Below are 57,536 nucleotides of genomic sequence, written 5' to 3' on the forward strand. Positions count from 1 at the left end.
GTTCTGGCGGCTGCGCGACAGCAGGGTGAGGCGCGGCTGCAGGGTAACGGCGTAGTGGGTCTGGTCGGCGGAGGTGCCGAAACGTTCGAAACCGGTGATTACGCCCTGCACCATGCGCACCGGCTGCTGCACCTTTATGCCCCGGCCCTGGTCCGGCGGAGCCTGTAAGGTCAGCGAGGCGGGTTTCATCAGCATCGCCTCGCGGGTGATGGCGGGGTCGGCGCTGGTGAACTCAATGCGCCAGCGGAACGGCTCGCTCAGGCGCTCTTCGCCGCTAAACGCCAGCACGTCGGGCTGCGCGTCGCAGCCGCGCACCGCCAGCAGATGGTGGCTGTGGCTGAAAAAAGAGACCGGGTTGCTGCTCATGATGATGTCCTTATGTTTTGCTGCCGGAAGTCAGTGACAGACACGCTACCGCCCTTCGCTGTAAACCCGAGCGCATCAGGTCAAAAAACAGTCAGGGTCTGTCGTGGTCTGTTCCGCCGCCCGTCAGCGGCGGCGTTGATAGTGGCGGTGCCGGGCGTGTGTTACTCCCGCCCTGGTACCGCCCCCCGTTCGGCGCCGGGTGCGGGCAGCACTGTCGTTTCCCGGCAGGCATCCGCCTGCGGCACCAGGCTGATTTCGACCCGGCGGTTAAGCGCACGGCCTTCCGGGGTGTCATTCGTTGCAATCGGACGCGTGGCGCCATAGCCCCGCACCGCAAAACAGGTGGGCGAGACGTCGCTGGTGGAAAGCATCCAGTCGCGCAGTGCGTCGGCACGCTTCAGCGACAGCTGCTGGTTGGCCTGCGCATCGCCGGTGCTGTCGGTATGCCCGGCCACCACAATCAGCCAGCCCGGCCGGGCTTTGATATCCTCCAGCGCCGTCACCAGCCTCTTCAGCGAGCCGGGTTTGAGCCGGTATCTGCCGGTGTCAAACAGCGACAGGCTGTCGAGTCGCACGGTTCCGGGGGCCTCATTCACCACCGGAAGCGGCGCAGGCGATGGAACATACGCGCGGATGGCGTCCAGCAGCGGCAGATACAGCCGTTCCCCCTGGTACAGCCCCAGGCCGAGGCGCAGCGGCACGCCGTTGCGGGCATAGTTATCCAGTTCGGCGGCATCCTGATGCAGTACCGCTACCGCCGCCGCTTTCGGGGCAGCGTCGTTTATCGCAATCCGCCGGTAGTCGCGGATATCAAACGCGATGCGCTGCACCAGCTGGCGGTTGTGCCCGCCGCTGCTGCACAGCGCGGCAATACCCGCGACAACCAGCAACCCCAGCCCGCCACGCCAGGCGCGCTGGCCCGGCGTCAGGCCGCGGCACTGCGGCAGCAGCGGCATAATAAACGCCGGCAGCGGCGGCGATAACGCGCCTGCCGCCGCCGGGTGCCAGCCCGCCACCTGCTGCAGCGCGGTGTGCTGCTGCAGCCAGCGGGTCCAGAGTGAAGACGGTGGCACGGCGTCCATGGCGGCACTCAGCCCACAGACCCTGCACGCGGGCACTACCGGCGGCATATCCGGGTCGCCGTCGGTAAACAGCGCTTCAGCGTGCTGCTGCAACCACGCCGTCAGGCCGTTCATCAGCACCTGCTGCTGCAAAGCCGCGCCCGCCGTCAGCCCGCCGTTCAGAGTGCCGGGCGCCGCGTTTTCACGCCAGACGCGCACCGGCTCACCGGGCATCGCGGCCTGCCACAGCGGCTCACCGATCATTGCGCTGCCCGCCTGAGCATGGAGGACCAGCGGCAGTGAACAGCCGGTTTCACGTCGCAGCTGGCCGGTTTGCCAGCGCAGCGTCAGCAGCCGGCTGGCCAGCGCCTCGTCGTCCTGATGCTGTTGAGGACAAATGCTGACCATCACCGCCAGCTGACGTCCCCACGCCGGGCGCAGCGCCAGCAGCTGGCGGGCGACGACGTCCAGCTCCTGATGCCTGGCCACCCGCACCCAGCAGCCGTGCGGCACGGTCAGCACAGATGAGCCCTGCGGCCACGCCTGCATGCTGTCGCCACACACCAGCACTACCGGCTGGCGGTATGCGGCTTCCGGCAGATCATCCACGCTCAGCACGTTTACCTGCGCCGGGCGACGGCGGGTCGCCAGCACCACGACAATCAGCCCCCAGCAGAGCAGCATCAGCAGCACGGCTGTCATCCGGGAGACCGGCAGAAAAACCAGACACAGCACGGCGGACAGCAGCGCGGCCCACAGCGCCAGCATCCGTTGCAGCGCGGGGCCGATCACTGACCGACTCCCGGCAGTAGCGAAGCCACCAGGCGGCTCAGCCAGTGATTCAGCCCCCACCAGACGGCGGCCAGCAGCAGGACCGATAAGCCAATACGCAGCGGCCAGCCGGACAGCCAGCCGCTGATGCCCCGGGCCTTTCGGCTCTCGGCCAGCACGCTCTGCCCCTGCACGCCGCTGAAGGGCGCAACCTGCGCATTCAGCGCCTTTACCAGCTTTTCCCGCTCCGGGTCGCTGAGCGAGCGATAGCCGCCCAGGAAGCCCAGCAGCATCACGCGCTGGAAGCAGGTCAGCACCGCGGCATCCGGCGCTGGCTCATGCAGCACCTCGCGCATGCGGTTGCAGAGCCTGTCACCGGCCTCCACCGTGCCGAAGAAGTGCCCCTGCAGCGGCAGGTGATACCACTGCAGGCAGGCGTCATCCTGCTCACCGCGCCCCTTCACCACTTCATCAATCAGCGCGCACTGGGCATAAAGAATGTGCTCACGGCTTTGCGCGTCGCAGCCGGCCTGTTGCAGCGCCAGCTGCACCTTTTCCACTTCAGAGACGCAGTGCTCCCACAGCACGCGCCCTTCCCCCTCCTTAAATACCGGGCCGTGACGCAGGCTGATGACCTGCAGCCAGCTGTTCTGCAACAGCGCATCGATATCACACGCGCTTCTCTGGCTCATGTTCTCAGCACCGCAAACAGTTCGAGTTCAGGTTCACCCAGCATGCCCGGTACGTAGAACATGCAGCTGCCGCCCGCCAGCATCTCTGCGGCCGCCGGGTGCGAGAGGTCGAGGGCAAAATAGTGGTTTTCCAGACGCAGGGGGATCGCGGCAGGAACGTGGCGCAGCGGCCTCAGCGGGATGCCCTGCTGCGACGCATTCACCAGATCGGTCACGGAGTCCGGGCTGCCGACCTTGCACTGGCGCGGGAACTGTTCCTGCAGCTGCGCCGCCGGCAGCGGAGAGCGCACCGAAAGGTAGAAATCGGCCTCCTCGCGCAGGCGCGGATCCTGCAGACGTGCCAGCCACTGGTGCAGCCGCCTGTCGTGTTCCATCTCAATCGACACCACGCGTGACGGCAGGCTGGCTTCCAGCAGGTCGCTGAGCAGATCGAACAGTGGCGGGAAAACAGCGTTCAGCTGCGCGTGCTGATAGGCAGGAATGGCGCTGACCTGATGCGCCAGCGAGAACGTCAGCAGGCTGCCTGCCAGACGAGCCAGCTCCGTGTAAAGGCGCTCCGGCGCGCTTTGCGGGAAGCGCAGGAACTGCACCAGCACCGGCTCTGCACTGTTCAGCGCGTTGAGCAGCCAGAACAGCGAGACATCGGCAACGGCAAAGTCGGCCATGCGTTCGTTGCTTTCGCGGCGCATCGCCATCAGGCGGTGGAGGCGGGCACGCAGCTGCGTGATCAGCTGGTCAAGCTGGTTCAGCAGCCACGGACTGCTCTGCACGGTCAGCGGCGGCGGCAGAAAGGCGTTGTCCTGGGTCCAGCCCCCCTGGCTGTCCTGCTGCAGACGCGCCACCGGGCAGACCAGGTAATCAGCGTTGTTCCGATCGGCAAAACGCAGCGTCAGCTCGGGTTTGATCACCGCAATCTGGCGCGTGTCATCGCCAAACTGATTGCGGATATCACGCCAGCGCTGGCGATAACGCACCGGCCGTTCGGCAACGTCATCCGGCTGCAGGCAGTTGCCGCCGTTCGCCCTGAGCAGAGGCAGTGCCAGCACCACCACCACATCATCACCTTCGGGTATCAATACCGGCGGCAGATCGTCACCCTTGCTGGTGTCAATCAGCGTACCGTCCTGAAAACGCACGTGCAGATGCCGCGCCTGCAGACGGCCGAACTTCAGCACATCTGCGTCAAATTCAGCACGGATAACACCCCAGGGGTGATTAAGTCCCATCTGCGCAATACATTCTGCTGACCAGGCCGTATACGTTGTCTGCTGCTGAAAATGCTGCGGCGAGATCATCACGCCCCGGCCCCACAGCGGTTGTTCAATTTTCATCAGGCCTCCGCCTTATGCTTTGCTGCCGCTGGCGGCGAAGGTGTGTTCAACGGGGAGGTTTACTGACGGGGAGAACGCCGCCAGTACGCTGGCGACGTTGTTTTTATTGCGGATGCTGACGACCGGTTCCGGGGATCTCTTATAATAAGAATTACTCATGATTACTCCTGTAAAAATGATGCGGAAAGCGGACAATATGTATACTTTCCCTGTGTACAGGCGTGACTATAGAATAACCAGCTTAAGACGATCAACAGGCAGGTTGATAAAATGTGATCTGATTTATATAGGAAATTTCCTAGAAGATTACTTAAGCCGCTAAAATAAACGCCTGACGGGCGCTGTTTCATCTGAAATGTTCATAAGCTAAACAGGCGCCGAAACCAGAATAATTCGCCATTTTCTCGTTTATTTCATCAGTAAAAATTAACTATTTAGCGTAATGGCAGTCATGAGAGCTGATTCTCATCACCTCAGCTTAATGTAGTGGCACACTGAATCTGGCCACCTCACCAGAGGTGAAATCGTCATCACAGAAAGGAGAAAGGCAGCGTGAAATCCGTTCGGGATTGGGAAAATCGGCAGGGGTGTGAAGAGGATTACGCAGAGAGTCGTAACAAGAAATAACGCTGAGGTCGTGAGAAAATTGCATAAAAAAATCCGTAATCTTCCAGGAGATTACGGATTTTTACACCACCACTGGATCGGTCAGCCGATCCTTAACCGGTCGGCATCAGGCCACAGTGGTCTGCCTTTCTGCTGCCTGCTGCATCCGTCAGACTCAGGCGCTGCGCAGGTTGTCCACCAGCGCCATCTCTTCACTGCTCAGCAGTTTTTCGATGTCGACCAGAATCAGCATGCGGTCGCCCAGCGCCCCCAGCCCGGTCATATATTCGGTGGACATGGTCACCGCAAACTCCGGTGCCGGGCGGATCTGCTCGTGCATCAGCGACAGCACGTCAGAGACGCCATCAACCACGATGCCGACCACGCGGTGCTCCAGGTTCAGCACGATCACCACGGTGTTGTCGTTATAGACCACGTCCGGCTGGGCAAACTTAATGCGCAGATCGATAATCGGCACGATCACGCCGCGCAGGTTGGTGACGCCTTTGATAAACGGCGGCGTGTTGGCGATGCGGGTCACCTGATCGTAGCCACGGATCTCCTGAACTTTCAGGATATCGATGCCGTACTCTTCGGCACCCAGCGTGAAGACCAGAAACTCCTGGCCGACGGTTTCCCCGGTGATTTTAGTGACAGTGGCCATGCCAGTCATAGTTCTACCCTTAATCAGTTATTATCAGGCTGCGGCTCCCGCCACACGCTTTTCACGGTTCAGAGACTGCAGTGCAGAAACGTCAACAATCAGCGCCACGCTGCCATCGCCAAGGATGGTGGCGGCAGAAATGCCCGGCACTTTGCGGTAGTTGCTTTCGAGGTTTTTCACCACCACCTGGTGCTGACCAATCAGCTGGTCGACCAGCAGCGCATAGCGCTTACCGGCGCTTTGCAGGATCACCACGATGCCCTGAGTGGCCTCGGTTTTGGCACCCTGCACCTCAAAGACGTTCCACAGTTCCACCAGCGGCAGATATTCGCCGCGCACTTCCAGCACGCGTTCACCGCCGGCCAGCGCCTTCAGGTCGTCCGCCAGCGGCTGCAGGGACTCCATCACCGCGTTCAGCGGCAGGATAAACACCTCGTTCGCCACCCGCACCGACATACCGTCGAGGATCGCCAGCGTCAGCGGCAGCAGGATGCGAATAGTGGTGCCTTTGCCCTGCTTCGATGAGATCTCAACGTGGCCACCCATCTCCTGGATGTTACGTTTCACCACGTCCATGCCCACGCCGCGGCCTGAAACGTCGGTCACCTGCTCGGCGGTGGAGAAGCCCGGCGCGAAGATCAGCATGCCGACCTCTTCGTCGCTCATGTTCTCGCTGACCGGCAGCCCGGACGAGAGCGCCTTGGCCAGAATGCGTTCGCGATTCAGTCCGGCACCGTCGTCGGTCACTTCGATGCAGATGTTGCCGCCCTGGTGCTCGGCGGAGAGCGTCAGGTTACCTACCGGGTATTTACCGGCGGCCTGGCGGGTTTCCGGCGACTCGATACCGTGATCGAGACTGTTACGCACCAGGTGGGTTAACGGATCGATGATGCGTTCGATCAGGCTCTTGTCCAGCTCGGTGGAGCTGCCCATCAGCGTCAGTTCCACCTCTTTGCCCAGCTTGCTGGCAAGGTCACGCACCAGGCGCGGGAAGCGGCTGAAGACGTACTCCATCGGCATCATACGAATCGACATCACCGATTCCTGCAGGTCGCGGGCGTTACGCTCCAGCTGACCCATGCTGTTCAGCAGGTCGCCGTGGTGTACCGGGTCCAGCGCGCCGGAGCGCTGCGCCAGCATCGACTGGGTAATCACCAGTTCGCCGACCAGGTTGATCAGCTGATCGACCTTCTCAACCGCAACGCGGATGCTGCTGGACTCGCTGGCTTTGGCGGCCGGCTGCTTTTTATGCGCTTCACGCTTCGGCGAGATATCGCTGACGGTGGCCAGCTGGCTCTCTTCGGCCTCGTCGTCAGACTCGTCTGCCGCTGGCTCGACCGCCGCCACCGCAACCGGTGCCGCAACGGCGACCGGTTCAGGGAAGTCGATTTGCGACTCGTCGAGCACGAAGCACAGCACCGCCACGATGTCATCTTTGCCCACCGAGGAGTCCAGCGTGGCTTCCAGCACGTTCTCGCCTTTAACCGCGTCCAGCACGGTGCCAAGGTTGGCCAGCTCGTCGAGCATCAGGTCAGCTTCGCCCGCTTTCAGCGCGCTCAGGCGAATGCGCAGACCGGCTGCGGCTGGCACAGCAGCCTCTTCTGACGGCACTTCAACCAGCGCCACGCGCGGCGCGGCGGGGGCGGCAACGCTCTCGCCTTTGGCTTCCAGCGCCAGCTGGCGCAGCACCTGACAGATGTAGGTGAAGGCCTCAGCATCCGGTTCTGACGCCGTTTTGTAGGCATCTAGCTGTTCCTGCATAATATCTTTGGTTTCCAAAAACAGATTGATGATATCGGTGCTCAGCTGCATTTCGCCGCGACGAGCATCGTCAAGAATATTTTCCAGAATATGCGTGGTTTCCTGCAGCACCGAGAAGCCGAAGGTGCCGGCCCCCCCCTTAATGGAATGGGCGGCGCGGAATATCGCGTTAAGCTGTTCCGAATCGGGCTCCTGCGGGTCTAACCCCAGCAGGTGTTGTTCCATGTCCGCCAACAGTTCGTCGGCTTCATCAAAGAACGTCTGGTAAAAATCGCTGATATCCATGCTCACGGTATCACCTCGGCTGTGAGTCGCGATCGGTCTGAATCGCAGCCGGTGCCGCCGGTAATGTGGTTACCGGCGACGGGCTGGCTGCGGGTTCAGCCTGTGGTTGGGGTTGAGAATCGGTTTGAGAATCAGGTTGTGTCACGGGTTGGATCGTCTGCGACGCCGGCAGTTCCGGCGCGGCAATCTGTTTCAGGCTGTCCGGGCTGCTGATATTGATCGCATCACCTTCGGCATTTTCTTTTTCAATCTGCTCTTCGGTATCGTGATTCAGCACCAGCAGGCTGATACGGCGGTTAACGGCATCGTCGCCACCGCGATTTTTCAGCTTCATGGTGGCCGCCATACCGACCACACGCAGCACTTTTTCACCGTCCAGCCCGCCGCTGATCAGCTCGCGGCGCGAGGCGTTAGCGCGGTCGGCGGAGAGCTCCCAGTTGCTGTAACCGCGGTCACCGCCGGCATACTGGAAGTCATCGGTATGACCGGCCAGGCTGATCCGGTTAGGAATATCGTTCAGGATCGGCGCGATAGCCCGCAGAATGTCGCGCATGTAAGGTTCCACCTGCGCGCTGCCGGTTTTAAACATCGGCCGGTTCTGGCTGTCGATAATCTGAATGCGCAGCCCCTGCTCAACCATGTTGATCAGCAGGTGCGGACGCAGCGCGCGCAGGCGCGGATCGGCTTCAATCAGCTGATCCAGCTTGTCGCGCAGCTTCTTCAGCCGCGTTTCGTCCAGCTGGCGTTTCTGCGCCCGCTTGGCTTCATCAATATCGACCACCTTTTTCACTTCGCCGAGCTTTTCCGTCGGGTCCTGACCGCCGCCGGGGATCGGGTTTTCGCTGTCGCTGCTGCGCTGGCCGCCGGTCAGCGCGACCTTCAGCGGCGTTTTAAAATAGTCAGCAATCTGCACCAGCTGCTGCGGGTTGGAAATTGAGATCAACCACATCACCATAAAGAAGGCCATCATCGCCGTCATAAAGTCGGCGTAGGCGATTTTCCATGAGCCGTGCCCGGCCTCATGTTTTTTACCTTTTTTCCGCTTTACCAGCACAATGGGGTGGTTGTTCTTCATGCGTCCTGATCCGAAGTCTGCTTGGTGGCTTTCGCGTTACGCACGTGCTCTTCCAGTTCGGTAAACGACGGGCGTTCGGTCGAATAGAGCGTCTTACGGCCAAATTCCACCGCGATCTGCGGCGCATAACCGTTCAGGCTGGAGAGCAGCGTCACCTTGATGCACTGCATCATTTTGGTCGATTCAGCGCACTGCTGGCGCAGCACGCCCGCCAGCGGCGAGATAAAGCCGTAAGCCAGCAGAATACCGAGGAAAGTACCGACCATCGCGTGAGCGATCAGTCCGCCGAGTTCTGCCGCCGGGCGGTCGGCTGATGCCAGCGTATGCACCACGCCCATTACCGCCGCTACGATGCCAAAGGCCGGCAGCGAGTCACCGACCGTCGCCAGCGCGGTGGCCGGCACGTCGCACTCGTGCTCGTAGGTTTCAATCTCTTCATCCATCAGCGCCTCAATTTCAAAGGCGTTCATATTGCCGCTGATCATCAGGCGCAGATAGTCGGTGATAAAATCGACCAGCCGCTTGTCAGAGACAATGCGCGGGTAGCTGGCGAAAATTTCGCTCTCGGCCGGGTTTTCAATATCCCGCTCCAGCGACAGCATGCCCTGCTGACGCGATTTGGCCATCAGGCGGTACAGCAGCGCCATCAGGTCCATATAGACCGCTTTGTTGTATTTCGAGCCGCGCATCAGCAACGGCAGCGACTTCAGCGTCGCTTTGATCGCCTTACCATTGTTTCCGACGATAAAGGCACCGATACCTGCCCCGCCGATAATCAGCAGTTCAGCCGGTTGATACAGGGCTCCGAGGTGGCCGCCTACCATTGCGTAGCCGCCCAGCACCGAGCCCAGAACGAGGATATAACCCAAAATTACCAGCACAACGAATCCTTACGTCTGTAAACGTGTGGGTGGAAGGTAAGCCGGAAAGCCGCAGGTGGAACGCCATGCCCGAGCAAAAAAAAAGCAGCGGTCAATGACCGCTGCTGGATTCACTCTCTATGGCGAACACTATTAAACGGCTCGTTTAACCTGTTCATCCAGCAGTTGTGAACTGTTATCGGCAGATTCTGCGATAAGTTTACGTCTTTTTACCGCGCGAGATGGCGGCTGGCAGAGGCTGCAGGTAAAGCTGTTAACGGGCTGGTGTGCGTGGTTAATAAAGCTGCCGCCGCAGCATTTGCAGTCGGAAAGCTCGAGCATGCCGCTCTCAACGAAACGCACCAGCGTCCAGGCACGGGTCAGCGCCAGTAGCGGCACATCATCCTGCTGCGGACACTGTTCGAGGTACAGACGATAGGCTTTGATTACCGCATCCACACCGCTGCACATTCCGCTTTTGATCAGGAACTGCCAGGCGTTGCAGAACATCGACGCATGGATATTTTGTTCCCAGGTCATAAACCAGTCGGTGGAGAAAGGCAGCATGCCCTTCGGGGGTGGACTGCCGCGCAGTTCTTTATACAGCTTGATCAGGCGGCCACGGCTTAACTGTGTTTCGCTTTCCAACATTTGCAGACGGGCGCCCAGGGTGATGAGTTCCATCGCCAGCTGGATGTCGCGCGCCTCCTGCACAATACTCTTTTCGCTCATTAACTCGCAGCCTTCTTTTTCGGCGTCTCATCAGCTTTCGAGACGTCACGTAACAAACGACTGGATAGCAGGATACCGGTGTGGATCTGTTGCAGATCGTCGACCCGTGACTCCTGGGTTAAACGGCTAATTGCATTGTGGTCGTCAAAGCGAAACTGGCAGACCAGTTGATTGGTTTCCGCCAGTTTGACCATTTCAGGCAATGTGAGTCGCGCAAGAGCGTCGGCCATTGGCTCGTCGATCCCTAAGCGAAACATTGCAGATGCTTTTTCCTGGTTAATTAAACGCTGCGCGAGCAGTAAATACGACAAATTGATGTCATAAATGTGTTTGAGTAATTCGGATGTACCCATTTTTTTTCCATCCTGACTGACACTACTTTTAACGTTCGCGGTCTGTGTGCCGCTACCATGGTTGCTGGTTGGTAAATCTAAAGATGGCAAAAATTTATGGCTGAAGCCAACGCGTGAAACCGTTCGTCAGATCCTTAGAGCCACCAGGCAGCATATCGGGAGTGGATCCGTCTTGCTGGCCGCTGCTTCTGCGCCTGTTCTTCCCTGCTGGTATTCATGACTTCTTGTTACATTCTTATAAGACTATTCTTAAAACAGAGCAACTCTATCCCCTATGATTTCGACATACAACGCAAACACGGCGAAATTTTAGATAAAGTGTGATGCACATCACACTTTTGATGGAAATAGTTCCTAAAAAAGCATCAGCGCCGCTGTTCATTAGGTCGCTAATTAACCTTTTTGCGCAATTTTTGTAACATCAACACCCGCAACCGCCCCCGCTGCTGATAAATCACCCACTCTGATGACCAGACCGACAGATCTGGTTAAAAAAAACCCAAAAGAGAAATATAAATGCAATAAAGCGGCGGAAAAAAACCGGTTAACTCAATAAATATGCACTTTAATTGCATTTAAAGACGCAGGTATTCTCTGCAGATTGATTGACGACGCTGAGCGATAAAGTGCAGCAAAGCCGCCTTTACGTTGGATTTACACAGTTGTTTGTAAGCACAGTGCAACTAATGTCTGTAATGGGAAAACAGATGTAAATGGGGGTTACATAAGGATTGTGAATGATTTGTGGATTTTTTCAGGAAAGTAACACTCCACTATCGGCAGGATGTGCGCTTTCTTGAGGGAAAAGGTGACTAAATTTCTTACTTATGCTTCAACTGCTGCTTTTTACGCCAGAATGCAGCCGCCTGAAGACATTTTCCAGGCGGAATTGTTTACCGGACACGGTTTGTCACGCTGCTACCCGCCTGCGCGGGCAGCCGATAACGCGCCAGAGCGGATCAACGCCGGTCAACGCGGCCGGTTACCCGGACGACCTCTGGCTGGCGTTGACCGCCCGCAGATCCTGCAGATAGTCGGTACGCCAGCGGGTGATGTCGTTGTGGCGCAGCACCGCCATCATGTCGTTGTAGCGGGAGATGCGCTCGGTGCGGGACATGGTCAGAGCCTGATCCAGCGCCGCGGCCACCTCATCGCGATCGTAAGGGTTAACGATTAGCGCGGCGGTCAGCTCGTTGGCCGCGCCGGCAAACCGCGACAGGATCAGCACGCCAGGATCGTCCGGGTCCTGCGCGGCGACGTACTCTTTCGCCACCAGGTTCATGCCGTCGCGCAGCGGGGTCACCAGCCCGATATCGGTCAGACGGAAAATTTTCATCAACAGACGACGGTCAAAGTGCTGATTCAGATAGTAGAGCGGGGTCCAGCCCAGCGTGCCGTAATTGCCGTTGATACGCCCGGCTTCGGTCTGCAGCTGGTGGCGAATATCCTGATAGGCCTGCACGTCGCCGCGCGAGGTTGGCGCAATCTGTGAATAGCGAATATTGCCGCGATGCTGCGGATAGTGCTCCAGCAGCGCCTCGTAGGCAAGAAAGCGCTCCGGCAGCCCCTTAGAGTAATCCAGCCGCTCGCAGGCGATGATGTTCTTCGCCTCACCCAGGTCCTTCTTCATTGCCACCATCTTCGGCGGCAGCGGCCCTTCCGCCATCTGTTTAATGCTGTCCGGCTCGATGCCGATCGGGTAGACCCCGGTGCTGAAGGTGTGGCCCAGCGCCCGGTGGACGTTGTCCGTGCTGACCAGCGGCGTCAACTGCGCCACGCTGTCGAGGAAGGCGCTGCGATCGCTGTCGGTCTGGAATCCCAGCAGGTCGTATTCGCACATCATCGCCAGCAGCTCCTGATGCGGCGGCAGCGCGTTGAAGATCTCCGGGGTCGGAAACGGAATATGCAGGAAGAAGCCGATGCGGTTGGTGACCCCGCGTTTGCGCAGCTCGGCGGCAAACGGCAGCAGATGGTAGTCATGGATCCACAGTACGTCGTCCGGCTGCAGCAGCGGCAGCAGGCGTTCGGCCAGCCGGGTGTTGACCCGGCAGTAGCCCTCCCAGGCCTCGCGCTGGAAGTTCACCAGATCGAGGCGATAGTGGAAGGCCGGCCACAGCACCGCGTTGGAAAACTGCAGGTAATAGAGGTCGTAATCGTTCTGGTCAAGGCCAAAGGAGGCGTAGGTAATGCCGTCATGATCCAGCATCGCCAGATCGTCCTCGTCCTCTTCGCCAATTTCGTTAATCTCTCCGTTCCAGCCGTACCACAGCCCGCCGGTGGTTTTCAGCGCGTCGACGATGCCCACGGTTAACCCCCCGGCACTGCTTTTACTGCCGGTAGGGAGAGCGATACGGTTAGACACCACCACTAAGCGACTCATACTTTTTGCTCCTCTGACGTTGTCACGCCCTGATTTAATTGTAATTGTGTTGTTTCCAGCCACTGCCAGACGGCCGCCACGTTCTGCAGACGGTGACCTGCCACGCTTTCACCCTCGCCGACTTTAACTGAGACGCCGCCCAGCGCGTTCACCACCGCAAAACCGGCCTCGTCGGTGAGGTCATCACCGAGAAATACCGGGATACGCCCGGCAAACGGCGGCTGCTGCATAAAGGCGCTAATCGCCTCCCCTTTGCTCACCCCGGCCGGCTTCAGCTCAACCACGCATTTGCCGGGCTGCAGGTAGAAAGCCGGGTAACGGGCGACCATCTCCGCCGCCAGCCGCTCAATCGCCGGCTGATGCTGCGGCGCGCGGCGGTAGTGCAGCGCAAAGGCGATGCCTTTATCCTCCAACTCCGCGCCGTCGAGCGCGCCCATCTGCCGGGACAGCTCCGCCGCCAGCTCACGCAGCAGGGGCTGCGGCAGCGTAACGCGCTGGATCTCATCCTCGCCGATGCGTCGTTCCGCACCGTGAATGCCGGCCGCCGGCAGCACCAGCGGGGCCACCAGCGTGTCCAGTTCGGCGATCGGCCGCCCTGAAACCAGCGCCACCGCGCCCTGACAGCGCAGGGCCAGGTCGGCCACGCGCTGGCGCACCGCAGCGGGAATAAAGACTTCATCGGGGCGCGACTGGATCGCCGCCAGCGTACCGTCGACGTCAAAAAAGAAGGCGTAGCCGGGGCTGGCCGTTGGGGATATCCACTGTGCTTGCTCGCTCACCACGTTCCTCCTGAAAAAACATTGCGTAAGGATGCTGCGGCGCTGAAGGGGATCGCTCAGAAGCGTCAGGCCCGATGGCCTGATGCGGGGATAAGGCGGGAAAGGTGTTACCAGCACCGGCGGCTGGCCAGAAAAAGGCAGAACGCAAAGCTCCCTGTAAAACCCGAAATTCACCACCGCCATGGCGTTACGCCACCGCGTCGACCCTTAACGCACAACAACATCGCGTTTAAGTATAGTTGAGGTTTCGATCTCTGCCAGACGCGATGCAGACCTTAAGGGGAACGCCGCGTCAGGGGGGTGGCGGGCCGTCGGCCGCGGCGGTGAGCACCACCCGCGCCTGGCAGCCACGGCCGTCAGTGCGGTTGTCGAGGTGAAACGCACCCTTATGCAGCTGTACGATGCGGGTAACGATACTCAGCCCGAGGCCGATGCCGCCGTAGCGGCTGTCCATACGCACAAAGGCTTTGCTCAGCTCGCCGCGCTTGCTGTCGTCAATCCCCGGCCCCTCGTCGCTGACCGTTAGTGCCGGCTCCGGCTCCGCGCTGATGCCTACGATAATGCGGCTACCGGGCGGGCTGTAGCGGTGGGCGTTCTCCACCAGGTTACGCAGCACCAGCCGGAGCAGCGTGGCGTCGCCGCGCACCAGCGCCTCCTGCTGCGGATCGATAATCAGCGTCTGTTGACGATCGTCGAGCATCGCCTGCAGCTCCTGCTGCATCGGCCTGAACACCTCCAGCAGCAGCGACACGTGCTGATAGTTGCCGGCGGTAAAGGCATGGCCAACGCGGGCCAGCTGCAGCAGCTGCGACACGCTGTGGGTCATCTGATCCAGCCGTTCAATCAGCGGCCGGACGTCGATGTGGTGCTTACGCTCGATCAGCTCAAGGTGCAGGCGCAGACCGGCCAGCGGCGTGCGCAGCTCGTGCGCCACGTCGGCGGTAAACAGCCGTTCGCGTTCCAGGCTGACCGTCAGCCGGGAAACCAGCCGGTTGATCGCCAGCGTTACCGCGTCGATCTCGCTGACCGAGGGCTGAAACGGCACCGGCTCCAGGTTGTTTTCGCCGCGGCGCTCCAGCTCCTGCTGCAGATCGGAAAGCGGCCGGGTGATCCACTTAATCGCCTGCCGGCACAGCAGCAGTGACAGGGTAATGATCACCAGGCTCGGCAGCGCCAGGCTGGCAATCGCCTCACGGATCTCCCTTTGCACGCTGCGCTGCACGTCGCGGTGGTTCAGCGCCGCCTCCACCAGCAGCTGGATCTGCTCTTTGCTTTCGTGCCACAGCCACAGCACGCTGATCACCTGGCACACCACCAGGATCAGGCCAATCGCCAGCAGCAGGCGGAAACGCAGCGTCGCCGGCCGCACCTCCGGCAGCGTACCGCCCGCCATCAGCCTGCACCGCCGTTTTTCACCAGCGAGTAGCCAAAGCCGCGCACCGTGCGGATCGCCGTGCGGCCGATTTTGTCGCGCAGGTGGTGAATATGCACCTCCAGCGTGTTGGTGGCCGGTTCTGTTTCCCAGTTGTAGATATCGTTGTACAGCACTTCCCGATGAACCGGCTGACCGGCCTTCAGCATCAGCCGCGCCAGAATCGCGTACTCCTTCGGCGTCAGCTCCAGCGGCGCGTCGCCGCGGGTGATCTGGCGGTGGGTCATATCCAGCGCCAGATCGCCGACGATAACCCGGGTATCGCCCTGATTGACGTTGCGGCGAATTAAGGCGCGGATGCGCGCCAGTAACTCGTCAAGGGCAAAGGGTTTAATCAGGTAGTCGTCCGCGCCGGCATCCAGCCCGGCAATGCGCTCCTGCACCGTATCGCGCGCGGTGAGGATCAGCACCGGCTGCATCTTTTTCTGCCGCCGCTGGCGCAGCAGAAAGTGCAGGCCGTCTTCGTCCGGCAGGCCAAGATCGAGGATCAGCAGGCTGTACTGGCTGGCGGCCAGCCAGGCCTCCGCGTCGCGGATGGTAGTGACGCCGTCGCAGACGTAGCCTTCGCCCTCCAGCGCCAGCACCAGCCCCTGCAGCAGCAGGGCATCATCTTCGACTACCAGAATTTTCATGGGGTATGGCTCCGGCACGCCGTCAGTAAGTCATCGGCAGGCTGATAGAGTTGGGTTTGCGTACCGGTCAGTCCCAGCACGGTGGCGAACAGATTATCCTGCGAGGCCGCCTGCGTCGCCGCCCGTTTGCTCAGACAGGCGGCGCTGACGCCAAAGCGCTGCTGATAGTCGGGGGATAGCCAGACCAGCAGCGGCACGTGTTTCTGCGCCTCCGGGGCGATAGCATAGGGCATTCCGTGCAGGTAAACGCCATTTTCCCCCAGCGATTCACCGTGATCGGAGAGATAGACCAGGCTGGTGGTGAACTGCTGCTGGTGCGCCTGCAGCAGCTTAATCGCCTTATCGACAATATAGTCGACGTAGAGCAGCGTGTTGTCGTAGGTATTCACCAGCTGCTGCTGGCTGCAGTCCTGGATCTGATTGGTGTCGCAGGTGGGCACAAACTTCCTGAATTGCGGCGGATAGCGGCGGAAGTAGGTCGGCCCGTGGCTGCCGATGGTGTGCAGCACGATCATGCCGTTGCCCTGCAGCTGGCTGATGTACTGCTCCAGGCCGTGAAACAGCACCTCGTCATAGCACTCGCCGTCGGTACACATGCCCGGCAGGTTGAGGCTGGTCATATCCTGATGCGGCACGCGGTCACAGGCCCCTTTGCAGCCGCCGTCGTTTTCGTTCCACAGCACGCTAATGCCGGCGCGCTGCACCACGTCCAGCAGCCCCTCCTGGTGTGCCGCCAGCACGTCATCGTAATGGGCACGCGGCATGCCGGAAAACATGCACGGCAGCGACACGGCGGTGGCGGTACCGCAGGAGGCGGTGTGCGGGAAGTAGCTGATGTCATCCTGCGCCAGCAGCGGACTGGTCTGCCGTCCGTAGCCGGAGAGGGAGAAGTTAGCCGCGCGTGAGGTTTCCCCCACCACCAGAATGGTCAGACTCTTCTTCGCGCCGTTGAGACGATCCGGGTTCTGCCGCGCATCTTCACCGACGCGCACCAGCGGCTGATGTTCACGCTGCTGATGCTTATACCAGGAGAGCGTGGCGGCAATGGTGTTCGACGGGCTCAGCGACTTCACCAGCTCTTTATCGTTGCGGAACAGCGAGGCGTAATCTTTATAGAACAGCAGCGCCACCAGCAGGATCACCGCGACGGAGGCCAGCACGCTGACCAGCCGCCCGGCCAGATGTCGCCATAACCGCATCGGTTTACGGATGCGCAGCCACAGCATCAGCGCCAGCGGCAGCACGCAGGTGAACAGCAGCACCAGCAGCAGCTGGGTGGTTAACAGCGCAAAGCTTTCGGAGGCGGTGGTATCGATAATATTAACGATCATCGACCGGTCGATAATGATGCCGTAGTTGATGATAAAGTACTGCGCCGGGGCGGAGACCAGCACAAACAGCGCGATGACCAGGCTGTCCAGCCACAGCAGCGAGGCCAGCGTAACCACAATATTGATCACGCTGAACGCCACCAGCGGCATGGTGAGGAACACCAGCACGTTGCGCAGGCTGTCCGGCGGCATCGCCACCAGCACCTGGCGGTAGAAGGCAATATTCAGCCCGACCGAGATCAACAGCGCAAACAGCGCGATAAAGGTAAACCGGCTGACGGCCGGGCGGGAGAGAGAGAAACGTGGCATCTGGCCGTCCTTAATGTTCTGAGGCGGCCAGCATCGCAAAGAAAGTTTAGGAAAAGCTTAAGAAGCTTAAGAAGCTTAAGAACGTTAAACACCTGTATCGTCGTGTGCCGCCTCCCGGCGGCGAACCTTCCTGCCGGCCGCCGTACCTCGCCGCTCGCCGACGAGTGGGGAGTTTCGGCGGCGGCAGACAAGCTGTTCTGCCGTCAGATTCAGACGATGCCGGTGTTGACCCGCTTACCAATGTCCTTCAGCTGCGAGTACTTTTCCAGCAGCGTTGGGCCGTCGTCGAGGCTCATGGCAAACATCCACATATAGGTCATCACCGAGTAGATATGCCCGGCGTCGCTGATGCCGCGGAAGGTCATGGCGAGAATGGTGCCGGCAAACATCAGCGCCACCGCGCCGCCGATCGCCAGGTAGCCCAGCGCTTCGCGGTCAGACAGGCTGATGCGCAGCCGCGACAGCACGCGGTAGTGGCGGGTCAGCAGCGACGGCGGTGCCGTGCCCACCAGCCCGACCTCTTTCTCCAGCCGGTCATTCAGGCGGTTAAACAGCCACTCGTTTTTGTTGGTGTAGCCGCGCAGAAAGCAGGCGAACAGCAGCAGCACCGCCAGGCAGAACAGCCCGGTGTGAAACTCAATCACCAGCAGCATCACCGCCGCACCGCTGATCGAGGCCAGCGTGGTGATCAGCACCGGCAGGTGTTTCTCAAAGAAGTCGACAAACTCGCGGGAGAGCGCCACCCGCGCCGCCACCGTCGAGTGGCTGTGGTTCTGCCCGCGCTGGGTGAGGATCACCGGCACCGCCAGCTCGGCGTAAATGCGCGCAAAGGTGCGGGTATCGACGCTGCGCCGCGCCGCACCGATCGCCCACATCACCAGCACCATCAGCGCATAGAGCACCGCGTGCAGCGGCTTAGCCTCGAGAATGGCGTTAATGGCGAAGCCCGCCAGCAGTGGGTAGAGCAGATAGGTGACGTTTTCCGCCACCACCAGCAGCAGCGTCAGCCACAGCTTGCGGCTGTGACGACGGCCGATCAGTTTCAGCGTGCCGAAGGCACTGTGGGATGCAGCATCCGGCTGCAGGATTTTTTCCGTGTTCATATTCATTATCTGTTAAACTGCGCTTGAGCACCTGCTCAAACTACGGCAGCAGTCTATTTGAGCGACCGCTCAAAGTCAACGAGGGTAAAAATGAAAGAGACGGCGGAGGCCCTGCGGGGCAGAATTTTAACCGGCGCGATCGCGCTGTTTATTGAGCGCGGCGTGGAACGGGTCACCACCCGCGAGCTGACCGAACGCCTCGGCATCTCACGCAGCCATATTTATCACTACTTCCGCGACTGGGAGACGCTGTGCAGGGAAGCGATGACGCAGTTTATGCGCGAGGATGAGGCCGATTTTACCGCCCGCCTGCAGGGACTCAACGCCCACGCGCGGCTGATGGCCTTTGTTGACGACTACCTGCCCGCAGAACCTCACGCCAGCTGGTCGCTGTACAGCTCGCTGTGGCAGCTGGCGATCCATGACGCGGAGTGGGCGGAGATGGCACAAACGCTGATGACCCGCTGGCATGAGATCATGGCCGACATCATTCGCGCCGGCCTGGCGGCCGGCGAGTTCCGCCACGGCGATCCGGAGCAGATTACCCGCCAGCTCAGCGCGATGGTTAACGGCTACGCCGAGCAGCTGATCGTCGCCCCCAACCCGCTGAAGCACCGCGCCGCCAGCGAAGATATCGCCGCCTTTATTGCCGTGGCGCTGCGGCCGGTCGGCTGAGCAGCGCGGGCGGCGGTCAGCAGGCCCGCCGCGCCGTAGCCTGTACCGTGACCGCCACCGCGCTTAATGCCACCAGGATCAGAAATACCCCCAGACCGGTCATCGCCGGGAAACCAAAGGTTTTGAACAGCAGCAGCCCGGCGATACAGCCGCCGAGAAAGGAGAATACCGTGGTCAGGTGGGTGAACAGCTGCTTCATATAGAAGCGCCGTTCGGCGGCGATAGTGCGGCTGAACAGCGAGAACAGCACCGAACCAAAGGCGATACCGGCATCGGTCAGCGTGCCGGTAATGTGGGTGGAGCGCACCCGGCCGCCGGAAAGCTGGGTGGAGGTGGCGTTATGGACGCCCATCAACAGCGCCAGCAGCGTCAGAAACTCGCGGTTATTGCCCGGTGAATAAAACAGGCTCTCATACAGCGCCGCCAGCGTCAGCACCACCCCTTCCGCCAGCAGGACCAGACAGTAAATGGTGCGCAGCTGGCGTTTCTCCCCGACGATCGCCAGCACGCGCGACAGCGTACAGCCAAGCACAAAGGCCGCCAGCAGCGCGGCCAGCAGCGTCAGGTCGCTGAGATCGAGGCTGGTCACCTCCGTAGAAAGCTGCGAGGCGTTGCCGCTCATATGCGAGGGGAAAAAACCAAAGGCGCCGAGCGCCATCGCGTTGAGAATGCCGGCGGTGGTGGCCAGCACCAGCGCCAGATAACGATCTTCGCGGTGCGAGCGGATCTTCTTCTTTTTTATCAGCATAGGACTCCCGGCAGGCTGAACGGCAAAAAAGTCAGGGGCGCGGCCTCATGCCGCACCTGCTCAGTATAGGCAGCGCTGAAGCCTGAAGATCCTGAGATTTGTCTGCATTCCCGACCCTCGGCCCGGATATTTTTCAACAATATTCAGAAGTTTTCAGTAAACGTAAAGTCCGCAGGCGCTGCCTGGCGTAGTCTGCGGGGCGAAGCCGGCAGGGCTTTAGTCAATTAACAGGATTAATAAGCTGTTTTTATTGGTTTTCTCCGGCGGTCACTGTTCGTAGGGTGATGGCAAACAGGGTGCATTCAGATACACAGCGGAGATAACAATGAAAACAGCAGTAACCGGACATTTTGCGCTTAAACAGATCGTGGCGGGCATCGTGCTGGCTACCCAGGCCTTTGCCGTCAGCGCGGCGGAACCGAAACCGGTCAGCGGCGGCACGCTGAACGTGGCGCTGGGCAGCGACACGCCGATTATTGACCCGTCAATCACCGGCTACTCGGTCACCGCGCTGGTAACGCGCAACGTGGTCGATTCGCTGGTCGGCCAGGCCGAAGACAACCGCTTTACGCCATGGCTGGCGGAGAAGTGGCAGATCAACGACGACCATACCGAATACACCTTCCACCTGCGTCGCGACGTCACCTTCAGCGATAAAACCCGGCTGGACGCGGCGGCGGTGAAATATAACATTGAGCGCATTCTCGACCCGAAAACCACCTCCAGCTACGGCAAGTCGCTGCTTGGACCGATCGGCGAGATTACCACCCCGGACGAATTTACCGTGGTTATCCGTTATAAAACGCCGTTCGCTTCGCTGCTGCAGGGTCTGAGCCTGCCCTACCTCGGCATTCAGTCGCCGACCTATCTGCAGAACACCGCCAACACCAGCAATACCGTGGTCGGGTCCGGGCCGTTCATTCTTAAATCTTTTGTTAAGGGCAGCGGCAGCCAGCTGACCCGTCGCGCGGACTACAACTGGGGGCCGGGCTATGCGCAGCATCAGGGCCCGGCGTATCTGGAGGCGATCAACTTTAAATACCTGCCGGAATCCTCGGTGCGCCTCGGCGCGCTGACCAGCGGCCAGGTGCAGGCGATCGACGCCGTGCCGCCGGCCAGCGCCCGCTCGCTTAAAAGCAACGCCCAGCTGCAGATCCTCACCAAAGAGAATCCCGGCGTTAACCGCGTGCTCTATCTGAATACCTCAAAAGGCCCGTTCAAGGATCTGGCGGTACGCCAGGCCTTCCAGGCCGCGCTGGACCCGGCTTCAGCGGTAAAAGTGGCGTTCTTCGGCACGCTGAAGGCGGCGGATAACGTGCTGGGGCCGCTGACGCTCTATTACGATCCGTCGGTCGCCGCGCGCTGGGGCTTTGATGCGGCGAAAGCGGCGCGCCTGCTGGACGAAGCGGGCTGGAAAATCAAAGATGCGGCGGGCATCCGCAGCAAGGACGGCCAGCCGCTGACCGTGCATTTCGTCTATGATCCGAAATCAGCGGAGAGCGCCGATATCACCCTGTTCCAGGCGCTGCAGTTCCAGGCGAAAAAGGCCGGCTTTGACCTGCAGCTGGATCCGGTGGACGCCGGCGTGTTCAGCGCCCGCGGTGCCAGCAATGATTACGATATCCAGTCGAACTTCTACGTGCGCGCCGAGCCGGATATTCTGCGCACCGTGTTCCACTCCGGCTATATCCCGCCGAAAGGAGCCAACTACAGCCGCGTTAACACCCTGGATGACCAGCTGACCCAGGCGATCGGCGCCGCCGACGGTGAACGTAAGCAGCTCTACAGCCAGATCCAGCAGCGCATTATCGACCAGGCTTACGTGGTGCCGGTGTATGTGCCCGCCTATCAGTTCGGAGTGAGCAAAAAGGTGCACGGCGTCGGCTGGTCCACCAACGCCAAACCGACCTTCTATGACGCGTGGATCGGCAAGTAATATGGCGCTGACCACCCTGAAGCGTTTGCTGACCATTCTGGCCGTCCTGTGGGGGGCGGCCACCCTCACCTTCGTGGCCGTGAAGCTGATCCCCGGCGACCCGGTGCTGATCCTCAGCGGCGGCGACAGCGTGGTGGAGGATGATTATCGCGCCGAACTCACCGCCCGCTTCGGCCTGGATAAACCGGTCTGGCTGCAGTACCTGCGCTACTGCGGCCAGGCGCTGAGCGGGCATCTGGGTGAAAGCTATCAGTTTCGCGCGCCGGTGGTACAGGTAATTGCCGACGCGCTAAGCCAGACGCTGGTACTCGCCGGCCTGGCGCTGACGTTAGCCCTGCTGCTGGCGGTGCTGAACGCGCTGGCCACCGCCGGGCGCTGGCCGCTGCTGCGGCTGTTTAACAGCAGCCTGGAGCTGTGCCTGCTCAGCACCCCGGTCTACTGGACCGGTATTGTTCTGCTGAGCATTTTCAGCTTCCATCTGCAGTGGTTCCCGGTGACCGGCAACGACGGCTGGCAATCGCTGGTGCTGCCGGTGATTACCCTGAGCCTGCCGCTGGCCGCCACCCTCAGCCAGGTGCTGCGCGACGGGCTGGAGCAGGCGCTGCAGCAGCCCTTTGCCCTCACCGTACGCACGCGCGGCGCCGGCGAAACCCTGCTGCGCCTGCGCCACGGCCTGCGCCACGCGGCGCTGGCGGCCTCCACGCTGACCGGCACGCTGCTGGCCAACCTGCTGAGCGGCTCGATACTCACCGAAACCGTCTTTGGCCGCGTCGGCCTTGGCAAAATCACCCTGCAGGCGATCGCCAGCCGCGATATGCCGCTGATCCTCGGGCTGGTGATGCTGTCGGCGCTGCTGTTTGTTATCGTTAACCTGCTGGTCGATGCGCTCTATCTGCTGATCGACCCGCGCCTGCGCGCCGGGAGCCACCGATGAGCGACAATCTGCACCCCCTGCTGCGCCGCACGGCGCGGCGCGACCGCGTGGTTCACCCCTGGCTGGCGCTGCGCACCCTGCTGCCGGCGGCGATCGTGCTGCTGCTGCTGGTGATTGCGCTGGCTCCGCAGTGGTTTACCGCCCGCCTGCCGGACGAGATTGATATCAGCGCCGTGCTGCAGCCGCCGTCGCTGCAGCACTTTTTCGGCACCGATACGCTGGGCCGTGACGTGTTTACCCGGGTGATCTACGGCACGGCGCTGTCGCTGAGCATCGGCCTTGGAGCCACGCTGATCGCCTGCGGCGGCGGCGTGGTGCTGGGCATCCTCGCCTCGCTCGGGCCGCGACCGGTGCGGCATCTGGTGGTACGGCTGCTGGATATTCTGCTGGCGTTCCCTGAACTGCTGCTGGCGCTGCTGGTGATCGCGGTGCTCGGGCGCGGCCCCACCAACACCCTGCTGGCGGTGGGGCTCTCCGGCATTGCCGGCTATGCCCGCCTGCTGCGCTCGCAGATCTTACAGGTGAAAATTTCCGGCTACGTGCAGCAGGCGGTGGCGATCGGCGAATCGCCGCTGACCCTTCTGCTGCGCCATATCATTCCCAACACCCTGCGGCCGCTGGTGATCGTGGTGACCCTCGGCATCGGCCATTCGGTGCTGAGCGCTTCATCGCTGAGCTTCCTTGGCCTCGGCGTGATCCCGCCCACCGCCGAGTGGGGCGCGCTGCTGGCGGAAGGACGTGACTTCCTCGACATCGCCCCGTGGATCAGCCTGCTGCCCGCCAGCGTGGTGGCGCTGTCGGTGATTACCCTGACCCTGGCCGGCCGCCGTCTGCAGTCGCTACTGACTACCGGAGACTAATACCATGCCCGTTCATCCAAACCGCCCAACCACCCTGCTAGACGTTCAGGATCTGCGGGTCAGCTTCCGGCTGCCCGCAGGGCTGACGGAAACGGTTAAAGGCCTCACTTTTCAGCTTAACGCCGGGGAAATCGTGGCGCTGGTCGGCGAGTCCGGCTCAGGTAAGTCGGTCACCGCCCGGGCGCTGGTCGGGCTGGCGGGCGACAACGCCCGGGTGCAGGCGCAGCGGCTGGAGCTGACCAGCCGTCAGGGCGAGCCGCTCGACCTGCGCGCGGCGGCCACCCGCTGGCCGCAGATCCGCGGCGGCGAAATCGGTTTTGTGCTGCAGGATGCGCTGACCTCGCTCGATCCGCTGCGCACCGTGGGCAGCGAAGTGGCGGAAGCCCTGCAGCTGCACCGCCGGTTATCGCGGGCGGAGAGCGCCCGGCGGGTGGCAGAGCTGCTGACCGCGGCCGGTATCCCCGATGCGCGGCAGCGCATGCAGCAATACCCACATCAGCTCTCCGGCGGCCTGCGCCAGCGGGCGCTGATCGCCTCGGCGCTGGCGGGCGGGCCACAGATCCTGATCGCCGATGAGCCGACCACCGCGCTGGACGCCACGGTGCAGCTGCGCATTCTGGCGCTGTTTCGCGAGCTGGCCGACAAAGGACACGCCATATTGCTGATTACCCACGACCTGGCGGTGGTGTCGCGGGTGGCGGACCGGGTGCTGGTGATGCAGCACGGGCAGTGCGTGGAACAGGGCGAGGCCGGCCGGGTGCTGGCGCAGCCGCAGCACCCTTACACCCGTCAGCTGCTGGCGGCGATCCCGGGGATGCACACCCGCGGCCGCTGGCTGAGCGAACGGAGCGCAGACGCCCCCTCCCCCACGCTGGTGGTGGATAATGCCGGGCCTGCTGCTGCTGTACCCGCTGTACCCGCTGTACCTGATGTACCTGTAGCATCTGTAGCACCTGTAGCACCTGTAGCACCTGTAGCACCTGGTGTACATGCTGCACATACCGCGACTGCCGCAACAGTGACAGCGCCACAGCCACGTTTAAAGCAGATCGTCCGGGATCGTTACGCGGCCGCTCCCTGGCATTCAGCCGCCGGGTTGTCGCCAGGCGATCGGCCGGGCGATTACGCACCGGGTGAAGCGGTGCTGGAAGCGCTGAACCTGTCACTGGGCTTCCGCCAGCCGGACGGTAGCCTGCAACAGGTGCTGCGCGGCGTGTCGCTGCAGCTGCGCCGGGGCGAGACGCTGGGGCTGGTCGGGGAATCCGGTTCGGGCAAAACTACGCTGGGTAAAATTCTGCTGGCGCTACAACCGGTAGAGCAGGGTGAAGTGCTGCTGAACGGCCAGCCGTGGAACCGGCTGCCCGAACGGCTGCGTCGTCCGCTGCGCCCGCGCATCCAGACCATTACCCAGGACCCGCTCGGCTCGTTCAATCCGCACTACCGCATTGCGCAGCTGCTGGAACAGCCGCTGAAGCTGAAGCGCGACCTCAGCCGTGAACAGCGCAGCGCCCGCCTGCTTACGCTAATGCAGCAGGTCGGCCTGCCCGCCGCGCTGCTTGACCGCCGCCCTTCTGCCCTGTCGGGCGGCCAGCGCCAGCGCGTGGCAATTGCCCAGGCGCTGGCCGCCGAACCGGATATTCTGATCTGCGACGAGCCGGTATCGGCGCTGGACGTCACCACCCAGGCGCAGATCCTCGATCTGCTGTGCCGCCTGCAGCAGCAGCTCGGGCTGTCGATCCTGCTGATTTCACACGATCCCGGCGTGGTGCAGCATATGAGCCATCGCATCGCGGTGATGAAGGCCGGGGAAATCGTCGAAACTGCTACCCCGGAACAGCTGCTGGCAGGAGCAAAACATCCCTATACCCGCCATCTGCTGGCCACCACCGACTGGGGTAAAGGCGTCGGCAGCGCGTTTAACGCGACCGGCACCTGACCGCTCGCCCCCTGCCACCGCGTAAATCAACGTTTCGCTAATACCCGCCATCCCCTTCAGCTGTTAACGTCCCCTGCCTCGGTGGTGCAGACTGCCGTCGCGGGTGATGTTAAGCGGCGGCCCGACGCGCCACCCTTAGCGGCAGGCTGACTGCTCTCCTGCCGGTCGCGCAGGCTCATACGGAGGCGGGGATGAAAATAACGGTAGCCGGGGATTTGATTCAGTATCTGGCAGAGCTGGGCGCAGACGCGGCCTTTGGCGTATCCGGCGGGTTTATCGTGCCGGTGTGGCACGAGCTGGTAGCGTCTGAACGGATCAAAACCTATCACTGTCGCCATGAGTCGGGGGCCGTCTGTGCCGCCTCCGAATACAGCCTGTGTAAAAACCGGCCGGCGATTGCCTTTACCACCGCCGGGCCGGGCATCAGCAACGCGCTCACCGGCCTGAAATCCGCCAGCCTGGATGGTTCACGGCTGATTTTTATCTCCGCCATCACCGCGTCCGCCAGCGACGGGCGCTGGCCGCTGCAGGAAACCACGCCCGAAGATCTCGCACGGCTGGCCGCACCGCAGGGTCAGGGGTATTTCCACGCCATGTTCACCATCAGCAGCGCGCAGGAGTACCTGGCCATCAGACCCCGTATCGCCGGGTATCTCGCCTCGGTTACCGGCTGCACCCTCGGTCTGTTTCTCACCCCGGCGGCGCAAAACGAGACCTTCGAACAGGTGCATCAGCCCCGCTCAATGCGATCCGGGCGCTATCCCGCCACGATAACCCCCGTCGATTCACAACGCGTTCAGCAACTGGCAGGGGTGCTTCACCGGCAAAACTGCCTGCTCTGGCTGGGATTCGGTGCCCGGCATGCGGCGGAAAATCTGGCCCATATCGCTGAACTTAGCCGGTCAACCGTCATTACCACGCCGCGAGGGAAAGGTATTTTTCCGGAGGCGCATCCGCTTTGTGCCGGTACCACCGGGCTGGGAAGTGATTCAGCCCGCGTCAGCGCGCTGCTGTCGCCGGAGGTGCATCCGGTGGTGATGATTCTCGGCAGCCGCCTCGGCGAACTCAGCTCCTCTTATGCGCAACAGCAGCTGGACTCTGCGGAGGTCTATTTTATCGGGCTTAACGTGCAGCAGGTTCGCGCCAGCCTGCCCGCACACACCACCTTTATCGAGGCGGATATCCCGGCGTTTGTCGCCGCGTTATACCGACAACTCGTCGCAACGGTTGCGGTTAACCGCCTGCCACGGGTATGGCCCGCTCTCCCCTTTGAACCCGCGCCGACGGCCGACGCCGGCGATGCGCCGCTGCATCCGCTGACGGTGATGTCAGTGCTACAGGATATCGTGATCGACCGTTATAACGGCTATCTGGCGGCCGAGGCCGGTAACGCCTTTGTCTGGACCAACCGTTATCTGAAGTTTTCCAGCGCGTTGCGCTACCGTACCAGCCCGGGTTTTGGGGCCATGGCACACTACGCCTGTGGCCTGATCGGCATCGCGGCAGCGGCAGGAGAAACGGTGGTCGCGGTGACGGGCGATGGCTCGATGCTGATGGCCAACGAGGTCAGCACGGCGGTGCGATATCGCCTGCCGGCGGTCTGGCTGGTGCTCAATGACGGCTGCTATAACATGTGTCGCCAGGGCGTTGAGCTGCTCGGCAACGCCCCGCTGGATTGCGAAATCCCGCCCGTCGATTTCGCGCTGCTGGCGCAGTCGCTGGGGGCCACCGGTTACCGGGTTAAGGACAGAGCGGGCCTGGAACAGGCGCTGACGACGGCGATGCGGCTGCGTCAGCCGGCGATTATCGACGTCGCGATCGACAGGAACGCCGTGCCGCCGCTCGGTGACCGCATTCAGACCCTGAAGACGCTCTCCGATGCGTAACGCGGCTGACGGCGTCAACATCATCGCCGCGGCAGGCGTGCTGCCCGGCCGCGTCACCGTGACGGACGGCGGCGCGCCGGCCACCCCGTTTGGCCCCGCCGCTGCGGGCGTGGAGGCACGGACGCTTTGGCGCTTATCAGCGCAGCAGAGTATCACGCAGCTGATGCTGGAGAGCCTGCGCGCCGCGCTGCATCAGGCCCGGCTTGACCGTAGCGGGCTGGATGCGATTTTCGTCAGCCTGGTGTGGCCGCAAACCCTGCCCGACACCGAGCTGGTGACGCTCGCCCGCGAAGCCGGCGTGCGCTGCCCGGTGATCCCGGTCAGTGCCGGTACCGCCGGTGGCCTGGTGGCGCTGGACCTGGCGCGCGGGAAATTTGCCAGCGGCAGGGTGGCCTGCGTGGCGGTGATTGCCGCCTGCTGCTATCGGCGCTGGTTTGCACCAGAGGACCCGGTGCAGGCGTTACTGAGCGACGGCGCGGCCTGCCTGATCCTCGGTCGCAGCGCGGGGGCCGCCCTGCTTGACAGCTACAGCATCGGCACCTGTGACTACGCACCACTCCGCTATCACCCCGCCCTGCAGCCCTGGGTCAGCTACGATCCCGCGGCCGGCAGGGCGCTCGCCGCACGCTACCCGGCAACCCTGTTGCACTGCTGCGACGCCCTGTGCCGGCAGGCGGGTATCGGCCTTGCCGATCCTGCCGCCTTCCATTTCTACGACCCGGTTCCCTGGGCGGCAGAGGCCGCGGCCAACGCGCTGGGCATCACCCGGCAGCGCATGGTTTCGCTGTTCCCGCATTACGGCAGCCTGGGGCCGGCGCAGAACTTCTTTGCCCTGATCGCGTTGTTCACCCACCCGCAGATGCGCGCCGGTGACGTTGCGCTGGTGACTGCCTTCGCGCCCGCCGCTGTCGCTATTGCGATGCTGTTCCGGCTCGGCCCGGTGCCGGCGTCACTGTACTCGGTGTCCGGGGATCCCCCTCCCCCGGCAGAGGCGCTGTATCGCGCCGCCACTAACCACAGCGCCCGCTGATGCCCCCGGTTTAGGGTTGCTGAGGGTGTTCAAAAGGAAAACCGCTGACTCATCGTGGCCCGCCTCAGGGCGTAACGCGATCGTCCAGCCGCAGCTGCATAAAGGTCAGGTCCAGCCACTCGCCAAACTTGCAGCCGACCTGACTGACCCGCCCGCATTCGACAAAACCCAGCTGCTGATGCAGCGCAATCGACGCCTGATTTCCGGACTCGATCAGCGCGACCATCACGTGCTTGCCGTGCTCGCGGGCCAGGCGGATCAGATCAACCATCAGCTGACGCCCGGCCCCCTGACCGCGCGCGTCCTGATGCACGTACACCGAATGCTCGACGCTGAAGCGGTAGCCATCCTTCGACTGCCAGTCGCCGTAAGAGGCGTAGCCCAGCACCCGGTCAGCGGCATCGACCATCACCCGCACCGGAAAACCGCCCTGCTGACGCTGGGTGATCCAGGCTACCCGGTCGGCGCTGTCCACCGTCCGGTCGGTCCAGATCGCTGTGCCGTTCAGTACGGCGTCGTTGTAAATCTCTGCGAGTACTTGCGCATCGCGTTTGGCTGCATCACGAATCTGCATGGCTGGACACCCCGGGATTATGTCACTAAAGTAGACGAATGTTTTACTATGGTAGTTATCCACTATGACAGACGAATTGTCCAGTAAAGAAGACGATATCAACCGCCGTATCGGTCAGCGGGTACGGCTGGAGCGGGAAGCGCGCGGCTGGTCGCTGACCGAACTGGCACAGCAGTCCGGCGTGTCGCGGGCGATGATCCACAAGGTGGAGCGCGGCGAAAGCAGCCCGACCGCCGCGCTGCTGGCGCGGCTTTCCGGCGCCTTTGGCATGAGCATGTCGCAGCTGATCGCCCAGAGTGAGATCCAGCCCGGCACCCTGCTGCGCCACGCGCAACAGCCGGTGTGGCAGGATCCGGAAAGCGGCTACATTCGCCGCCACGTCTCCCCCGGCACGCTGCCGCTGGACGTGGTTAACGTTGAGCTGCCGGCCGGCGTGACGGTGCCGATGGCGGCGATCTCCTATTTTTCGCGGCGGCAGCTGATCTGGGTGCTGGAAGGCGCGCTGACCTTCCAGGAGGGTGACAAGGTGTTTGAGATGGCGGCAGGCGACTGCCTTGAGCTGGGCGACCCGGCCGACTGCGCGTTCAGCAATCGGAGCGGCCAGCCCTGCCGTTATGCGGTGATGGTGCTGAAGGCGGGCTGAGGGCAGGGGATCGCATCCGCTATCGCCCGCCCCACAAAAAACCGTTGGCTAACCGGCCACTCTGTCAGCCGCGTTGGCCGACAGAAGAAGTCGCTGATTTGCCGATCTCAATATCAAAACCAGATTTCGCTCTGTCCCCGATGCTCCGGGCCGCCGCCATCACCGATTACAGAATTTTTTTCTCGGCCAGATCGAGTGCGAAGTAGCTGAAGATAATGTCCGCACCGGCGCGCTTGATCGCCCCCAGGCTCTCCAGCGCCACGTCGATCTCGCTGATTGCACCGGCCTGCGCGCCAAACTTGATCATCGCGTACTCACCGCTCACCTGGTAAGCCGCTAACGGCAGGCGGCTGTGCTCGCGCACGTCGCGCAGAATATCGAGGTAGGCACCGGCCGGTTTGACCATCAGCGCGTCCGCCCCTTCGGCTTCATCAATCAGCGACTCGCGGATCGCCTCGCGGCGGTTCATCGGGTTCATCTGATAGGTTTTACGATCGCCCTTCAGCGAGGTGCCGGCGGCTTCGCGGAACGGGCCGTAGAAGGAGGAGGCGAACTTGGTGGAGTAGGACATGATCGCCGTGTCGGTAAAGCCCGCCGCGTCCAGCGCCTGGCGAATCGCCCCGACCTGACCGTCCATCGCCGCAGAAGGAGCGATAAAGTCGGCACCCGCCGCCGCGGCCACCACCGCCTGCTTACCGAGGTTAACCAGCGTCGCGTCATTATCCACGCCGTGGTCGTGCAGCACGCCGCAGTGGCCGTGGCTGGTGTATTCACAGAAACAGGTGTCGGACATCACGATCATCTCCGGCACCGTCTCTTTACAGATGCGCGACATGCGCGCCACCAGCCCGTTCTCATTCCAGGTATCGCTGCCGTCGGCGTCGGTATGGTGGGAAATACCGAAGGTCATCACCGAGCGAATGCCCGCTTTCGCAATACGCTCGATTTCATACGCCAGCCGTTTTTCCGGAATACGTACCACGCCCGGCATGGCGGCGATCGGTTTGTAGTCGTCAAGACCCTCTTCAACGAAGATTGGCAGCGCCAGATCGTTGATGCTGAGAGCACTTTCCTGGAACAGGGAGCGGAGAGAAGCGGTCTGGCGTAAGCGTCTTGGGCGCTGGGAAGGAGTATAAATGGACAAAACGACCTCGGTTTCGCGCATCAGCCACCGGCGCATCAGCACCGATGGTGACAGGGATGAATAGTGCGCTAACACTACTCTTTTGCACCGAAATTGACAACCTTCGGCACTTTCCCGCGCGGCCAGGGGCACAGAATGCGTATGTGTAAATGTTACCGTTAACAAATTTCCCCTCTGGCGTCCATACTGAAGGGTTACTCGATCACTGTGGGGAAAAAAATGGGCTTTCTGGGCTGGACGGCCGCCACCGGCGGTCTGCTGTTACTGATGTCGCTGGCCTCGGGCTGGATCAGCCGCGGGCCGGTGACCGGCTTTGCACTCTATCTGCTGGCCGGGCTGCTGTGCGGCCCCTGGGTGCTGGGCCTGCTGTCGGTGGATATTGCCGCGCACGCCGAACTGACTAAAAATCTGACCGAAATCGCCATGGCCGCGTCGCTGTTTATCACCGGGCTGAAGCTGCGGCTGCCGCTGAACAGCCACGGCTGGCAAATCGGCCTGCGGCTGGCCTTTCCGGCGATGCTGCTGACGGTGGGCGGCGTCACGCTGGCCGCCCACTGGCTGGCGGGGTTCAGCTGGCCGCTGGCGCTGGCGTTTGGTGCCATCGTGGCGCCCACCGATCCGGTGCTGGCCAGCCTGATTTCGGTTAACGATGCCCGCGACAGCGACCACCTGCGCGTGTCGCTCTCCAGCGAGGCCGGGATGAATGACGGCACCGCCCTGCCGCTGCTGATGCTGGCGATGCTGCTGTTTGAGCAGCAGGGAGCGCTGTCCTGGACGGCCTTCGGCCGCTGGGGGCTGGTTGACGTGCTGTGGGCGATCGGTGCGGGCTGCCTGATCGGCTTCGGCTTTGGCCGGCTGATCGGCCAGTACGCCACCCATCTGCGCCACAGCCATCAGGATGTGGCACCGAATGATTTCCTGGCGCTGGCGCTGATCGCCCTGAGCTACGCCGCTGCCCAGGCGGTGGATGCATCCGGCTTTCTGGCCGCCTTTGCCGCCGGGGTCGGGCTGCGCCGGGCAGAGATCCGCGTCAGCCGCTTTTATCCGCCGGAGGAGTACCGCGACAGCGACTGCCGTCCACCCGCCGAAGAACTGGTTAACCCCAATGCCCGCCACAGCCTGTCGGAAACCAATCCCACCGGATCGGTCGGGCTGGTGGTGAGCGACGCGCTGTCGTTCGGCGATACCATCGAACGGCTGTTTGCCGCCGCGATCATTATCGTACTGGGGGTAACTCTCGCCCACCACTGGGATGCCAACGGGCTGTGGATGGCGCTGCTGCTGTTCGTGGCGATCCGCCCGCTTTCGGTGTGGCTGGCCACCGCCGGAGCCGGAATGAGCGCTATGCAGCGCCTGACGATCGGCTGGCTGGGCATTCGCGGCATCGGCAGTATCAACTATCTGGCCTGGGCCTATACCCACGGGTTAGCGGGGGCAGAAGCGTCACGGTTAAGCGATATGGCGCTAACCCTGGTGGTAGCCAGCGTGCTGCTGCACGGCATGTCGGTGACGCCGCTGCTTAACTGGCGGCAGTCGCGGCTCGCTCAGAAAAAACGCTAACTTGTTAACGCATACTTAATAGTCAAGCTATTTAATTATCATCATTCAATGAATTATTTACTGTAAAACCGTGAGGATGTTGGTTTTCTGCTAGCATTTAAGAGGGTTTCTGGTTCTAAAAATAATTAGCCAGGATGATAATTAAAATGAAGATTTCCGAAAGTTTTCGAGCCATTTTTATTCGTGACGTACTACTGCCTCTGGTGACCGTTTTACTGATTACATTAACTGCTGCCTGCTTTGCGGTGTACTGGGCCTCCGACCGTACCAATCACGATGAAGCGCTGCAGCAGCAGAAAATCATTCAAACCACGCTGACGCAAAACCTGGAAGAGATGCTGAAACAGCAGCGCAGCCTGACCCGCTGGCAGCCGCTGGAAGACCATCTGGCACAGCCGACGCCGGACGCCGGCTGGCTGGACGACAACGTCGGCACCTGGCTCTCCGGCATGTTTGAGCACCAGCTGATTTACCTGCTGGCCGCCGACGGTGCCCCGCGTTTCCTGTGGGATCACGGCCGACGGGTCGATTCCGCTCAGTTTTCGCGGGTTAACGTGCCGGTTGGCAAGCTGCTGCGCGAGATGCAGTCCGCCAGCCCTGTCTCCTCCGCCCGCCGCGACCGGGTCAGCTTCGCGCTGATCGACAACCGGCCGGCGATGCTGGCCGTGGGCGAGGTCAGCGGCGACGACAGCCGGCGCGGCAAACTGATTATGGCCAGCGTAAAGTTTATCGATCAGGGCTGGCTGAACGCCATGGCGCAGCGCAACATGCTGACCGGGTTGCGCTTCAATCAGACCGGGGAGATTGAGCGCGACTGGCTGGGCTACCTGTTGACCAACGTTGAGGGGTCACCGATCGGCCAGCTGGAGTGGCTGGCGGACCGGCCCGGCTCCAGAATGATGCAGGTGATTGCCCCGCTGGTGGCCGGCGTGGTGCTGGTGATTACGCTAATCTGCGTGTTTATGATCCGCCGCCTGTGGATCTCCTCACTCAGCCTCTCCAACTCACTGCTGCAGCTGGGCGCCAGCGAAGCGCAGGCCCAGCATCTGGCGTTTCACGACGTGCTAACCGGGCTGCCCAACCGCGCGCTGGTCGATGAGCGGCTCAATCACGCCATCGGCCGCCTGAACCGCCAGCCGGGGCGGGTGGCGCTGCTGCTGCTGGATCTCGATCGCTTCAAAATTATTAATGACACCTATGGCCACCACGCCGGAGATGAGCTGATCGTCGAGGTCGCCCATCGCCTGAGCGCGCTGATCCGCGAAAGCGATACCGTCGGACGTCTCGGCGGTGATGAGTTCGTTATTTTGCAAAATGACGTGCAGACGCCGCAGGACGCCATCGCCCTTGCAACGCGGGTGCTGGAGGCGCTGAACCAGCCGTTTGTACTGCTGGGCATTGAGACGTGGATCGGCGTCAGCATCGGCATTGCCCTCGCCCCGGACGATGCCACCGAGCGCATGGAGATGATGCGCAAGGCCGATATTGCGCTGTATGAGGCGAAAAGCCAGGGGCGCGGCCAGTACCGCTTCTTTGAAAGGGTGATGGACGAATCGGTAAAAACCCGCCAGCAGGTGGGTGCCGACCTGCGGGTGGCGCTGCAAAACAAACGCGACCTCGCCGTTCATTACCAGCCGCTGATGGATATTCACGGCCAGCAGGTGCTGGGGCTTGAGGCGCTGATGCGCTGGCACCACCCGGTCCACGGCGCGATTTCACCCACCGAGTTTATTCCGATAGCCGAAGAGATGGGGCTGATTTCATCGCTCGGCGAGTGGGTGCTGGAGGAGGCCTGTCGGGTGGCCAGACGCTGGCCGAACCTGACCATCGCGGTTAACGTCTCCCCGCTGCAGTTCCGCGCCAGCGGCTTCGTTGAGCGCTATACCACCATCGTGCAGAGTGCTCAGGTCTCCCCTGCCCATATTGAACTGGAAATCACCGAAGGGGTGCTGATGGAAGATGAGAAAGCGGCGCAGAGCATCATCAGCCAGCTTCGCCAGGTCGGGTTCCGCATCGCGCTGGACGATTTCGGCACCGGCTACTCCAGCCTCAACTACCTGAGCAGTTTCCCGGTGGATAAAATCAAGATTGACCGATCCTTTACCCAGTCGCTGGGCATCACGGAAAACTCCAGCGCCATCGTTGAATCGGTGGTTAAACTGGGCCACGCCATGGGGCTGACGGTCACGGCGGAGGGGGTAGAGAACAACGCGCAGATGAGCGCGCTGGCCGACGCCGGCTGCAATCAGCTGCAGGGCTATCTGTTTTCCCAGGCGGTGCCGGAATCGGAGATCGCCGCGTTGATTGAACAACGCAAGGCCGACTGACGAGCGGTCGCCGGGGGCCTATTTCCGCGGCTGCGAGGTGTCTGAACGGAAATGGCTTTTCACCCCTTTTTTATCCACTATCTTGTGGGGTAGGATCGCTACACTGCGTTGAGCCGTTCCGACGTTCGCCACCCATTGCGCTATAAGGAAGTCGTCATGTCCCGCCAGCTGCTGCTTGCTATTCTTGGGCCAATCCTCGGGCTGCTGATTATCAGCCTGGGCAATGGCTTTATTTCATCGCTGACCTCACTGCGGCTCGACGCGGCAGGCGTACCGGTAACCCTGACCGGTCTGGTCTCTTCAGCCTATTTTATCGGGCTGGCGCTGGGAGCCATATTCAGCGATCGTCTTATTACCCGCACCGGGCATATTCGTGCCTACAGCAGCTTTGCCTCGCTGATTGCCGTGACCATCCTGCTGCAGGGGCTGATTTTCGATCCCTGGATGTGGTTCACCCTGCGTTTACTCTGTGGCTGGGCCTCGGTTGGCGTTTATCTGGTTATTGAGAGCTGGCTGCTGATGTCGGCAGATAAGGAGAACCGTGGCCGCCTGCTGGCGCTGTATATGATCGCCCTTTACGGCTCCGGCGCCGGCGGGCAGGCCGCGCTGGGGTGGATCGACAGCCTGGGGGTGACCCAGCCGTTCCTTATCGCCGGAGTTCTGGCTTCACTGTCGGTGCTGCCGGTGGTTATGATCCCCCGCGTTTCACCGCTGCTCGAACCGGTGGCACCGGCCTCCGCCCGTAAGCTGCTGCGCAGCTCGCCCTCCGGCGTTGCCGGCTGCCTGGGTTCCGGGGTGGCGATTGCGGCGGTCTATACGCTGCTGCCGCTGTGGTTGCAGCATCAGGGTCTGTCGGTTGATTACGTCGGTTATATGATGTCCAGCGTGATTCTGGGGGCAATGCTGCTGCAGTATCCGGTCGGCCGCTGGTCGGACAGAACCAGCCGTCAGGTGGTGATGATCGCGCTGTGCGCCTTCTGCGCCGTGCTGTCGCTGGCTATCCTTGCGCTGGCTTCCGTCCCGGCCGGGCTGGCCGTGGCGCTGTTTCTGCTTGGCGGCGGCATCTTCTCGCTCTATCCGGTGGCCGTCAGCCACTCGGCCGACTTCGCACCGCCGGATACCATGGTGAAGCTGATTCAGGGAATGCTGCTGGTCAATTCGCTGGGAGCGGCGGTCAGCCCGCTGAGTATTGCTCCGGTCATGACGGCAGCGGGTACCGGCGCGCTGTTCTGGGTGCTGGCCCTGCTGCACCTGGCGCTGATGCTGTTCTTTATCTGGCGGCGCAACGAACGGCCGGCACCGGTGCCGGTAGCACCGTTTGAACCGCTGACGCAGATGACGCCGGTAGGGGCCGAACTGCGCGTGTCGGAAGAGCTGATGACGCAGAACGCCGGGGAGGAAACGGAAGCGGAACCGGTGACGCAGGGTTAGCCGGAATCAGGCTCAGGCTCAGGCTCAGGCTCAGGCTCAGGCTCAGGCTCAGGCTCAGGCTCAGGCTCAGGCTCAGGAAAAATATGATGGTTGCCTCAGTGCAGGATAGCTAAATCGTTGCCGGGCCGAAAATATCTGCGTGAAATAATAATCAGGCCGGGATTTCCCGGCCTGATGACTTATCAGTTTTCACTCTGTTGCCGTCACGGCCTCAGAAGAAGCCCAGCGGCTGCACGCTGTAGCTGACCAGCAGGTTTTTGGTTTGCTGGTAGTGATCGAGCATCATCTTATGGGTTTCACGGCCGATGCCGGATTTCTTGTAGCCGCCGAACGCGGCGTGCGCCGGGTAAAGGTGATAACAGTTGGTCCAAACCCGCCCCGCCTTGATCGCCCGCCCGACGCGATAGGCGCGGTTAATATCCCGCGTCCACACCCCTGCCCCCAGCCCGTAAATAGAGTCATTGGCAATGGCGATGGCCTCCGCTTCATCCTTAAAGGTGGTAATGCCGATCACCGGCCCGAAGATCTCCTCCTGGAACACGCGCATGCTGTTGGTGCCCTTCAGCAGGGTCGGCTGGATGTAGTAGCCGCTGTCCAGACCCTCGCCGAGTTTTTCCACCCCACCGCCGGTGAGGATTTCCGCCCCCTCTTTCTGCGCAATCTCCAGATAAGAGAGGATCTTATCAAACTGCTGCTGCGACGCCTGCGCGCCGACCATGGTGTCGGTATCCAGCGGGTCGCCGCGCTTAATGGTTTTCACCCGCTTCATCACCGCGGCGATAAAGGGCTCGTAGATTGACTCCTGCACCAGCGCACGCGACGGGCAGGTACAGATTTCGCCCTGGTTGAGGAAACCGAGCACCACCCCTTCGGCGGCTTTCTCAATAAAGGACTCTTCCGCCTGCATAATGTCTTCGAAGAAGATATTCGGCGACTTGCCGCCCAGTTCAACGGTGGACGGGATCAGGTTTTTCGCCGCCAGCTCGAGGATATGACCGCCGGTGGCGGTGGAGCCGGTGAACGCCACCTTGGCGATGCGCGGATGTGACGCCAGCGCTTCACCGGCTTCGCGACCAAAGCCGTGGATCACGTTAAGCACGCCCTTCGGCAGCAGGTCGCCGATCAGCTCCACAAACAGGGTGATCGACAGCGGGGTCTGCTCGGCGGGTTTCAGCACCACGCAGTTACCGGCGGCCAGCGCCGGCGCCAGTTTCCACGCCGCCATCAGCAGCGGGAAGTTCCACGGAATAATCTGCGCCACCACCCCCAGCGGTTCGTGGAAATGGTAGGCGGCGGTAAACTCATCGATTTCCGCCGCCGATCCTTCCTGGGCGCGAATGCAGCCGGCAAAGTAGCGGAAGTGGTCAACGGCCAGCGGCAGGTCGGCGGCCAGCGTTTCGCGCACCGGCTTGCCGTTATCCCAGGTCTCATTCACCGCCAGCGTTTCCAGATGTTCTTCAAGCCGGTCGGCAATTTTCAGCAGCGCCAGCGAACGCGCCTGCACCGAAGTTTTCCCCCAGGCGTCGGCCGCCGCGTGGGCGGCATCCAGCGCCTTCTCCACGTCGGCAATACCCGAACGCGGGAACTCACCGATGGTCGAGCCGTTGACCGGCGAGGTATTGGTAAAGTAGAGGCCGTTCACCGGCGCGACAAATTCACCGTTAATGTAGTTACCGTAATGCTTTTTCAGCGTAATCAGTGAATCGTGGTTTCCCGGATAGGCATAGCGCATCATCGTTCCCCTTTATCATCCACTCGCCGCAGCGAACCATTGTTAACAATTGAATAACTCACAGTTAACAATAACAACCGATACTGAAATGTCAGACAGGCGATGATGAAACTGTGACGCAGGCGTAAGGAAAGTGATGCTACCCGCGGCTGCCCCCTACTGCGGGTCGGAAAACAGAGCGGTTATGATAAGGACGCCGGCCAGGATCCTGTGCGTTGCTGCACAGATTGCTGCCTGGTGAATCTTCCTTCAGCAGCGGTGCAGGCTTCGGCGGCAGGTTATAAATCTCTCTGATCTCCGCCTCGGTACGTATAATTCTCACGCCCTCAGGGGTGTTTATAGTGCCGGTAATTTCTCCTCTTTTGAACGCCTGCCATATCTCTGCATGTCGGGCTGCATTGCGCAATTTCCGCTCGTTGACGGGCTCAGTTTTCCTTCTGGTAACACGTTTGCGTGCGTATGACATATCCTCTCCTGTCCGGGTCTAAGCCAGATTCCAGCGTGGTGCCTTTACCCAGCCTGCGGTTAATAATTCTGGTATAGACTTCAGCGAGCGCTTTTCTTTCGGCGCTGAAGACGTACATTCCTCCACGATATTGCTGGTAATGATCGTCAATGACCTTCTCTATTTTCCTGAGAACCAGCACCGGTGACACGCTTTGTTGAGCCGGTGGCTGAAAGCGCGTATTTTTAGTAATATTTTCAGCCAAATCAAAGGTCACTTCCCAGCAGCCTCTCGCACTGAACTGATAGTATTTTGGGAAAATTACCGATGAATCATACAGATTCCCGGCAGATATGCGTTGCAGCTTAACCTGATACTCGACGCCTTTAGTTTCAAAAAATGCCACTGATAACGTCGAGTATTGGGAAAGGATAAATTGCGTAAACTCAGTCATACAAATCCCCTCTGAATACAGGTTCTGAATTTACCCCTCTTATTTAATTGTTGTCATAAGCAATGTAATTAACAGGAAGACGACATACAAAATAACGTTGTATGCCGTTTGCATTACATTAATTTGCGATCAGGCTCGCAGCGCCTGCGGCTGTTCACCGAGCAGAAACTCGCGCATCAGCTGCAGCGGCCAGCGGGCTTCCTGCTGGTGCTGCATCAGGCTCACCACTTCGCTGGCGGGCAGGCTGTTCTGCAGGCAGGCGGTCATGATTCTGCCGGTGAACTCCGGGTGGAACTGCACCGACAGCGCATGGGGGGTGTAGCGCAGGATCTGGCAGGGTTCCAGCTCCGATGCGGCCAGCACCTGTGCGCCCGGTGGTGGCGTCAGCACCGACTGGCGGTGCGACAGCCAGGCGGAAAAACTCCCCGGCAGCGCGGCCAGCAGCGGATCCTGGCCGCACGCATCATCGCGGTGCAGCTGCTGCAGACCGCGCTCCCAGCCGTTCGGGTTATCGCCGACTTCGCCACCCAGCGCATAGGCCATCAGCTGATGGCCGTAGCAGACGCCCAGCAGCGGCAGCCGGGCCTGCACCGCTACGCGGATCCACGCGGCGGTACGCTCGCTCCACTCCGCATGATCGGTGACCATCGCCCAGGAGCCGCTCAGTACGGCCGCAGAGATTGTCGCCGGATCGGGCAGCGGTTCGCCGAGATGCGGCTGCACCACCACGTACTCGCCCTCGCGCAGCGCCAGCGCCTCGACGAACCACTGACGCTGTTCGCCCACCTCGCGGCTGACCGGCTGCGGCGGGGTTTCCAGTTGAATAATGGCTAAGGGTAATTTCACGCTCATGGTCGCTGGCTCCTGCCTTGTGAGATTCGAATCATCATTAAATAATCGCATGTCGTTGAAAAGCTGTCTTATAACTTTTACCGATGACCTTATCCTGCTCGCCCTACGGCCGGGGCGGCCACACGGGCGCTGAAGGGGTCAAAAAATGAAATAAAGGTGCCGTTTCGGCTCTCAGCGACGTCATTTCATGCCATGATAAGCACTGTTACGTTTTCTGCGCGTTTAAGGATCCTGCGGTGGCTCTGCGTCATTTTTTCCTGGTTTTGCTGGTGGTTTCAATCTGGGCTTTCAATAACATCGCCATTAAATGGGGGCTGCAGGATCTGCCGCCGCTGCTGATGACGACGCTGCGTTTTATCGTGGTGGCGCTGATTCTGCTGCCCTTTACCCGCGTAACGCGGCACCAGCTGGCTTACCTGCTGCCGCTGGCCTTTACCTTCGGCTTTATGCATTTCTCGCTGCTGTTCGTCAGCCTGAGCCTGACCGATGCCGGCACGGCGGCGGTGATCGTACAGCTGGGCACGCCGATTGCCATGCTGCTGGCGATGGTGGTGTTAAAAGAGAAGCTGAAGCTGGTACAGCTGCTGGGCATTGCCGTTTCGCTCTCCGGGGTGGTGGTGCTTTCGGGCAGCCCGACCATCTCCAGCGGGTGGGTGCTGCTGCTGCTGCTGACCAGCGCCTTCGGCTGGGCCGTCAGCAATATGATCGTTAAAAAATCGCCGCCGATCGGCCCGCTGACCCTGACCGGCTGGCTGTCGTTCCTGGCGATCCCGATGGTCGGCGGTGCCTCCTGGCTGACCGAATCCGACCAGCTGACATTACTGCTACACTCAAGCTGGCGCGGCTGGTTTGGCATTCTGTTCAGCGCCATCGGCTCGTCGATTGTCGCCTATTCGCTGTGGTACAGCCTGCTGCGCCACTATAATGTCAATCTGATCATGCCTTATTCACTGCTGACGCCGGTGCTGGCGGTGGTGATGGGCGTGACCATTCTGGGCGACAGCCTGAACGGCTTTAAGGTGGCCGGGGCGCTGCTGGTGATTCTCGGCACCGCGATTGCGGTGCTCAACCTGCGCAACCTGCGCATGCATGCCCGCCTCTCCAGGCTGCGGCTGCCGCGCCGCCGCAACCGTTCTCACTGAATATCAGGAGGGAAGCATGGAGAGTGAGCTGATGACCACGCTGTGGCAGCAGCTGTGGCATGGTTTACGTTACGATACCACCCCACTACCGCCGCTGCAGGTCAGCGGTGACGCGGCGTTAACCGCCGCGTTTCCGGTCAGTGAACTGGCGGCTACCAGCATCGCGCTGGCGGCACAGGCGGCCGCCAGCCTGACCGGCAATCCACAGCCGCCACGTATCGATGGCATACTGGCTTCGCGCTGGTTCCACCAGGCGCTGCGGCCAATCGGCCACGCGCTTCCCTCCCTCTGGGACGCCTTCGCCGGTGATTACGCCACCGCCGACGGCTGGATCCGCCTGCATACCAACGCCCCACACCACCGCGAGGCGATGGAGCAGGTGCTGGGGCGGCACCGCGACCGGCAGCAGCTGGCTGAGACGCTGCAGCGGCAAAACGCCATCGCGCTGGAAGAGGAGGTGGTCGCCGCCGGGGGCTGCGCCGCCGCGTTACGCAGCGAAGCGGCGTGGCTGGCGCATCCCCACGGGCACACGGTCGGCCGTGAAGCGCTGATTGAACAGAACCTGCAGCCCGCCGGCCCGCCGCCGCGCTGGCCGCTGCCCCCCGCGCGCCCGCTGCACGGCGTGCGGGTGCTTGACCTGACGCGGATTATTGCCGGACCGGTGGCCAGCCGCTTCCTCGCCGGGCTGGGGGCGGACGTGCTGCGTCTGGATCCGCCGGACTGGCAGGAGCCGGTGCTGGAACAGGAGGTGACGCTGGGCAAGCGCTGCGCGCGGCTTGATTTGAAGTGTGCCGACGGACGTCGCCAGTTTGAGCTGCTGTTAAGCCAGAGCGACGTGCTGATCCACGGCTACCGGGCCGATGCGTTAAGCCGCCTCGGCTATGACGAAGAACGGCTGCAGGAGCTGAGCCCGGGGCTGATTGACGTCAGCCTCAACGCCTGGGGCTGGAGCGGGCCGTGGCGCAACCGGCGCGGCTTTGACAGCCTGGTGCAGATGGCCTGCGGACTGGCGGATGCCGGGCGCCAGCGTTTCGGCGGCGATGCGCCGGTTCCCTTACCGGTACAGGCGCTGGATCACGCCACCGGCTACCTGATGGCGGCGACGGTGCTGGAGGGGATGCGCCAGCGCGTGCTGCATCACAACGGCTTCAGCGCCCGGCTGTCGCTGGCGCGCACCGCCTGCCTGCTGCTGGAGCACCCCTATCCGCCGACCGTACAGCCCGGCGGCCTGCCGCCGCAAAGCCCCGCCGACGAAGAGCAGGAGCTGGCGCTCACCGGGTGGGGCCTGGCCGCCCGGCTGCGTTCGCCGTTCTGGCTGCCCGGCACGCCGCTGCTGTGGTCGCGGAGTCCCTCGCCGTTAGGCTCGGCGCTGCCGCGCTGGCAGAGCCTGCATCTGGCGGGAAGGCACAGCGGGGATTATGGGGGGTAATCCCTGCCCCCTTACTCCGTCTCTTCTTCGCCGCCCTCTTCCTGCTCGGCCAGCTCGTCGCGCATGGTCTGCAGCGCCTCGCGGCTGATTGCGGCCAGGGTGCGGTAAAACGCGGTGCCCGCGTGGGCTTCCACCTTACCGAGGAAGGCACCGCACCACGGCAGCAGATACTCGTCAAACAGCGTGACCTGGGCCAGATACTCATCGGCCTCCGACTGGTCTTCCAGCCAGGAGGCGGCCAGCAGCAGCGCACCGATATGATCGGCCGGCGCATCGCTCAGCGGCATGCCACGGCTGGATAAAAAGGCGCGCACGTCGGCTTCTTTCGGGCCGTTCTCCCACTGCGACGCGTAAGGCGGCACCTTACACTCGCTGCCGACGAACAGCGCGTTATAGTCGCTGGCCAGCAGCTGCGGGTCGCAGTTCTGCTGCAGGCGGGTTAACAGCTCATCCTGCTCCAGCGGCCAGTGTTGCTGCAGCTTGCCTTCACGCAGCAGGGTAAACAGCGGCACCAGCAGCGGGTCCTGCGGCTGGCGGTTGTACAGCGAACCAAGAATGCGGCAAAGGATGGAGAATTCGTTCATAATGGGATTCCGGTTAAATTGAGTGACACTGTCACATCAGGCCGGACGTTATCAGGGTCAGAGTGACCGACTGTGCACGGCCGACGGCGGTGGATTGCCGCGAAGTATATAACAGCTGTAGGGTGAGGAAGTGACTTTATTCCCTGTGCGCCAGTCATTCTGATTGCCAACACGAAGCGGGCACCTTCTGCTCTACCCTTATTCTTTAAACAGATATCCAGGATTACCCGCAATTCCGGGATTAATGGCATACAGATCTCCGGCATCAGGGTATTTAACCAGCTCCGCGGCCGTCATTCCAAAACGTGCCGTGGTTATGAATAACGTCTCAAGCCCCTTTCCCCCGAAGCAGCAGCTGGTTGGCCGCGGAACCGGCATTGCCACGTAATCACTCATGCATCCGTTGCGGTCATAGCGTAACAGACATGCCCCATTGAACTGACAGACCCATATCCCCCCTTCTTCATCCAGAGCGATACCATCAGGGCGTCCCAGCCTGGCCGGTGTTTTAACAAACAACCTGATATTTTCTGACATACCCTTCGCGTTATAGGTTGCCTGAAAAATTGAGCACGCAACTGAATCGACAAAATACAGGGTATTCCCATCTTCCGACCATGCAAGCCCGTTAGGCAACGCAATCTCCGGCGTGATTAAACAGGCATTGTCCCTGTTATCGAACTGGTACAGCGCACCGGATTTGCGCTCCGGCCCCTCATGCATGAGTCCGGTAATAAAACGCCCCTGTGGATCGCAAGCCCCGTCGTTAAAACGATAGCCCGCTCCCTCCTGAACGCCTGCATGAATCTGGCTTACGTTACCGGTGCCGATGTCGAGCATGGCAACGCTTGCATCCTCAGTGAAGATTAAATTGCCTTTGTCGGTCAGCGCCAGGGCGCCAGTGCGCGCTGCTGACTTATGAACAGTTGCAAACCGTCCGTCGGGCAACAACGCATTTATCCTTCCGCCAGTGATATCCACAAAATACAGAACACCGCTCTGGTTATTCCAGACCGGGCTTTCGCCGAGCTCAGCGCCGACGCTGGCAATGCGGCGTAAACCGTAATTATCAGCCATTTCAGGACTCTTTTATCTGCTGCCACTGACGGGCAATGTCCGCCACGCTTTCGCATTCGACACGCGTCAGATCGGTGGGATAAACAACGCCAGGGTTCTCACAAAAACGTGTTGCGGTGAACTGACCATTGCTGGCACGCAGGATGTAGCCCGTGTCCTGACACAACGGACTCGCCAGGTAAAGGGCTCCCGGGGCTACCCACTCCGGTTTGAGGTCAACCGGGGGCTGCGCACTCCCCCACATGCGCGTTCTGGCAACCGGAGAGATGCTGTTAACCAGAATGCCATGCTGTTCGCCTTCCTGGCTCAGGGCATTCATGATACCTATCTGAGCCATCTTGCCCGCAGCGTAAGCCACAAGGCCGGGCTGCGCATAACGCTGAAACATGGCACGATCGGAGGTAGTAAACACGATTCGCGGGGAAGAGGAGTGCTTAAGGTATGCCCAGGCACACTTACTCAACCAGATCGGTGCGCGAAGGTTGATGGCAACGGATCGCTCAATGAAGTCTTCATCCTGTTCTTCGATAAGCTGGTAGTCCACCCAGCCTGCGTTGTGGATCAGGATGTCAAGTTTACCAAACCCTGTTACCGCCAGCGCTATAAGCTCCCTGCAGCACGCTTCGTTATCCAGGCGTCCGCTGTGTGAAAGCAGTTGCCCGCTGTCGGCGCGCAGGGTGCGAACAGCTTCTGCGATCACATCTTCAGTGGCTCCTTCACCCGACCGGTTGGTGCCAGGGTCGCTGATAACAACCCGCGCACCGTGATCTAACAATAACTGCGCGTATGCGCGTCCCAGCCCCTGCCCGGCACCGGTGACGATCGCGACCTTATCCTTTAAAAGCGCATCTGCAGGTTGGTTTTTATGACTCATGCTGAATCTCCGTGAACAAGAATGTCCCAATGATGGGATAGCTCAAGCAGTCAGTAAAATATCTTATTTGTAGCTTAATAATATCTGTGTCGTCTCAATCCAGTCAAAGCTGCATGGCCCTGCGTATCTCCTCGATTAATTTGTCCCGGATCAGGGAGTCCGATCGCGCATTCCACCCCATCAGCAGTTCTGTGTGCTGCAGTTCTGCCGGTGCATCGACTTCGAGCGGCCTGAATATCACGTCTTCCCGCGCCTCCTGCGCCAGTGAGGCGGGCAGCAGTGCAACGCCGAAGCAGCTGGCAACAAGCGCCACGAGCGTCTGCAGCTGGCGGGCCTGTTGTGAAATGTGAGGTCTGAATCCTGCGGCTTCGCAGAGCTGCATCATCTGGTCATGAAAACCGTGCCCGAGATGGCGCGGGGCCGAAACAAAGTGCTCATCCTGAAGTGCTGAGAGTTGAATGATTCGACAATGAGCAAGGCGGTGTGTGGCAGGCAGAGCGATAACAACAGGCTCAAGCAATAGGGAGTCGAAACGCAGGTCAGGCGCACTTCTGCCTGACGGGCGCATAAATCCCAAATCCGCGCGTCCCTGCTCAAGCGCTTCAATCTGCTCCTGAGTCGTTGCCTCCTGCATTGTGAAGGTGACGGCCGGATAGGCAGCACGAAAGTTTCTCAGTGCGCGCAGCAGGGGGACATAACCGGCAATGCTGATAAAGGTCAGGGTGAGGTGGCCTTCAATTCCCTGCGACACGCGACGTGTTTTTTCAACGCCCTCATCAAGAGTACGCAACACCTCTCGCGCGGATTCGAGGAAACTTACTCCCGCAGGCGTAAGCGACACGCTGCGGTTTGTACGCGAAAACAGCGAAACCCCTATCTCCTGCTCCAGCCTGCGAATAGCCTGACTCAGGGGGGGCTGCGCCATATTAAGTCGCTGCGCGGCCCGGTTGAAGTGCAGCTCTTCTGCAACGGCGATAAACTGGAAAAGAAGCCGGGTTTCAATCATGAGATGCCATGGATACCATCAGGATGTTATTGAGATACATATCATATCACTGATGCAGATACCTGCCTTCGATGCCGTATCACCCGATTTTCCAGCCGGGAATGTGACAGCAACGCGCTGCGTGGTAAAGTCGGCATCGAACAGCTTCTGCCCTGAGGATCCCGTTATGAGTCCCTTTTATCAACTTACGGCCACCAGCCTGGCCGGCCAGCCTGTCTCTTTGAGCGACTACGCGGGCAAGGTGGTTCTGGTCGTCAATACCGCCAGCCACTGTGGTTTCACGCCACAATACGCAGGCCTTGAAGCGCTCTACAAGAAATATGCCGCCCAGGGCCTGGTGGTGCTGGGCTTCCCCTGCAACCAGTTTGGTAAGCAGGAGCCGGGCGGCGCTGACGACATTACGCGGACCTGCCATATCAACTACGGCGTGAGCTTCCCGATGTTCGGCAAAACGGAGGTCAACGGACGCGCTGCGCATCCGGTGTTTCGTTATCTGAAAAACGCCCTGCCCGGCGTGCTGGGTGGGCGGATAAAGTGGAACTTCACTAAGTTCCTGATCGGGCGCGACGGCAAACCGCTCAGGCGTTTTGCCCCCTTTACCACCCCGGAGAAGATGGAAGCCGCCATCCTTGCTGCACTTGAAATCCGGGCGTTGCGGTAGTTCGAACTTTGCAATTTTAAATATCTGGCGTAGTAAATTAATGTCGCTAGCATAAGACTATTCAATGATTGAGATGCACATATGGGTATAACGCCTTTTGGTCTGTATTCTCGCGCTTGTCGCTTTTTCTGTAAGTGCTGGAAATGGTGGAGCGGGAGGAAAAGGAGGGGTTGCTGGTGATGGTGGGGCTATGGGTAAACCCGGTACCGACGGACGAAGAGGTTCAGACGGAGGCAGTTCCGGTATTTCACCCGGCAGGCCAGGATGCCCAGGAGTAACGGATTCTGATAAGAACGGCATGTTTTATCTTCCAGGAACAAAAGAACCCTGCAATTCAGGCCCACAGGATTCAACAAAAGTCGCGGGTTAACGGTGACGAAGGGCTTCAGTGAGCGCCCTGAAGGCGGGTGAGGCGTGATGCCGGTTGGGGTAGTAAAGATAAAAGCCATCCCAATATGGCGACCATTTTTCAAGCACCCGAACCAGATCACCACTCCCGATGTGTGGTAGTGCGATTTCTTCAGGCACATAAGCAAGTCCATGCCCTGCAATCGCAGCATCAAGAACGTGAAAGATGTTGTTAAATGCAACCTGACCGTCAACCCTGACCTTAATATCCTTACCATCGTCCTCAAACTCCCATGCATACAAACTTCCGGAGGTAGGAAAACGGTAGTTTATACAGGTATGACTGGTGAGATCCTGCGGAGAAAGGGGCAAAGGATTTCTGCTAAAATAGGAAACTGAGCCTACTACAGCAAAGCGAAAATCAGGACTAATGCGTACAGAGATCATGTCCCTGGCCAACTGCTCCCCCATTCGAACTCCTGCATCATAGCGCTCGGTGACGATATCCGAGAGACCGTTATCCAGCATCAGCTCAATTTTGACATCCGGATAGGCCAGCAAAAAGTCCTGCAATTTGGGCCAGATCACGCAGCTGATAGCGTAATCCGGCGCGTTTATCCTGATGGTGCCTGAGGGCGTATCCTTAAGTTCGTTAAGCGCATCAAGCTGCACTTCAATTTCGTCAAAATGCGGGCCGATCCCCAGTAATAGTTTTTCGCCCGCTTCTGTAGGAGAAACAGCTCGAGTTGTTCGGGTCAGTAAACGTACACCCAGCCTCTTTTCAAGATTTCTAATGGTGTGGCTAAGAGCAGACTGAGAAATACCGATTTTCGCTGCGGCGCGGGTAAAGCTACGCTCCCTGGCTACAGCAAGAAAAGCTATCAGGTCATTGATATTGTTCCGGACCATTATGCTCCCTTTGGGCAAAGTTTAACGGAAAGTAAGGCCTCTCCTTTCAGTAACAATGATGAACAGGTCGAAACCAGCTTGTGCTTTATCTCGCCTGATTAATGCAAATTCTACATGATAGCATCCACTATTGAGATACTAATTTAATTATAAGAATACCTCTATCATTACGTTTTATACGATATGCCTGTTATGAGGTTCGATATGAATCGAAAGCTAAAACCTATAAATACCGCGTCAGCCCTGATTATCTCTGCTGGTCTTATGATGGCAACGCACGCTATGGCACAGAGTGCACCCAGCGTCACAACATCCTCTGGGCCGGTTACGGGGACAGTCATTGACGGTATCAGTGCCTGGCTTGGCCTTCCTTATGCGGCTCCCCCTGTAGGTAAGTTGCGCTGGCAACCACCACAGCCGGTCAAACCATGGTCCGTTACCATTAAAGCCAATACGCTGGCATCCAGCTGTGCTCAGAATGCAGATCTGGGTGTGTTCGCACGGGCGGGTGGCAATGAGGATTGCCTCTATCTTAATGTTTATCGCCCGGCAGCAGCCCAGGTAAGTGATAAGAAGCTGCCTGTTTTTGTGTGGATCCATGGAGGAGCGCTTCAGGTTGGCCAGGGCGGTGATTATGATCCGTCAAAACTGGTTAAGCAGGGAAAAAACGTTGTCGTAACGCTCAATTACAGATTGGGTGTTTTTGGTTTTTTATCCACTCCGGTGCTGGATTCAGAAGGGCACGAGTCTGGTAATTACGGACTGATGGATCAGCAGGCGGCACTACGTTGGGTACAGAAAAATATTTCTGCCTTCGGCGGTGATCCATCAGATGTCACTATTTCAGGTGAATCCTCAGGCGGTAACAGCGTTATGGCGCATATAGCGGCCCCGCGTTCGGCAGGTCTGTTCCAGCATGTGGTGGCAATGAGCGGTGCAGGCATCATGTCTCGCCACCCTGCTTTTGGTTCCCCGCTTCCGCTTGATGTCGCACGTGAAACGGGTACTGAATTCGCCAAAGCACTCGGCTGCAAGCCTGAAGATGCCACCTGCTTACGTGAATTACCGACAAAGCGGATCCTGGACGTTCAGCCATCATTCGCTCTGAACGAATTTATCATTGACGGTAAGACCCTACCCGTTCATCCAGCGGATGCTTACAAAAGCGGCAAAATTAACCACGTTACGCTGATTAATGGCACTACGCGTGATGAAGGTCGTTTCTTCGTTGCTTTACCTGAGTTACTGACAGGAGAAGCCTTACAGGAAAGTGACTATTCTGACTGGATTGGCCGTCAGTACGGGAGCGCGTTGAAAAACCGGGTTATGGCTGAATATCCGCTCAAAAATTATGACAATCCCAGCGAGGCGTTTGCGTCAGCCGTCACGGACAGCATGTTCTCGTGTCCGGCACGTGCGCTCAACAGGACGCTGGCGGATAAAATCCCTGTGTATGCCTATGAGTTCAGCGATCGTACCGCCCCATCGTATGTTGGCCCCACCACATTTCCACTGCTGGCGGCTCATACCTTTGAGCTGGCCTACCTTTTCCCGGGCTTTAGAGGCGGGAGCGACGTTCATGTCAGTCTGAATCCTGCACAGGAAAAATTATCGCAGGAAATGGTGAGTTACTTCTCAGCTATGACGAATATGCCCTCACGTGAGCAGAACTGGCCCCGCTACAGCACGCAGTCGGATAACTACATGATATTCACCCTACCTAAAGCCCGTATGGTTTCAGGCCATTTCTCTGACGCACATCACTGTACATTCTGGGATGAACAGGGCCTCTATTGATATCCCATTACAGATTTCTGCAGCCGCAGCTGCGGCTCATCGTAACCGATCCCTTTTACAACATAACGTTAGTGGTACTGCTACTCGCCATATGGGGCTCAATTGCAACGGCGGCTCCTGTCGGATGGTGGACATGGCTCGCTCATGTCCCTCACAACGCCGAAGCAGGGGGAGGAATGATGGTCGCCGTTGTTCAGCTATCTATTGGTCTCGGCTCAACTATTGGCGGCGTGGTGTTTGACTCGGCTGGTTATCAGAGCACGTTTTTCGTCAGCGCAATAGTACTGGTTATTGGCGGGTTGCTGGCCATAAAGAACGTCGAGGGCTTCTGCCGCGCACTAGCTGATTCAGCAACAGATGAGATGCCTTAATCTTCAGAAAAAGCATAATCCATCCCCGTCTTAACATCCTGGGGGTTATGCATCCTGGAAGTCAGATCAGGATCATCTGCCTACGTTGTCATTGACCCACTTTACAACCAGCGAAGCAATCTCATCACTGTTGCTTTCAAAGAACATCATATGCCCGTTGCCATTAATACCAACATCTGGCAACCAGATGCTGGTCGCATGACCATTTGCTGCGATGAATTTTTTCAACCAGCGTTTCATTCAGCTCCCCGGCATGACCCGCATTGGAAATATGGCCAGCGGCGCTGTTTATGCTGAGCAGCGGAATGCTATTTTCAGTCAGACTCCTGACTACTTCTGCCGTCCGGCTTATCGGGCCATTGTCAAACCATGTGTCAGTCGACGGGAATCGGTTTTCACCGCTGTAACCATCCAGAAGGACAAGTCCGCTAAGCAGACCGGGCCGCCGCAGAACCAGTCGTTGTCCCAGCCCGCCAGCCATTGACCAGCCAATAACAGCTTCCGGACATCAGAGCTGTATCTCTGACAACCTGCATCGTGTTTCGGGCTTTGCCCATGTCTCTTACTGCACATAAAATGTCTGCACCATGCGCAGCCATAGACCGTGCAGTTTCCAGACCAATCCCTCCCGATGCGCCAGTAATCAGGACTCTCTTCCCTTCAAGATTAATTCCCTTGAGCACATCATCCGTCGTTGATTCTTCGTTAAACAAACTTTTCATTTTACCAGTTCCGTCATTACCATAAGGAGTTAAATTAAAAAAACCTAACTAATCTCCTACACCGTTAATACGGTGCAACACACTAACTACGTGATAAGATGCAACTAGTGAAAAGAACATGACTCTTATCAAATATGGTGTCTTTCAATTATTAATTCGGGAAAGCGTTACTTTTAAATTTAAAAGCAAACATCTTCCCCGGAATTAATTATTCTGTCGATTAAACTTCCGCATCCAGAATAACCGACAGAATAGTGGTACCCGGTTCTTTTGAAAAATTTGGTGCAATTTGCGCGGCCACACTGGCTAATGACGTAAGTACAGCTCCCGCCTGCTCTGCCTGCTTTAATGCTGCCTGTTCAGTCCGCTCAGAGCGGTTACCCGTGCAGTCAACAGGAATGAACACTCTGTAGCCATTGCGTAAGGCCCCAAGAGAGGTTAACAGCACAGCAACTTCGGCTGTAAATCCGGAAACGATCAGCGTCTTGCGATTTGTTTTTATTATCGCATCTACAATAGCCGGTACCTGAAAAGGATCCGCGTTTAGCCGGTAAATAGTGTTATTCGCATTGGCATAAGGTTTCAGCGGCGCGATCAGTTCGCCGGGTTTACCATCTCTTGGTACTGTTAAGAAAAGAGCAGGTGCAGAAATCGCGCGTGATATTTTCGCCAGACCTCCTGCATTGGCTGAAAGGGACTCTGGACTCATCGTATTGCTCGAAGCGATGAGATCAGGATGCAGATCTGCAAAAATGAAGACTGCGTCATCCTTATTCACAATATACTGGTCAACATCATTCTTTGCAGTGCCTGACACCTTTCTGCCTGCCGTACCTGGGCTGACGGCGGCCTCTCTTGCACTGGCTACACCTACAACTGCAGATACCCCGGCTAATGCGCTTCCTGAGAGAAGAAATTTCCTTCTGTTCATTTTTTATCTCACTATAGTAATTATGACGTTAAAAAAGACGATCGCGTGTATCTCGTCCAAAAATCGCGCAAAGCTTCCGTTTCTTCTTGCTACAGGATGATTCTAACATCCTGGCGTGCGCGGCTGAGCTCCTTTCAGTTTCAACCCTATGTCACAAATCGAATGTAATCAATGGGCCGAACTTAACAGAACTAAAAATACACACTTTCAGTAGGTTATTAAATTTCATTTACTTTCATATTTAAATTATATCCACGCATTATTTCCTGTCAGAGAAAACCATTAGATGCTTATTACCTGATTGTCGAAATCTCCTCAATAATAAATAGTTATATCAGCAATATAAACAATAAGGCGGCGGGATATAAACAATTCAAATCTTTACCCTGGCGTTTAAAGAAACACTATCGCATATTGATGAAGGATAAAGACCTTTCTGTAGAGAAAAGAATCATAAAACTATTTTTGGCAAAAATAATAGCACTATAATTATTAAAGGCCGACCGAGGATTGGAATTTTTATCACCCTGCAGCCGCATCTCCATCGGCTATCAAGTCAGCTTTCATTTAATGAGCAAGAGAGATGTAGTGCATCAGCGATGCATCACAACACTCACTCTTTAGATTAACTTTCTAAATTTATTCACATGGTTATTGTATAACCATTTATAAATCCCTCAAAAATGTTGTATATTAAACCTTATTAAATCGTATCCCATGGAAGTTTTTGTGGAAAAACCTCAGTTAAAAAATCAACAAAAACTCTGACATTTGGGTTTCCACGCCTACTTTCAGGCCAGTAAGCGATAAAATCATTCCGTAGGCTGCGAATCTCACTCATTACGGGAATTAACTCGCCCACTCTTACATGCTGGCTAGCAATGTAAGCAGGTAAGAGCCCTATCCCTCCGCCACTTCTTATCACCGCCAGTGCAGCATCGGTACTGTTAACAATTATTTTCCCTTCCGGCAGATACTCAACCTGTTCGCCATTTATATTAAAGTTCCACTTCAGGATCTGACCCGAACTCTGCAACCTGACACTTACTAAATCATGTTTATTAAGTTCTTCAAGACTCGTCGGCATTCCGTGACGGTTAATATACTGCTGCGAGGTATAGAGGCATACCCAATTAGGTCCAAGCTTCTTTGCTATCAGTCTTGAATCACCCGTAGGTCCGATTCTAACTGCAATATCTATCCCTTCCTCTGTCAGGTCTGTAAAAGCATCACTAAGCCTAAGTTCAACTTTTAGATCAGGAAATCTTGACCTGAATTCAGCCAGTTTTGGCGCTAATAGCAAGCTTCCTGGTGAACAGGGAGCGGTGATTCGTAGAATGCCGGAAGGTTTGTCTCTTGCCAAAAAAGCTGCCTGTTCTATCTCTTCAGCTTCCCGTAAAAGCCTTAACGCTCTTTGGTATAGATCCGCGCCTTCAGGAGTAAGCGTGATAGAGCGGGTGCTTCGATTGAATAGTTTAACGCCAAGTCTCTCCTCAAGTCGAAATATGCTCTTACTGACAGCTGACGGCGAAATAGAAAGTACACGAGAGGCGGCCGTATAACTTCCCAGAGATGCAACTCTTGCAAAGGCTATTATACCTGCAAGCCTGTCTAAAGATATTTTTTCCATTTCGACACCTTATACATAACCCAGGTTGATTTAATATGTGGCTGTATAATCTTTAATCACTATTAAATAAAGGATACTATACCTGAAAAAACTCGTCACGATATGCATCTTTGATGCCTGCCACTTGTTAAAGAGTGGTTTCTGTTTGCCACGACTTACGCCCTGTGCACCGACCACAACGTGCTATGCGGCAATACCGATGTCGATCTGCTTCTGCCTTGAGGATCCCGTTATGGGCCCCTCTTATCAACTTACGGTCACCATCGTTGAGCGACTACGCGGGCAAGGTGATAGTGGTCGTCAATACCGCCAGCCATTGTGGCCACACGCCATGATACGCAGGCCTTGAAGCGCTCCAGAAGAAATACGCCAGCCTGAGCCTGGCCGTGTCCATAGTAGCCAATTACCGCACTTCGCTTATAGCCACCCACTGAGCGTTGTGAGGTCAACCTACTGCCAGCAGCGGGGGGATTATCAGGATAACAAAATTATCACCTTGACTCTGTCCACCTCCCCTCTTTACCCACTCCTTTCAGTAAAGCCTGCGTGGCAGCCGAAGCTTGTCCGGATAGCGAACAGACCAGGCCAAATTTCCGCTGTATCGGCGGTGTCACCGGCACCACGCACAAGCCCTGCACTACCGCTGGCAGTGCAGATTCGGGTACCAACGCCACGCCCATGCCTTCCCGCACCAGCAGGCAGGCGCTGATCCAGTCGCGGACTTTTACGCGTACGTCAGAGAGGTGTAAACCCGCCTGTTCCATCAGACTCTCACCGTTAACCACACATCCGCCTGTCGCAAGAATAAAGGGCTGCCCGGCCAGTTCCGCCAGCGTAATACCGCCAGCCTTTGCATTACGGGCCAGCAGATGATGGGCGGGCATAACCGCCACCCAGGCATCCTCTCCTAACAGGACGTGCGATCGCCCCGCCGGGGGGTTCATCACCACGCCCAGCTCAACGGTATCTGCCGCCAGCCACTGTTCAACCTCCTCGTCCGTGCCTTCCAGCACCACCACTTCAATTCCCGGGTGCTGACGCCTGAAGTCGCGCAGCAGCCCAGGCAACAACGTTGAGGTTACTGAGGGAAAACTGGCCAGGCGAATACGGCCCCCCTGCAAACCCCGACTCTGATCGGCCAGCAGGCGGATCGCATTCAGCCGCGCGAGCATGCTCCTTGCCTGTTCAACAACCTGCTCACCCAGCGCGGTGACGCCGATGTACCGCCGCTCGCGCGTGAATACCGGAAAGCCCAGTGAGGCCTCTAACTGGGCGATAGCCTGGCTGGCGCCTGACTGAGTCATTCCCACCTCTTCCGCGGCGCGCGAGATATTGCTGGCGTCTGCCACCGCGACCAGTAAGCGCCAGTGCAAAAGATTCATCATACGTATCAGTAGCTCAACTAATAGCTAAATTATGAATCATTAATTTTACAGGTTGAGTCACCTAAAGCACAGTGTATTCAGGATTACGATGAAGGTTGTTAAACCATTTTGCATATTATCGGAGAGATGATGAAACTGTACTACGCCCCGGACACCTGTTCGCTTTCACCCCATATCGTGCTGCGCGAACTCGGGCTGGAGTTTGAGCCGATCAAAGTGGACAACAGGAGCAAACTCACCGCTGACGGGCGTGATTTCCGCATCATTAACCCTAAGGGCTATGTTGCTGCGCTTGAACTGGATGACGGGCAGATCCTGACCGAGGGACCCGCCATCGTGCAGTACCTCGCCGACCTTAAACCGGAACGTGGTCTGGCACCTCCGGCAGGCAGCTGGCAGCGGGTGCGTCTGCAGGAGTGGCTGAACTATATCACCAGTGAAATCCATGCGGGCTCGGCGCTGCTGTTTAACGCAGCGCTGCCTGAGGAAGTCAGGTCGACTTTCCGTGAAAAGTTATTCAGGCGGTTTGATTTCCTGCAGGACGCGCTGTGTGGAAAAGAGTATCTGATGGGTTCGACGTTCAGCGTGGCTGATGCCTACCTGTTTACCGTACTGAGCTGGTGTAAATTCTTCGCCATTGAACTGACTGACTGGCCCGCGTTATCTGCCTGTATGGCGCGTATCAGTGCGCGCCCGGCAGTACAGGCCGCGTTGCGGGCAGAAGCCGCGCAATGAGGTGGTGCGGGCTTATCAGGTAAAGTGTGGGTTTAATACACGCAGGGGCAGCGGCCCCCTTTTCCGATCGACCGCTGCTCACTCAAAACCACTCAGAACGCCGCAAACTCCGCAATCTTCTTGCCCGTACGCATTTCCAGGAAGTCCAGCAGCCGCCGTGGCGTGACGTTGAGCACCCGATCCTGCGGGAAGTCGACCTCCTGCATAATGCGCAGGCAGTGGTCGAACTGGCCGAGGGTAAAGGCGGTGTGGGAATCAGAGCCCAGCGCGATGCGTCCGCCGGCGTCGCGCACCGCTTCCGCCACTTTGCGGCAGTTTGGTTCGCTGCCCTTGCGTGAGGTGGTGAACGAGGAGTTGTTCAGCTCCAGCGCCACGTCGTACTTCGCCGCCGCTTCCGCTACCGCGCGGATGTCGATCGGGTAGTTCGGGTTGCCGGGGTGGCTGATAATGTGCACCAGCCCGCCGGCCATCGCGGCGATCATCGCTTCGGTGTGGGTGGCCTCGTCCTGCGGCGGGAACACCGGCTCGTGGAAGCCGGCAACGATAATATCGATCGAGCCGAGCATCGGGCCGCTGCAGTCGATCTCGCCCTGCAGGTTTTTGATGTTGGCTTCAATCCCGCGCAGCACGCCGATGCCGTCAATCACGCGCGGCCAGATTTTCATATTAACGAAGTGCCAGTAGTGCGGCGCGTCGGCCATATCCGGGCCGTGATCGGTAATCGCCAGCAGCTTAACGCCGCAGGTCTGCGCCTGCAGCACGTAGTCGCGCAGCGTGCTGTAGGCATGGGTGCTGGCAACGGTATGCATATGTAAATCGACCGGGTACATGTTATCTCCTTTCTGCGGGGCGCTCGCCGCCCCGCCTGCTGTTAGTAGCCGCGGCTCAGATCGACGCGGCCGGACGGCATCTCACCTTGTTCCTGCAACAGAATCGAACGCGTGATGTAGTCGCAAGCTTCCTCTCTTAAGGTTACAGCCGCATTATGCGGCGTGATGGCGATGTCAGGATGGGACCAGAACGCGTGTTCCACAGGCAGCGGCTCGTGGTTAAACACGTCCAGCGCCGCGGCGCTGACTTCACCGGCCTCCAGCGCGGCCAGCAGGTCGGCCTCGACCAGGTGGGCACCGCGCGCCAGGTTAAGCAGGAATGCGCCCGGCAGCAGCTGGCCGAGCAGCGCGCGGTTGATAATGCCGACGGTCTGCGGCGTGTTGGGCAGCAGGTTGATCAGCACCCGGGTGCCGGAGAGAAACTCACCGAGCTGCGCGTCACCGTGGAAGCTGGTCACCCCGTCAATCTGCTTCGGCGAACGGCTCCAGCAGCGCAGCGGGAAGCCCCACGCCTGCAGGCTCTGCGCCACGCTGGCCCCCAGCACTCCGGCCCCGAGCAGGCCGATAGTAAACTCTTCGCGGCGGTGGTTACGCAGGTGGTGCCACAGCGCTTCGCGCTTCTGCTGCTGGTACTCCGGGAACCGGCGGAACCAGCCAAGCACGTGGTAGACGGCATACTCCTGCATCTGCAGGCTCATACCGGTATCTTCCAGCCGGAACAGCGGCACGCCTTCGCCGAGCATATCGGGGTGCTGGCGCAGCTGTTCGAGAATATCATCCACCCCGGCCCCCAGCGCGTAGACGCCGCGCAGGCGGCGGCCTTTTAACATCTCGGGCGGTGGGTTGCGCACCAGCGCATAGTCGGCCGGGCGATCGTCGCCGGGCAGCCACTGGCGCACGCGCGCGCCGGGCAGGCGCTGCTGTAACAGGTCAATCCATTTATCGGCTTTAAAAGAGGGATGGTAAAAAAGGATATCCACGTTTTTTCTCCTGTTTTTTTAACAGGCTCGGTTAAAACGTCGCCGCTGGCAAGGGAAATCTGGGGCAGCGAGCTGCCCCCGACAGGTTATGGCGTTTCGACCTGCTGGATCAGGCGGCGCAGCAGCGGGATCAGCGCCACCAGCACCAGCCCGACCGCGGCGCTGCCCCAGCCGAGCAGGCTGAAGATGTGGCTGTAGCCCGGGTTGGTCAGCAGCGGCGTGCTGCCGCTGTTTTCCGGCATCAGCGCCGAAACGTAGCCGGAGAGCACCGAGGCGACGCCGGTGACCATCATCCAGCAGCCCATCATCACCCCCTGATATTTCGCCGGGGCCAGCCGGCCGATCATCGCGTAGCCGATCGGTGAGATCAGCAGCTCGCCGAGGCTCTGCAGCACGTAGCTGATGACGATCCACTGAAAGGCCACCATGCCGTCA

General features: G+C 59.5%; 52 protein-coding genes and 2 pseudogenes (1 of these 54 running past the window's edge). 18 read left to right on the forward strand and 36 right to left on the reverse strand.

Features of this window, described 5'->3' with window-relative positions:
- The 17 genes from ASF13_RS06955 to ASF13_RS07030 form a co-directional block, all read right to left on the reverse strand.
- A partial coding sequence (locus ASF13_RS06955) for a contractile injection system protein, VgrG/Pvc8 family (protein ID WP_056234018.1) occupies positions 1-366 on the reverse strand: 366 nt, incomplete at its 3' end.
- A gap of 161 nt (positions 367-527) precedes the next feature.
- Complete coding sequence (locus ASF13_RS06960; protein WP_056234284.1) at positions 528-2,216, reverse strand: OmpA family protein; 1,689 nt, start codon at positions 2,214-2,216, stop codon at positions 528-530.
- Positions 2,216-2,890, reverse strand: coding sequence for a type VI secretion system protein TssL, short form (gene tssL / locus ASF13_RS06965; RefSeq protein WP_056234021.1), 675 nt, complete (start codon positions 2,888-2,890; stop codon positions 2,216-2,218). Before tssL ends, ASF13_RS06960 begins: the two co-directional genes overlap by 1 nt.
- Positions 2,887-4,224, reverse strand: a complete 1,338-nt coding sequence (gene tssK, locus ASF13_RS06970; RefSeq protein WP_162237185.1) for a type VI secretion system baseplate subunit TssK — start codon at positions 4,222-4,224, stop codon at positions 2,887-2,889. Before tssK ends, tssL begins: the two co-directional genes overlap by 4 nt.
- Before the next feature lie 9 nt (positions 4,225-4,233).
- The gene (locus tag ASF13_RS24245) at positions 4,234-4,380 is read right to left on the reverse strand and encodes a hypothetical protein (RefSeq protein ID WP_156365565.1); all 147 of its coding nucleotides are present in this window, start codon (positions 4,378-4,380) and stop codon (positions 4,234-4,236) included.
- Between the two features lie 622 nt (positions 4,381-5,002).
- Entirely contained in the window at positions 5,003-5,500 is a 498-nt protein-coding gene (cheW, locus tag ASF13_RS06975; protein WP_056234028.1) for a chemotaxis protein CheW, read from the reverse strand.
- 24 nt (positions 5,501-5,524) lie between these two features.
- Positions 5,525-7,537: a chemotaxis protein CheA gene (cheA, locus tag ASF13_RS06980; RefSeq protein ID WP_056234031.1), complete on the reverse strand. Its 2,013-nt coding sequence runs from the start codon at positions 7,535-7,537 to the stop codon at positions 5,525-5,527.
- Positions 7,538-7,547: 10 nt separating this feature from the next.
- Positions 7,548-8,612, reverse strand: coding sequence for a flagellar motor protein MotB (gene motB, locus ASF13_RS06985; protein ID WP_056234035.1), 1,065 nt, complete (start codon positions 8,610-8,612; stop codon positions 7,548-7,550).
- Entirely contained in the window at positions 8,609-9,493 is an 885-nt protein-coding gene (gene motA, locus ASF13_RS06990; protein WP_056234038.1) for a flagellar motor stator protein MotA, read from the reverse strand. The genes motB and motA overlap by 4 nt, the downstream gene beginning before the upstream one ends.
- A 132-nt stretch (positions 9,494-9,625) precedes the next feature.
- Entirely contained in the window at positions 9,626-10,204 is a 579-nt protein-coding gene (gene flhC, locus ASF13_RS06995; protein ID WP_056234041.1) for a flagellar transcriptional regulator FlhC, read from the reverse strand.
- Positions 10,204-10,557: a flagellar transcriptional regulator FlhD gene (gene flhD, locus ASF13_RS07000; protein ID WP_056234044.1), complete on the reverse strand. Its 354-nt coding sequence runs from the start codon at positions 10,555-10,557 to the stop codon at positions 10,204-10,206. Before flhD ends, flhC begins: the two co-directional genes overlap by 1 nt.
- 982 nt (positions 10,558-11,539) lie before the next feature.
- Positions 11,540-12,937, reverse strand: a complete 1,398-nt coding sequence (gene otsA / locus ASF13_RS07005; RefSeq protein WP_056234046.1) for an alpha,alpha-trehalose-phosphate synthase — start codon at positions 12,935-12,937, stop codon at positions 11,540-11,542.
- Entirely contained in the window at positions 12,934-13,716 is a 783-nt protein-coding gene (gene otsB / locus ASF13_RS07010; RefSeq protein WP_233209061.1) for a trehalose-phosphatase, read from the reverse strand. The genes otsA and otsB overlap by 4 nt, the downstream gene beginning before the upstream one ends.
- Before the next feature lie 292 nt (positions 13,717-14,008).
- Positions 14,009-15,109 carry a two-component system sensor histidine kinase PmrB gene (gene pmrB / locus ASF13_RS07015; RefSeq protein WP_056234050.1) on the reverse strand — a complete coding sequence of 367 codons (1,101 nt, stop codon included), beginning with the start codon at positions 15,107-15,109 and terminating at the stop codon, positions 14,009-14,011.
- Positions 15,109-15,780, reverse strand: coding sequence for a two-component system response regulator PmrA (gene pmrA / locus ASF13_RS07020; protein WP_056234051.1), 672 nt, complete (start codon positions 15,778-15,780; stop codon positions 15,109-15,111). Before pmrA ends, pmrB begins: the two co-directional genes overlap by 1 nt.
- Positions 15,777-17,420, reverse strand: a complete 1,644-nt coding sequence (gene eptA / locus ASF13_RS07025; RefSeq protein WP_056234054.1) for a phosphoethanolamine transferase EptA — start codon at positions 17,418-17,420, stop codon at positions 15,777-15,779. The genes pmrA and eptA overlap by 4 nt, the downstream gene beginning before the upstream one ends.
- A gap of 209 nt (positions 17,421-17,629) precedes the next feature.
- Positions 17,630-18,523 (reverse strand): ABC transporter six-transmembrane domain-containing protein, encoded by an 894-nt coding sequence (locus ASF13_RS07030; RefSeq protein WP_056234288.1) that lies wholly within the window; start codon positions 18,521-18,523, stop codon positions 17,630-17,632.
- Between the two features lie 90 nt (positions 18,524-18,613).
- On the opposite strand from ASF13_RS07030, the gene ASF13_RS07035 reads away from it, so the two are divergent.
- Positions 18,614-19,198 carry a TetR/AcrR family transcriptional regulator gene (locus tag ASF13_RS07035; RefSeq protein ID WP_056234056.1) on the forward strand — a complete coding sequence of 195 codons (585 nt, stop codon included), beginning with the start codon at positions 18,614-18,616 and terminating at the stop codon, positions 19,196-19,198.
- A gap of 16 nt (positions 19,199-19,214) precedes the next feature.
- Here the strand turns inward: ASF13_RS07035 and ASF13_RS07040 are convergent, their stop codons facing one another.
- The gene (locus ASF13_RS07040) at positions 19,215-19,946 is read right to left on the reverse strand and encodes a YoaK family protein (protein WP_056234059.1); all 732 of its coding nucleotides are present in this window, start codon (positions 19,944-19,946) and stop codon (positions 19,215-19,217) included.
- A 325-nt stretch (positions 19,947-20,271) separates the two neighbouring features.
- Between ASF13_RS07040 and ASF13_RS07045 the strand changes: the two genes are divergently transcribed.
- From ASF13_RS07045 to ASF13_RS07070, 6 genes are all read left to right on the forward strand, one after another.
- Positions 20,272-21,882 (forward strand): ABC transporter substrate-binding protein, encoded by a 1,611-nt coding sequence (locus ASF13_RS07045; protein WP_056234061.1) that lies wholly within the window; start codon positions 20,272-20,274, stop codon positions 21,880-21,882.
- A 1-nt stretch (position 21,883) separates the two neighbouring features.
- The gene (locus tag ASF13_RS07050) at positions 21,884-22,816 is read left to right on the forward strand and encodes an ABC transporter permease (protein ID WP_369814366.1); all 933 of its coding nucleotides are present in this window, start codon (positions 21,884-21,886) and stop codon (positions 22,814-22,816) included.
- The gene (locus tag ASF13_RS07055) at positions 22,813-23,676 is read left to right on the forward strand and encodes an ABC transporter permease (RefSeq protein WP_056234066.1); all 864 of its coding nucleotides are present in this window, start codon (positions 22,813-22,815) and stop codon (positions 23,674-23,676) included. The genes ASF13_RS07050 and ASF13_RS07055 overlap by 4 nt, the downstream gene beginning before the upstream one ends.
- Positions 23,677-23,680: 4 nt before the next feature.
- On the forward strand, positions 23,681-25,612 hold the full coding sequence (locus tag ASF13_RS24895; RefSeq protein WP_056234070.1) for an ABC transporter ATP-binding protein: 1,932 nt from the start codon (positions 23,681-23,683) through the stop codon (positions 25,610-25,612).
- A 191-nt stretch (positions 25,613-25,803) separates the two neighbouring features.
- Positions 25,804-27,498, forward strand: a complete 1,695-nt coding sequence (locus ASF13_RS07065) for a thiamine pyrophosphate-binding protein (protein WP_056234072.1) — start codon at positions 25,804-25,806, stop codon at positions 27,496-27,498.
- Complete coding sequence (locus tag ASF13_RS07070) at positions 27,491-28,528, forward strand: hypothetical protein (protein ID WP_056234075.1); 1,038 nt, start codon at positions 27,491-27,493, stop codon at positions 28,526-28,528. Before ASF13_RS07065 ends, ASF13_RS07070 begins: the two co-directional genes overlap by 8 nt.
- Positions 28,529-28,592: 64 nt before the next feature.
- Here the strand turns inward: ASF13_RS07070 and ASF13_RS07075 are convergent, their stop codons facing one another.
- The gene (locus tag ASF13_RS07075; RefSeq protein ID WP_056234077.1) at positions 28,593-29,102 is read right to left on the reverse strand and encodes a GNAT family N-acetyltransferase; all 510 of its coding nucleotides are present in this window, start codon (positions 29,100-29,102) and stop codon (positions 28,593-28,595) included.
- Between the two features lie 64 nt (positions 29,103-29,166).
- Between ASF13_RS07075 and ASF13_RS07080 the strand changes: the two genes are divergently transcribed.
- Positions 29,167-29,745, forward strand: a complete 579-nt coding sequence (locus tag ASF13_RS07080; RefSeq protein WP_056234080.1) for an XRE family transcriptional regulator — start codon at positions 29,167-29,169, stop codon at positions 29,743-29,745.
- A 166-nt stretch (positions 29,746-29,911) separates the two neighbouring features.
- On the opposite strand, the gene hemB is transcribed toward ASF13_RS07080, so the two are convergent.
- On the reverse strand, positions 29,912-30,889 hold the full coding sequence (gene hemB, locus ASF13_RS07085; RefSeq protein WP_056234291.1) for a porphobilinogen synthase: 978 nt from the start codon (positions 30,887-30,889) through the stop codon (positions 29,912-29,914).
- A gap of 219 nt (positions 30,890-31,108) precedes the next feature.
- Between hemB and ASF13_RS07090 the strand changes: the two genes are divergently transcribed.
- The 3 genes from ASF13_RS07090 (at position 31,109) to ASF13_RS07100 (ending at position 36,207) form a co-directional block, all read left to right on the forward strand.
- Positions 31,109-32,449, forward strand: coding sequence for a sodium:proton antiporter (locus tag ASF13_RS07090; protein ID WP_056234082.1), 1,341 nt, complete (start codon positions 31,109-31,111; stop codon positions 32,447-32,449).
- Between the two features lie 146 nt (positions 32,450-32,595).
- Complete coding sequence (locus ASF13_RS07095) at positions 32,596-34,776, forward strand: bifunctional diguanylate cyclase/phosphodiesterase (RefSeq protein WP_235514955.1); 2,181 nt, start codon at positions 32,596-32,598, stop codon at positions 34,774-34,776.
- A gap of 156 nt (positions 34,777-34,932) precedes the next feature.
- Entirely contained in the window at positions 34,933-36,207 is a 1,275-nt protein-coding gene (locus ASF13_RS07100; protein ID WP_082502308.1) for an MFS transporter, read from the forward strand.
- A gap of 211 nt (positions 36,208-36,418) precedes the next feature.
- Here ASF13_RS07100 and ASF13_RS07105 read toward each other — a convergent pair whose 3' ends face one another.
- The 3 genes from ASF13_RS07105 to ASF13_RS07115 form a co-directional block, all read right to left on the reverse strand.
- On the reverse strand, positions 36,419-37,939 hold the full coding sequence (locus ASF13_RS07105) for an aldehyde dehydrogenase family protein (RefSeq protein WP_056234090.1): 1,521 nt from the start codon (positions 37,937-37,939) through the stop codon (positions 36,419-36,421).
- Positions 37,940-38,364: 425 nt separating this feature from the next.
- Entirely contained in the window at positions 38,365-38,838 is a 474-nt protein-coding gene (locus ASF13_RS07110; RefSeq protein ID WP_056234093.1) for a hypothetical protein, read from the reverse strand.
- 129 nt (positions 38,839-38,967) lie between these two features.
- A complete protein-coding gene (locus ASF13_RS07115) occupies positions 38,968-39,690 on the reverse strand; it encodes a glutamine amidotransferase (RefSeq protein ID WP_056234096.1) in 723 nt (240 codons plus the stop codon).
- A 236-nt stretch (positions 39,691-39,926) separates the two neighbouring features.
- Here ASF13_RS07115 and ASF13_RS07120 point away from each other — a divergent pair, with 236 nt between their 5' ends.
- Positions 39,927-40,832 (forward strand): DMT family transporter, encoded by a 906-nt coding sequence (locus tag ASF13_RS07120; RefSeq protein ID WP_056234099.1) that lies wholly within the window; start codon positions 39,927-39,929, stop codon positions 40,830-40,832.
- 16 nt (positions 40,833-40,848) lie between these two features.
- Positions 40,849-42,261, forward strand: a complete 1,413-nt coding sequence (locus ASF13_RS07125; RefSeq protein ID WP_056234100.1) for a CoA transferase — start codon at positions 40,849-40,851, stop codon at positions 42,259-42,261.
- Positions 42,262-42,272: 11 nt separating this feature from the next.
- Here the strand turns inward: ASF13_RS07125 and ASF13_RS07130 are convergent, their stop codons facing one another.
- The 4 genes from ASF13_RS07130 to ASF13_RS07145 form a co-directional block, all read right to left on the reverse strand.
- A complete protein-coding gene (locus tag ASF13_RS07130; RefSeq protein ID WP_056234103.1) occupies positions 42,273-42,845 on the reverse strand; it encodes a molecular chaperone in 573 nt (190 codons plus the stop codon).
- Between the two features lie 198 nt (positions 42,846-43,043).
- Positions 43,044-43,922, reverse strand: coding sequence for an SMP-30/gluconolactonase/LRE family protein (locus ASF13_RS24760; protein ID WP_056234105.1), 879 nt, complete (start codon positions 43,920-43,922; stop codon positions 43,044-43,046).
- Position 43,923: 1 nt separating this feature from the next.
- Positions 43,924-44,796: an SDR family NAD(P)-dependent oxidoreductase gene (locus ASF13_RS24765; RefSeq protein ID WP_056234108.1), complete on the reverse strand. Its 873-nt coding sequence runs from the start codon at positions 44,794-44,796 to the stop codon at positions 43,924-43,926.
- Positions 44,797-44,899: 103 nt separating this feature from the next.
- Positions 44,900-45,802 carry a LysR substrate-binding domain-containing protein gene (locus ASF13_RS07145; RefSeq protein ID WP_056234111.1) on the reverse strand — a complete coding sequence of 301 codons (903 nt, stop codon included), beginning with the start codon at positions 45,800-45,802 and terminating at the stop codon, positions 44,900-44,902.
- A 166-nt stretch (positions 45,803-45,968) separates the two neighbouring features.
- Between ASF13_RS07145 and ASF13_RS07150 the strand changes: the two genes are divergently transcribed.
- Entirely contained in the window at positions 45,969-46,463 is a 495-nt protein-coding gene (locus ASF13_RS07150; protein ID WP_056234113.1) for a glutathione peroxidase, read from the forward strand.
- A gap of 366 nt (positions 46,464-46,829) precedes the next feature.
- On the opposite strand, the gene ASF13_RS07155 is transcribed toward ASF13_RS07150, so the two are convergent.
- Positions 46,830-47,720 carry a LysR family transcriptional regulator gene (locus tag ASF13_RS07155; protein WP_056234116.1) on the reverse strand — a complete coding sequence of 297 codons (891 nt, stop codon included), beginning with the start codon at positions 47,718-47,720 and terminating at the stop codon, positions 46,830-46,832.
- Between the two features lie 204 nt (positions 47,721-47,924).
- Between ASF13_RS07155 and ASF13_RS07160 the strand changes: the two genes are divergently transcribed.
- Positions 47,925-49,517, forward strand: a complete 1,593-nt coding sequence (locus ASF13_RS07160; RefSeq protein ID WP_162237184.1) for a carboxylesterase/lipase family protein — start codon at positions 47,925-47,927, stop codon at positions 49,515-49,517.
- A gap of 56 nt (positions 49,518-49,573) precedes the next feature.
- Positions 49,574-49,888 (forward strand): annotated as a pseudogene (locus ASF13_RS25285) (hypothetical protein); the annotation flags it as partial.
- 72 nt (positions 49,889-49,960) lie between these two features.
- Here ASF13_RS25285 and ASF13_RS24255 read toward each other — a convergent pair.
- The 4 genes from ASF13_RS24255 to ASF13_RS23360 all read right to left on the reverse strand — a co-directional run bounded on the left by ASF13_RS24255 (position 49,961) and on the right by ASF13_RS23360 (position 53,171).
- Positions 49,961-50,128 carry a hypothetical protein gene (locus ASF13_RS24255; protein WP_156365566.1) on the reverse strand — a complete coding sequence of 56 codons (168 nt, stop codon included), beginning with the start codon at positions 50,126-50,128 and terminating at the stop codon, positions 49,961-49,963.
- Between the two features lie 188 nt (positions 50,129-50,316).
- Entirely contained in the window at positions 50,317-50,610 is a 294-nt protein-coding gene (locus tag ASF13_RS23355; RefSeq protein WP_072166320.1) for an SDR family NAD(P)-dependent oxidoreductase, read from the reverse strand.
- A gap of 220 nt (positions 50,611-50,830) precedes the next feature.
- Positions 50,831-51,541 (reverse strand): isochorismatase family protein, encoded by a 711-nt coding sequence (locus tag ASF13_RS07170; protein WP_082502309.1) that lies wholly within the window; start codon positions 51,539-51,541, stop codon positions 50,831-50,833.
- Positions 51,542-52,244: 703 nt separating this feature from the next.
- Positions 52,245-53,171 (reverse strand): LysR family transcriptional regulator, encoded by a 927-nt coding sequence (locus ASF13_RS23360; RefSeq protein ID WP_072166321.1) that lies wholly within the window; start codon positions 53,169-53,171, stop codon positions 52,245-52,247.
- A 185-nt stretch (positions 53,172-53,356) separates the two neighbouring features.
- Here ASF13_RS23360 and ASF13_RS25290 point away from each other — a divergent pair.
- Positions 53,357-53,503 (forward strand): annotated as a pseudogene (locus tag ASF13_RS25290) (hypothetical protein); the annotation flags it as partial.
- A gap of 159 nt (positions 53,504-53,662) precedes the next feature.
- Here ASF13_RS25290 and ASF13_RS07175 read toward each other — a convergent pair.
- Complete coding sequence (locus ASF13_RS07175; protein ID WP_200929774.1) at positions 53,663-54,556, reverse strand: LysR family transcriptional regulator; 894 nt, start codon at positions 54,554-54,556, stop codon at positions 53,663-53,665.
- Positions 54,557-54,685: 129 nt separating this feature from the next.
- On the opposite strand from ASF13_RS07175, the gene gstA reads away from it, so the two are divergent.
- Positions 54,686-55,291 (forward strand): glutathione transferase GstA, encoded by a 606-nt coding sequence (gene gstA, locus ASF13_RS07180; RefSeq protein WP_056234297.1) that lies wholly within the window; start codon positions 54,686-54,688, stop codon positions 55,289-55,291.
- Between the two features lie 92 nt (positions 55,292-55,383).
- On the opposite strand, the gene ASF13_RS07185 is transcribed toward gstA, so the two are convergent.
- The 3 genes from ASF13_RS07185 to ASF13_RS07195 form a co-directional block, all read right to left on the reverse strand.
- Positions 55,384-56,121 carry a phosphatase gene (locus tag ASF13_RS07185; RefSeq protein ID WP_056234128.1) on the reverse strand — a complete coding sequence of 246 codons (738 nt, stop codon included), beginning with the start codon at positions 56,119-56,121 and terminating at the stop codon, positions 55,384-55,386.
- Positions 56,122-56,162: 41 nt separating this feature from the next.
- Positions 56,163-57,101, reverse strand: coding sequence for a glyoxylate/hydroxypyruvate reductase GhrA (gene ghrA / locus ASF13_RS07190; RefSeq protein WP_056234131.1), 939 nt, complete (start codon positions 57,099-57,101; stop codon positions 56,163-56,165).
- 86 nt (positions 57,102-57,187) lie between these two features.
- A protein-coding gene (locus ASF13_RS07195) for a peptide MFS transporter (RefSeq protein WP_056234133.1) crosses the window boundary here: on the reverse strand, positions 57,188-57,536 show its final stretch. 1,118 nt of this gene lie beyond the right edge of the window; the window shows 349 of its 1,467 coding nt (coding positions 1,119-1,467); its start codon lies beyond the right edge, outside the window; it ends in the stop codon at positions 57,188-57,190.

Source organism: Erwinia sp. Leaf53, assembly GCF_001422605.1.
Classification (GTDB): Bacteria; Pseudomonadota; Gammaproteobacteria; order Enterobacterales; family Enterobacteriaceae; genus Erwinia.

Excerpts from the sequence above, each read along its gene's own strand:
- tssL (WP_056234021.1), bottom strand. The coding sequence starts at position 2,890 with ATGAGCCAGAGAAGCGCGTGTGATATCGATGCGCTGTTGCAGAACAGC.
- ASF13_RS24245 (WP_156365565.1), bottom strand. The coding sequence starts at position 4,380 with ATGAGTAATTCTTATTATAAGAGATCCCCGGAACCGGTCGTCAGCATC.
- cheW (WP_056234028.1), bottom strand. The coding sequence starts at position 5,500 with ATGACTGGCATGGCCACTGTCACTAAAATCACCGGGGAAACCGTCGGC.
- cheA (WP_056234031.1), bottom strand. The coding sequence starts at position 7,537 with ATGGATATCAGCGATTTTTACCAGACGTTCTTTGATGAAGCCGACGAA.
- motB (WP_056234035.1), bottom strand. The coding sequence starts at position 8,612 with ATGAAGAACAACCACCCCATTGTGCTGGTAAAGCGGAAAAAAGGTAAA.
- flhC (WP_056234041.1), bottom strand. The coding sequence starts at position 10,204 with ATGAGCGAAAAGAGTATTGTGCAGGAGGCGCGCGACATCCAGCTGGCG.
- flhD (WP_056234044.1), bottom strand. The coding sequence starts at position 10,557 with ATGGGTACATCCGAATTACTCAAACACATTTATGACATCAATTTGTCG.
- otsA (WP_056234046.1), bottom strand. The coding sequence starts at position 12,937 with ATGAGTCGCTTAGTGGTGGTGTCTAACCGTATCGCTCTCCCTACCGGC.
- pmrB (WP_056234050.1), bottom strand. The coding sequence starts at position 15,109 with ATGGCGGGCGGTACGCTGCCGGAGGTGCGGCCGGCGACGCTGCGTTTC.
- pmrA (WP_056234051.1), bottom strand. The coding sequence starts at position 15,780 with ATGAAAATTCTGGTAGTCGAAGATGATGCCCTGCTGCTGCAGGGGCTG.
- eptA (WP_056234054.1), bottom strand. The coding sequence starts at position 17,420 with ATGCCACGTTTCTCTCTCTCCCGCCCGGCCGTCAGCCGGTTTACCTTT.
- ASF13_RS07030 (WP_056234288.1), bottom strand. The coding sequence starts at position 18,523 with ATGAACACGGAAAAAATCCTGCAGCCGGATGCTGCATCCCACAGTGCC.
- ASF13_RS07035 (WP_056234056.1), top strand. The coding sequence starts at position 18,614 with ATGAAAGAGACGGCGGAGGCCCTGCGGGGCAGAATTTTAACCGGCGCG.
- ASF13_RS07040 (WP_056234059.1), bottom strand. The coding sequence starts at position 19,946 with ATGCTGATAAAAAAGAAGAAGATCCGCTCGCACCGCGAAGATCGTTAT.
- ASF13_RS07045 (WP_056234061.1), top strand. The coding sequence starts at position 20,272 with ATGAAAACAGCAGTAACCGGACATTTTGCGCTTAAACAGATCGTGGCG.
- ASF13_RS07050 (WP_369814366.1), top strand. The coding sequence starts at position 21,884 with ATGGCGCTGACCACCCTGAAGCGTTTGCTGACCATTCTGGCCGTCCTG.
- ASF13_RS07055 (WP_056234066.1), top strand. The coding sequence starts at position 22,813 with ATGAGCGACAATCTGCACCCCCTGCTGCGCCGCACGGCGCGGCGCGAC.
- ASF13_RS24895 (WP_056234070.1), top strand. The coding sequence starts at position 23,681 with ATGCCCGTTCATCCAAACCGCCCAACCACCCTGCTAGACGTTCAGGAT.
- ASF13_RS07065 (WP_056234072.1), top strand. The coding sequence starts at position 25,804 with ATGAAAATAACGGTAGCCGGGGATTTGATTCAGTATCTGGCAGAGCTG.
- ASF13_RS07070 (WP_056234075.1), top strand. The coding sequence starts at position 27,491 with ATGCGTAACGCGGCTGACGGCGTCAACATCATCGCCGCGGCAGGCGTG.
- ASF13_RS07075 (WP_056234077.1), bottom strand. The coding sequence starts at position 29,102 with ATGCAGATTCGTGATGCAGCCAAACGCGATGCGCAAGTACTCGCAGAG.
- ASF13_RS07080 (WP_056234080.1), top strand. The coding sequence starts at position 29,167 with ATGACAGACGAATTGTCCAGTAAAGAAGACGATATCAACCGCCGTATC.
- ASF13_RS07090 (WP_056234082.1), top strand. The coding sequence starts at position 31,109 with ATGGGCTTTCTGGGCTGGACGGCCGCCACCGGCGGTCTGCTGTTACTG.
- ASF13_RS07095 (WP_235514955.1), top strand. The coding sequence starts at position 32,596 with ATGAAGATTTCCGAAAGTTTTCGAGCCATTTTTATTCGTGACGTACTA.
- ASF13_RS07100 (WP_082502308.1), top strand. The coding sequence starts at position 34,933 with ATGTCCCGCCAGCTGCTGCTTGCTATTCTTGGGCCAATCCTCGGGCTG.
- ASF13_RS07105 (WP_056234090.1), bottom strand. The coding sequence starts at position 37,939 with ATGCGCTATGCCTATCCGGGAAACCACGATTCACTGATTACGCTGAAA.
- ASF13_RS07110 (WP_056234093.1), bottom strand. The coding sequence starts at position 38,838 with ATGACTGAGTTTACGCAATTTATCCTTTCCCAATACTCGACGTTATCA.
- ASF13_RS07115 (WP_056234096.1), bottom strand. The coding sequence starts at position 39,690 with ATGAGCGTGAAATTACCCTTAGCCATTATTCAACTGGAAACCCCGCCG.
- ASF13_RS07125 (WP_056234100.1), top strand. The coding sequence starts at position 40,849 with ATGGAGAGTGAGCTGATGACCACGCTGTGGCAGCAGCTGTGGCATGGT.
- ASF13_RS07130 (WP_056234103.1), bottom strand. The coding sequence starts at position 42,845 with ATGAACGAATTCTCCATCCTTTGCCGCATTCTTGGTTCGCTGTACAAC.
- ASF13_RS24760 (WP_056234105.1), bottom strand. The coding sequence starts at position 43,922 with ATGGCTGATAATTACGGTTTACGCCGCATTGCCAGCGTCGGCGCTGAG.
- ASF13_RS24765 (WP_056234108.1), bottom strand. The coding sequence starts at position 44,796 with ATGAGTCATAAAAACCAACCTGCAGATGCGCTTTTAAAGGATAAGGTC.
- ASF13_RS07145 (WP_056234111.1), bottom strand. The coding sequence starts at position 45,802 with ATGATTGAAACCCGGCTTCTTTTCCAGTTTATCGCCGTTGCAGAAGAG.
- ASF13_RS07150 (WP_056234113.1), top strand. The coding sequence starts at position 45,969 with ATGAGTCCCTTTTATCAACTTACGGCCACCAGCCTGGCCGGCCAGCCT.
- ASF13_RS07155 (WP_056234116.1), bottom strand. The coding sequence starts at position 47,720 with ATGGTCCGGAACAATATCAATGACCTGATAGCTTTTCTTGCTGTAGCC.
- ASF13_RS07160 (WP_162237184.1), top strand. The coding sequence starts at position 47,925 with ATGAATCGAAAGCTAAAACCTATAAATACCGCGTCAGCCCTGATTATC.
- ASF13_RS24255 (WP_156365566.1), bottom strand. The coding sequence starts at position 50,128 with ATGAAACGCTGGTTGAAAAAATTCATCGCAGCAAATGGTCATGCGACC.
- ASF13_RS23355 (WP_072166320.1), bottom strand. The coding sequence starts at position 50,610 with ATGAAAAGTTTGTTTAACGAAGAATCAACGACGGATGATGTGCTCAAG.
- ASF13_RS07170 (WP_082502309.1), bottom strand. The coding sequence starts at position 51,541 with ATGAACAGAAGGAAATTTCTTCTCTCAGGAAGCGCATTAGCCGGGGTA.
- ASF13_RS23360 (WP_072166321.1), bottom strand. The coding sequence starts at position 53,171 with ATGGAAAAAATATCTTTAGACAGGCTTGCAGGTATAATAGCCTTTGCA.
- ASF13_RS07175 (WP_200929774.1), bottom strand. The coding sequence starts at position 54,556 with ATGATGAATCTTTTGCACTGGCGCTTACTGGTCGCGGTGGCAGACGCC.
- gstA (WP_056234297.1), top strand. The coding sequence starts at position 54,686 with ATGAAACTGTACTACGCCCCGGACACCTGTTCGCTTTCACCCCATATC.
- ASF13_RS07185 (WP_056234128.1), bottom strand. The coding sequence starts at position 56,121 with ATGTACCCGGTCGATTTACATATGCATACCGTTGCCAGCACCCATGCC.